Source organism: Janthinobacterium sp. CG_23.3 (genome assembly GCF_046115965.1).
GTDB lineage: Bacteria > Pseudomonadota > Gammaproteobacteria > Burkholderiales > Burkholderiaceae_D > Janthinobacterium.
Map to the genome: position 1 here is coordinate 1 of NZ_JBJXIB010000014.1, position 55,912 is coordinate 55,912.

General features: G+C 64.8%; 51 protein-coding genes, 5 tRNA genes and 2 pseudogenes (1 of these 58 cut by a window edge). 42 read left to right on the forward strand and 16 right to left on the reverse strand.

Annotation, left to right across the window (positions count from 1 at the left end; genetic code table 11):
• Positions 1–189: 189 nt before the first annotated feature.
• Positions 190–951 carry a DeoR/GlpR family DNA-binding transcription regulator gene (locus ACFDR9_RS05875; protein WP_409030375.1) on the reverse strand — a complete coding sequence of 254 codons (762 nt, stop codon included), beginning with the start codon at positions 949–951 and terminating at the stop codon, positions 190–192.
• Positions 952–1,135: 184 nt separating this feature from the next.
• Between ACFDR9_RS05875 and glpD the strand changes: the two genes are divergently transcribed.
• The 8 genes from glpD to glpK all read left to right on the forward strand — a co-directional run bounded on the left by glpD (position 1,136) and on the right by glpK (position 10,311).
• Positions 1,136–2,665, forward strand: coding sequence for a glycerol-3-phosphate dehydrogenase (glpD, locus tag ACFDR9_RS05880; protein ID WP_409030376.1), 1,530 nt, complete (start codon positions 1,136–1,138; stop codon positions 2,663–2,665).
• A gap of 97 nt (positions 2,666–2,762) precedes the next feature.
• Entirely contained in the window at positions 2,763–3,863 is a 1,101-nt protein-coding gene (locus ACFDR9_RS05885; protein WP_026132742.1) for an ABC transporter ATP-binding protein, read from the forward strand.
• Between the two features lie 2 nt (positions 3,864–3,865).
• Positions 3,866–4,951: an ABC transporter ATP-binding protein gene (locus ACFDR9_RS05890; RefSeq protein ID WP_409030377.1), complete on the forward strand. Its 1,086-nt coding sequence runs from the start codon at positions 3,866–3,868 to the stop codon at positions 4,949–4,951.
• Complete coding sequence (locus ACFDR9_RS05895; protein ID WP_017876103.1) at positions 4,951–5,823, forward strand: carbohydrate ABC transporter permease; 873 nt, start codon at positions 4,951–4,953, stop codon at positions 5,821–5,823. Before ACFDR9_RS05890 ends, ACFDR9_RS05895 begins: the two co-directional genes overlap by 1 nt.
• Positions 5,823–6,626 carry a carbohydrate ABC transporter permease gene (locus ACFDR9_RS05900; protein WP_026132741.1) on the forward strand — a complete coding sequence of 268 codons (804 nt, stop codon included), beginning with the start codon at positions 5,823–5,825 and terminating at the stop codon, positions 6,624–6,626. Before ACFDR9_RS05895 ends, ACFDR9_RS05900 begins: the two co-directional genes overlap by 1 nt.
• A gap of 3 nt (positions 6,627–6,629) precedes the next feature.
• Positions 6,630–6,929, forward strand: a complete 300-nt coding sequence (locus tag ACFDR9_RS05905) for a DUF2160 family membrane protein (RefSeq protein ID WP_017876101.1) — start codon at positions 6,630–6,632, stop codon at positions 6,927–6,929.
• 38 nt (positions 6,930–6,967) lie between these two features.
• A complete protein-coding gene (locus ACFDR9_RS05910; RefSeq protein ID WP_409030378.1) occupies positions 6,968–8,695 on the forward strand; it encodes an ABC transporter substrate-binding protein in 1,728 nt (575 codons plus the stop codon).
• A gap of 119 nt (positions 8,696–8,814) precedes the next feature.
• Positions 8,815–10,311: a glycerol kinase GlpK gene (gene glpK, locus ACFDR9_RS05915; protein ID WP_017876099.1), complete on the forward strand. Its 1,497-nt coding sequence runs from the start codon at positions 8,815–8,817 to the stop codon at positions 10,309–10,311.
• A 182-nt stretch (positions 10,312–10,493) separates the two neighbouring features.
• Here the strand turns inward: glpK and ACFDR9_RS05920 are convergent, their stop codons facing one another.
• The gene (locus ACFDR9_RS05920; RefSeq protein WP_409030379.1) at positions 10,494–10,859 is read right to left on the reverse strand and encodes a hypothetical protein; all 366 of its coding nucleotides are present in this window, start codon (positions 10,857–10,859) and stop codon (positions 10,494–10,496) included.
• A 339-nt stretch (positions 10,860–11,198) separates the two neighbouring features.
• On the opposite strand from ACFDR9_RS05920, the gene ACFDR9_RS05925 reads away from it, so the two are divergent.
• A complete protein-coding gene (locus ACFDR9_RS05925; protein ID WP_409030380.1) occupies positions 11,199–13,754 on the forward strand; it encodes an EAL domain-containing protein in 2,556 nt (851 codons plus the stop codon).
• Positions 13,755–13,766: 12 nt separating this feature from the next.
• Here ACFDR9_RS05925 and ACFDR9_RS05930 read toward each other — a convergent pair whose 3' ends face one another.
• Positions 13,767–14,258, reverse strand: coding sequence for an Lrp/AsnC ligand binding domain-containing protein (locus tag ACFDR9_RS05930; RefSeq protein WP_017876096.1), 492 nt, complete (start codon positions 14,256–14,258; stop codon positions 13,767–13,769).
• A 105-nt stretch (positions 14,259–14,363) separates the two neighbouring features.
• On the opposite strand from ACFDR9_RS05930, the gene ACFDR9_RS05935 reads away from it, so the two are divergent.
• From ACFDR9_RS05935 to ACFDR9_RS06005, 15 genes are all read left to right on the forward strand, one after another.
• Positions 14,364–15,653 carry a D-amino acid dehydrogenase gene (locus ACFDR9_RS05935; RefSeq protein WP_409030381.1) on the forward strand — a complete coding sequence of 430 codons (1,290 nt, stop codon included), beginning with the start codon at positions 14,364–14,366 and terminating at the stop codon, positions 15,651–15,653.
• Between the two features lie 2 nt (positions 15,654–15,655).
• Entirely contained in the window at positions 15,656–16,768 is a 1,113-nt protein-coding gene (alr, locus tag ACFDR9_RS05940) for an alanine racemase (RefSeq protein WP_017876094.1), read from the forward strand.
• A gap of 450 nt (positions 16,769–17,218) precedes the next feature.
• On the forward strand, positions 17,219–17,776 hold the full coding sequence (locus tag ACFDR9_RS05945; RefSeq protein ID WP_017876093.1) for an NADPH-dependent FMN reductase: 558 nt from the start codon (positions 17,219–17,221) through the stop codon (positions 17,774–17,776).
• Between the two features lie 181 nt (positions 17,777–17,957).
• Entirely contained in the window at positions 17,958–19,394 is a 1,437-nt protein-coding gene (locus ACFDR9_RS05950; RefSeq protein WP_409030382.1) for a cytochrome ubiquinol oxidase subunit I, read from the forward strand.
• A complete protein-coding gene (gene cydB / locus ACFDR9_RS05955; protein ID WP_409030383.1) occupies positions 19,395–20,402 on the forward strand; it encodes a cytochrome d ubiquinol oxidase subunit II in 1,008 nt (335 codons plus the stop codon).
• A complete protein-coding gene (locus ACFDR9_RS05960; protein ID WP_017876090.1) occupies positions 20,402–20,530 on the forward strand; it encodes a DUF2474 family protein in 129 nt (42 codons plus the stop codon). The genes cydB and ACFDR9_RS05960 overlap by 1 nt, the downstream gene beginning before the upstream one ends.
• A gap of 205 nt (positions 20,531–20,735) precedes the next feature.
• Positions 20,736–22,130 (forward strand): hypothetical protein, encoded by a 1,395-nt coding sequence (locus ACFDR9_RS05965; RefSeq protein ID WP_409030384.1) that lies wholly within the window; start codon positions 20,736–20,738, stop codon positions 22,128–22,130.
• A 110-nt stretch (positions 22,131–22,240) separates the two neighbouring features.
• Entirely contained in the window at positions 22,241–22,636 is a 396-nt protein-coding gene (locus ACFDR9_RS05970; RefSeq protein ID WP_409030385.1) for a hypothetical protein, read from the forward strand.
• 113 nt (positions 22,637–22,749) lie between these two features.
• Positions 22,750–23,055 (forward strand): hypothetical protein, encoded by a 306-nt coding sequence (locus ACFDR9_RS05975; RefSeq protein ID WP_157406533.1) that lies wholly within the window; start codon positions 22,750–22,752, stop codon positions 23,053–23,055.
• Between the two features lie 2 nt (positions 23,056–23,057).
• Entirely contained in the window at positions 23,058–24,416 is a 1,359-nt protein-coding gene (locus tag ACFDR9_RS05980) for a TolC family protein (protein WP_409030407.1), read from the forward strand.
• Positions 24,417–24,418: 2 nt separating this feature from the next.
• Positions 24,419–25,819 carry a multicopper oxidase family protein gene (locus tag ACFDR9_RS05985; protein ID WP_409030386.1) on the forward strand — a complete coding sequence of 467 codons (1,401 nt, stop codon included), beginning with the start codon at positions 24,419–24,421 and terminating at the stop codon, positions 25,817–25,819.
• Between the two features lie 19 nt (positions 25,820–25,838).
• On the forward strand, positions 25,839–26,336 hold the full coding sequence (locus ACFDR9_RS05990) for a plastocyanin/azurin family copper-binding protein (protein ID WP_409030387.1): 498 nt from the start codon (positions 25,839–25,841) through the stop codon (positions 26,334–26,336).
• The gene (locus ACFDR9_RS05995; protein ID WP_409030388.1) at positions 26,333–26,659 is read left to right on the forward strand and encodes a copper-binding protein; all 327 of its coding nucleotides are present in this window, start codon (positions 26,333–26,335) and stop codon (positions 26,657–26,659) included. The genes ACFDR9_RS05990 and ACFDR9_RS05995 overlap by 4 nt, the downstream gene beginning before the upstream one ends.
• 161 nt (positions 26,660–26,820) lie before the next feature.
• Positions 26,821–27,309, forward strand: coding sequence for a hypothetical protein (locus ACFDR9_RS06000; RefSeq protein ID WP_409030389.1), 489 nt, complete (start codon positions 26,821–26,823; stop codon positions 27,307–27,309).
• 52 nt (positions 27,310–27,361) lie between these two features.
• Positions 27,362–28,660 (forward strand): NAD(P)/FAD-dependent oxidoreductase, encoded by a 1,299-nt coding sequence (locus ACFDR9_RS06005; protein WP_026132736.1) that lies wholly within the window; start codon positions 27,362–27,364, stop codon positions 28,658–28,660.
• 105 nt (positions 28,661–28,765) lie between these two features.
• Here the strand turns inward: ACFDR9_RS06005 and ACFDR9_RS06010 are convergent, their stop codons facing one another.
• From ACFDR9_RS06010 to ACFDR9_RS06025, 4 genes are all read right to left on the reverse strand, one after another.
• A complete protein-coding gene (locus ACFDR9_RS06010; RefSeq protein ID WP_017876079.1) occupies positions 28,766–29,434 on the reverse strand; it encodes a sensor histidine kinase in 669 nt (222 codons plus the stop codon).
• Between the two features lie 144 nt (positions 29,435–29,578).
• Positions 29,579–30,943 carry a sensor histidine kinase gene (locus tag ACFDR9_RS06015; RefSeq protein WP_409030390.1) on the reverse strand — a complete coding sequence of 455 codons (1,365 nt, stop codon included), beginning with the start codon at positions 30,941–30,943 and terminating at the stop codon, positions 29,579–29,581.
• Positions 30,933–32,099 (reverse strand): FIST signal transduction protein, encoded by a 1,167-nt coding sequence (locus ACFDR9_RS06020; protein ID WP_409030391.1) that lies wholly within the window; start codon positions 32,097–32,099, stop codon positions 30,933–30,935. The genes ACFDR9_RS06015 and ACFDR9_RS06020 overlap by 11 nt, the downstream gene beginning before the upstream one ends.
• Positions 32,100–32,205: 106 nt before the next feature.
• The gene (locus ACFDR9_RS06025; RefSeq protein WP_409030392.1) at positions 32,206–33,831 is read right to left on the reverse strand and encodes a response regulator; all 1,626 of its coding nucleotides are present in this window, start codon (positions 33,829–33,831) and stop codon (positions 32,206–32,208) included.
• 360 nt (positions 33,832–34,191) lie between these two features.
• On the opposite strand from ACFDR9_RS06025, the gene ACFDR9_RS06030 reads away from it, so the two are divergent.
• Positions 34,192–34,611: a hypothetical protein gene (locus ACFDR9_RS06030; RefSeq protein ID WP_409030393.1), complete on the forward strand. Its 420-nt coding sequence runs from the start codon at positions 34,192–34,194 to the stop codon at positions 34,609–34,611.
• A 91-nt stretch (positions 34,612–34,702) separates the two neighbouring features.
• On the opposite strand, the gene ACFDR9_RS06035 is transcribed toward ACFDR9_RS06030, so the two are convergent.
• The 3 genes from ACFDR9_RS06035 to ACFDR9_RS06045 all read right to left on the reverse strand — a co-directional run bounded on the left by ACFDR9_RS06035 (position 34,703) and on the right by ACFDR9_RS06045 (position 40,088).
• The gene (locus ACFDR9_RS06035) at positions 34,703–35,683 is read right to left on the reverse strand and encodes a diguanylate cyclase domain-containing protein (RefSeq protein WP_409030394.1); all 981 of its coding nucleotides are present in this window, start codon (positions 35,681–35,683) and stop codon (positions 34,703–34,705) included.
• A gap of 348 nt (positions 35,684–36,031) precedes the next feature.
• A complete protein-coding gene (locus ACFDR9_RS06040; RefSeq protein WP_409030395.1) occupies positions 36,032–39,028 on the reverse strand; it encodes an ATP-binding protein in 2,997 nt (998 codons plus the stop codon).
• Between the two features lie 223 nt (positions 39,029–39,251).
• Entirely contained in the window at positions 39,252–40,088 is an 837-nt protein-coding gene (locus ACFDR9_RS06045; protein ID WP_017876072.1) for a response regulator, read from the reverse strand.
• A gap of 385 nt (positions 40,089–40,473) precedes the next feature.
• Here ACFDR9_RS06045 and ACFDR9_RS06050 point away from each other — a divergent pair, with 385 nt between their 5' ends.
• From ACFDR9_RS06050 to ACFDR9_RS06065, 4 genes are all read left to right on the forward strand, one after another.
• On the forward strand, positions 40,474–40,704 hold the full coding sequence (locus ACFDR9_RS06050; RefSeq protein ID WP_017876071.1) for a hypothetical protein: 231 nt from the start codon (positions 40,474–40,476) through the stop codon (positions 40,702–40,704).
• A 261-nt stretch (positions 40,705–40,965) separates the two neighbouring features.
• A tRNA-Arg gene (locus tag ACFDR9_RS06055) sits at positions 40,966–41,042 on the forward strand.
• Between the two features lie 94 nt (positions 41,043–41,136).
• Positions 41,137–41,213, forward strand: a tRNA-Arg gene (locus tag ACFDR9_RS06060).
• Between the two features lie 131 nt (positions 41,214–41,344).
• A tRNA-Arg gene (locus tag ACFDR9_RS06065) sits at positions 41,345–41,421 on the forward strand.
• 153 nt (positions 41,422–41,574) lie between these two features.
• On the opposite strand, the pseudogene ACFDR9_RS06070 reads toward ACFDR9_RS06065, so the two are convergent.
• Positions 41,575–42,009 (reverse strand): annotated as a pseudogene (locus ACFDR9_RS06070) (ATP-binding cassette domain-containing protein); the annotation flags it as partial.
• Between the two features lie 172 nt (positions 42,010–42,181).
• Between ACFDR9_RS06070 and ACFDR9_RS06075 the strand changes: the two are divergent.
• Positions 42,182–43,318 (forward strand): hypothetical protein, encoded by a 1,137-nt coding sequence (locus tag ACFDR9_RS06075; RefSeq protein WP_409030396.1) that lies wholly within the window; start codon positions 42,182–42,184, stop codon positions 43,316–43,318.
• Between the two features lie 46 nt (positions 43,319–43,364).
• On the forward strand, positions 43,365–44,024 hold the full coding sequence (locus ACFDR9_RS06080) for a SulP family inorganic anion transporter (protein ID WP_409030397.1): 660 nt from the start codon (positions 43,365–43,367) through the stop codon (positions 44,022–44,024).
• Here ACFDR9_RS06080 and ACFDR9_RS06085 read toward each other — a convergent pair.
• Positions 44,013–44,471: an Lrp/AsnC family transcriptional regulator gene (locus tag ACFDR9_RS06085; RefSeq protein WP_017876068.1), complete on the reverse strand. Its 459-nt coding sequence runs from the start codon at positions 44,469–44,471 to the stop codon at positions 44,013–44,015. The genes ACFDR9_RS06080 and ACFDR9_RS06085 overlap by 12 nt on opposite strands.
• A gap of 184 nt (positions 44,472–44,655) precedes the next feature.
• On the opposite strand from ACFDR9_RS06085, the gene ACFDR9_RS06090 reads away from it, so the two are divergent.
• Positions 44,656–46,044, forward strand: coding sequence for an amino acid permease (locus ACFDR9_RS06090; protein WP_409030398.1), 1,389 nt, complete (start codon positions 44,656–44,658; stop codon positions 46,042–46,044).
• A 58-nt stretch (positions 46,045–46,102) separates the two neighbouring features.
• Here ACFDR9_RS06090 and cynS read toward each other — a convergent pair whose 3' ends face one another.
• Together cynS and ACFDR9_RS06100 are read right to left on the reverse strand one after the other, a co-directional pair.
• Positions 46,103–46,573, reverse strand: a complete 471-nt coding sequence (gene cynS, locus ACFDR9_RS06095) for a cyanase (RefSeq protein WP_409030399.1) — start codon at positions 46,571–46,573, stop codon at positions 46,103–46,105.
• Between the two features lie 216 nt (positions 46,574–46,789).
• Positions 46,790–46,936, reverse strand: a pseudogene (locus ACFDR9_RS06100) (cyanate hydratase); the annotation flags it as partial.
• On the opposite strand from ACFDR9_RS06100, the gene ACFDR9_RS06105 reads away from it, so the two are divergent.
• From ACFDR9_RS06105 to ACFDR9_RS06135, 7 genes are all read left to right on the forward strand, one after another.
• Positions 46,928–47,131, forward strand: a complete 204-nt coding sequence (locus ACFDR9_RS06105; RefSeq protein WP_409030408.1) for a hypothetical protein — start codon at positions 46,928–46,930, stop codon at positions 47,129–47,131. The pseudogene ACFDR9_RS06100 and the gene ACFDR9_RS06105 sit on opposite strands and share 9 nt — an antisense overlap.
• Before the next feature lie 80 nt (positions 47,132–47,211).
• A tRNA-Arg gene (locus ACFDR9_RS06110) sits at positions 47,212–47,288 on the forward strand.
• A gap of 171 nt (positions 47,289–47,459) precedes the next feature.
• Positions 47,460–47,852 carry a hypothetical protein gene (locus tag ACFDR9_RS06115; protein WP_017876063.1) on the forward strand — a complete coding sequence of 131 codons (393 nt, stop codon included), beginning with the start codon at positions 47,460–47,462 and terminating at the stop codon, positions 47,850–47,852.
• A 17-nt stretch (positions 47,853–47,869) separates the two neighbouring features.
• Positions 47,870–49,060, forward strand: coding sequence for a hypothetical protein (locus ACFDR9_RS06120; RefSeq protein WP_409030400.1), 1,191 nt, complete (start codon positions 47,870–47,872; stop codon positions 49,058–49,060).
• 77 nt (positions 49,061–49,137) lie between these two features.
• On the forward strand, positions 49,138–50,256 hold the full coding sequence (locus tag ACFDR9_RS06125; RefSeq protein ID WP_409030401.1) for a hypothetical protein: 1,119 nt from the start codon (positions 49,138–49,140) through the stop codon (positions 50,254–50,256).
• 175 nt (positions 50,257–50,431) lie between these two features.
• Positions 50,432–50,508: transfer RNA gene (locus tag ACFDR9_RS06130), tRNA-Arg, on the forward strand.
• 83 nt (positions 50,509–50,591) lie between these two features.
• A complete protein-coding gene (locus ACFDR9_RS06135) occupies positions 50,592–51,737 on the forward strand; it encodes an L-lactate dehydrogenase (protein ID WP_409030402.1) in 1,146 nt (381 codons plus the stop codon).
• On the opposite strand, the gene ACFDR9_RS06140 is transcribed toward ACFDR9_RS06135, so the two are convergent.
• Together ACFDR9_RS06140 and ACFDR9_RS06145 are read right to left on the reverse strand one after the other, a co-directional pair.
• Positions 51,734–52,690 (reverse strand): D-2-hydroxyacid dehydrogenase, encoded by a 957-nt coding sequence (locus tag ACFDR9_RS06140; RefSeq protein ID WP_409030403.1) that lies wholly within the window; start codon positions 52,688–52,690, stop codon positions 51,734–51,736. The genes ACFDR9_RS06135 and ACFDR9_RS06140 overlap by 4 nt on opposite strands.
• A 7-nt stretch (positions 52,691–52,697) precedes the next feature.
• Positions 52,698–53,642 carry a LysR family transcriptional regulator gene (locus ACFDR9_RS06145; RefSeq protein WP_409030404.1) on the reverse strand — a complete coding sequence of 315 codons (945 nt, stop codon included), beginning with the start codon at positions 53,640–53,642 and terminating at the stop codon, positions 52,698–52,700.
• Between the two features lie 200 nt (positions 53,643–53,842).
• On the opposite strand from ACFDR9_RS06145, the gene ACFDR9_RS06150 reads away from it, so the two are divergent.
• The 3 genes from ACFDR9_RS06150 to ACFDR9_RS06160 all read left to right on the forward strand — a co-directional run.
• Positions 53,843–54,004, forward strand: a complete 162-nt coding sequence (locus tag ACFDR9_RS06150) for a hypothetical protein (protein WP_232429678.1) — start codon at positions 53,843–53,845, stop codon at positions 54,002–54,004.
• Positions 54,001–54,843, forward strand: coding sequence for an alpha/beta hydrolase (locus ACFDR9_RS06155; RefSeq protein WP_017876056.1), 843 nt, complete (start codon positions 54,001–54,003; stop codon positions 54,841–54,843). Before ACFDR9_RS06150 ends, ACFDR9_RS06155 begins: the two co-directional genes overlap by 4 nt.
• A 190-nt stretch (positions 54,844–55,033) precedes the next feature.
• On the forward strand, positions 55,034–55,912 hold the 5' portion of the coding sequence (locus ACFDR9_RS06160; protein WP_017876055.1) for an efflux RND transporter periplasmic adaptor subunit. 384 nt of this gene lie beyond the right edge of the window; 879 of the gene's 1,263 nt are visible here — the first part of the coding sequence; it begins with the start codon at positions 55,034–55,036; its stop codon lies off the right edge, out of view.

Here is a 55,912-nt window from a genome sequence, read left to right on the forward strand (position 1 = left end):
CCAATTTGCTGGTGGACGTGGCGGCGCTGATGGAGCGCGACCTGGACAGGGTCGCGCGGTAGGTGCGCAGGGCTCCGGCGTTGAAACAATCAAAAACAAGGGCGTAACGCCGGGGTCGGACCCGAAGGTCCGACCCCGGCTCTTTGCTTTGGCTTGCGTTTCAGCGGCGCCGGCGCGCTTCTATCCAACTCAGTGGGCGACGACGACTTTCACTTTGGCGTCGCGCAGCACCTGCACCATGCGCGGCGGCGGTTCGGCGTCGGTAAACAGCACGCCGATCTGCGACAGGTCGGCCATGCGCACCAGCGCCTTACGGCCGAATTTGTCGTGGTCGGCCACCAGCCACACTTCGCGCGACTGTTCGATGATCGCCTGCGCCACCTTCACTTCGCGCGCGTCGAAGTCGCGCAGGCTGCCGTCCTCGTCGATGCTGGAGATGCCGATGATGCCGATGTCGACCTTGAACTGGCGGATGAAGTCGATGGTCGCCTCGCCGACGATGCCGCGGTCGCGCCCGCGCACCACGCCGCCGGCGACGATCACTTCGCAGTCGGCGTTGTCGGCCAGGATCGCCGCCACGTTCAGGTTGTTGGTCACCACGTGCAAGCCCTTGTGGTGGGCCAGCGCGCGCGCCACCTCCTCGGTGGTGGTGCCGATGTTGATCAACAGCGAGCAGCCGTTCGGCACGAACTCGGCGACCGCGCCGGCGATGCGCCGCTTCGCTTCGCTGTTGAGCGTCTGGCGCTGGCTGTAGTCGATGTTCTCGACCGACGAGGGCAGGCCGACGCCGCCGTGGTAGCGCGCCAGCAGCTTCGCCTCTTCCATCTGCTTGACGTCGCGCCGCACCGTTTGCGGCGTCACGTCCAGTTGCTGCGCCAGCTCCTCGACGGACATCGTCACTTTCTGGCGTACCGCTTCGAGTAGTCTCCGTTGGCGGGGATTGAGTGTCATATTTTTATCACTTTTCTTCTGTGGAACCACAAACGAACAAAAACGAACAAGAAATTATAAGAATATGTTGCTACTCTTTCGTATTTTGTCGTATCTTATGCTCTGTATCTTAACCAGAGTAGCGCGCCCTGCATAGTCCCCTTATGCACGCACTGCACAACAAACTCCTTGATTCGGGAATGAGATGGCTTCAGCGCAGCACAATATCGATTGCGACGTCCTGGTGGTGGGCGGCGGCATCAACGGCGCCGGTATCGCGCGCGACGCCGCCGGCCGCGGACTGTCGGTGGTTTTGTGCGAGAAGGACGACCTGGCGTCGCACACCTCGTCCGCCTCCACCAAGCTGATCCACGGTGGCTTGCGCTACCTGGAATACTATGAATTCAATCTGGTGCGCAAGGCGCTGATCGAACGCGAAGTGTTGCTGCGCTCGGCGCCGCACATTATGTGGCCTTTGCGCTTCGTGATGCCGCACGCCAAGGGCCAGCGCCCGGCGCTGCTGATACGCGCCGGCCTGTTCCTGTACGACTTCCTGGCCAAGCGCGAAATTTTGCCCGGCTCGCGCGGCGTCAACCTGAAAACCCACGCGGCCGGCAAGCCGCTCAAGCCCGAGTTCACCCGCGGCTTCGTGTACTCCGACGGCTGGGTCGACGACGCCCGCCTGGTGGTGCTGAACGCGATGGACGCCAAGGAGAAGGGCGCCAGCGTCTTCACGCAGACCAGCTGCGCCAGCGTCGAGCGCCATGCCGACAAGTGGCACGCCAAGCTGGTGCGCAAGGACGGCGGGGAAATCAGCGTCAAGGCGCGTTGCATGGTCAACGCCACCGGCCCCTGGACCGCCGACTTCCTGCAAACGGCCGCGCCTGAGGCGAAGGGCAAGAGCCTGCGCCTGATCAAGGGCAGCCACATCGTCGTCAAGCGCCTGTTCGAGCATGACAACGCGTATATCTTCCAGCATCCGGACGGGCGCATCGTCTTCGCCATTCCGTACGAGCAGGATTTCACGCTGATCGGCACCACCGACCTAGATTACAAGGGCGACACCAACAAGGTCGCCATCGACCAGGACGAAATCAATTACCTGTGCGAGCTGTCGAGCTATTACTTCAGCAAACCGATCAAGCCGGCCGACGTGGTCTGGACCTACTCGGGCGTGCGCCCGCTGGTCGAGGACGAGGCGGCCGACGCCAAAGCGGTGACGCGCGACTACCGCTTCGAGCTGGACCAGAACGGCCCCGCGCTGCTGAGCATTTTCGGCGGTAAGATCACGACCTTCCGCAAGCTCGCCGAAGAAGCCGTCGACCTGATCGCGCCGGTGCTGAAGAACCAGCACGGCAGTTGGACCGAAACGGCTTGCCTGCCCGGCGGCGACGTGTTCGGCCCGACGCCGCAGAACCGCTCGGTGCTGGAATTCAGCCAGTTCGTGCACGGCTTGCAACAACAGTACGCCTGGCTGGCGCCGAAGGTGGTGGCGCGTTACGCGCGCGCCTACGGCACCCGTATCCACGCCATGCTGGCCCGGCGCGCGCGGCTGGCCGACATGGGCGAGGAAATCGCCGCCGGCCTGTACGCGGCCGAGGTCGAGTACTTGCGCACACATGAATGGGCCGGCAGCGCCAAGGATATTCTATGGCGCCGTTCCAAGCTGGGGCTGCATTTGCCCGCGGACACCGCCGTCAAACTCGATGCATGGTTGGCAGCGAATCGCGGATAGGCGATCAGCTGGTTTTGACGTGTTGGGCAGTGCGATCGCGATCCATATCAGAGAGCGCGGCGGAATCAAGAGAGAAACAATCAAGGAGGAGGACCAAGTGCAACTCGTACTGGAAAATATCAGCAGCAAATATGGTGCTGAAGACCATTTGTACCCGATGTCGCTATCGTTGGTGCCCGGCGCGATCAACGTGCTGCTGGGCACCACCAAGGCCGGCAAAACCAGCCTGATGCGCGTCATGGCGGGGCTGGACCGGCCCAGCGCCGGCAAAGTGCTGGTCGACGGGCGCGACGTCACCGGTGTGTCGGTCAGCAAACGCAACCTGGCGATGGTGTACCAACAGTTCATCAACTACCCGGCGTTCAGCGTGTACGACAACATCGCCTCGCCGCTGCGCATCCGCAAGGTGCCGGAGGCGCAGATCCGTCCGCGCGTGCTGGACCTGGCCGAGCGCCTGCACATCACGCCGTACCTGCAACGCACCCCCGGCGAACTGTCCGGCGGCCAGCAGCAGCGCTGCGCGCTGGGGCGCGCGCTGATCAAGGACGCCGACCTGTTGCTGCTCGACGAGCCGCTGGTCAACCTCGACTACAAGCTGCGCGAGGAATTGCGCCGCGAGCTGACCGACCTGTTCTCGGACGGCAAGACCACGGTGGTCTACGCCACCACGGAACCGCTGGAAGCGCTGCAACTTGGCGGTTACGTCTCGGTGCTGCACGAAGGGCGCCTGCTGCAACAAGGCCGCACGCTGGACGTGTTCAACGCGCCCAACTCGGTGCAGGTCGCGCGCACCTTCAGCGATCCACCGATCAACCTGATGCGCTGCAAGATCGACGCCGCCGGCGTCGCCCACCTCGGCTCCGGCCTGTCGATTCCGCTGAGCGCCGAACAGCGCCAGGCGGCCGGCAAGCACGCCGAGGTCACGCTCGGCCTGCGCGCCCACAGCCTGCACCTGGTGCCCCGTTCGCCTTCCGAATTCGCCATCGAGACCCAGGTCGACCTGGCCGAAATCGGCGGCTCGGAAACCTATGTGCACGCGCGCCGCGGCGACATCGCCCTGGTGGCGCAGTTGAACGGCGTGCACAACCTGGAGATCGGCTCGGTCTGCAATATGTACTGCAAGCCGGAAGCCCTGTTTGTTTTCAGTCCCGACGGCGCCTTGTTGTTCGCGCCCTCGCTGCCATTTTCCGGAGCATAAGCATGGCCCGCATTGAATTGATCGATCTGGCGCACGCCTATAAACCGAACCCGACCGAGCCGACCGACTACGCGTTGCGGCCGATGACCAAGACCTGGGACGACGGCGGCGCCTACGCCTTGCTGGGGCCTTCCGGCTGCGGCAAGACGACGCTGCTCAACATCATCTCCGGCCTGGTCAAACCTTCGCACGGCAAGGTGCTGTTCGACGGCAGGGACGTGACGCAGTTGCCGACCGAGGCGCGCAACATCGCCCAGGTGTTCCAGTTCCCGGTGATCTACGACACCATGACCGTCTACGACAACCTGGCCTTCCCGCTGCGCAACCGCGGCTGGAAAGAGCAGGACATCCGCAAGCGCGTCGAGCAGGTTGCGCAGATGCTGGAAATGATGGGCGAACTGAAACACCGCGCCAGCGGCTTGTCGGTCGACGCCAAGCAAAAGATTTCGCTGGGCCGCGGCCTGGTGCGTCCCGACGTCGCCGCCGTGCTGTTCGACGAGCCGCTGACGGTGATCGACCCGCATCTGAAATGGTTGTTGCGCCGCAAGCTCAAGGAAATCCACCACGAGTTGAAGTTGTCGCTGATCTACGTCACCCACGACCAGGTCGAGGCGCTGACCTTCGCCGACCAGGTGGTTGTCATGACCCAGGGCGAAGTGGTGCAGACCGGCAGCGCCCAGGCGCTGTTCGAGGAACCCGAGCACACCTTCGTCGGCTACTTCATCGGCAACCCCGGCATGAATTTGCTGAACTGCTCGGTGCAGGACGGCGCCATCCGCGTCGCCGACCACAGCATGCCGCTGTCGGACAAGGCCAAGGCCGCGCTGGCCGGCGCCACCGGCAAGATCACGCTGGGCGTGCGCCCGGAATTCGTCGAATGCCTGTCGGCGCCGCAAGCGGACGCGGTGCCGGCAACGGTGGTGGCGGTGCGCAATATGGGCACCCACTTCCTGGCCGAGTTCCGCCTGGGCGTGAACACGGTGGCGGCGAAGGTGCGCGTCATCGACGCCGTCGCCGGCGGCCAGGTCTGGTTGCGCTTCCCGCAAGAGCGGACCCTGTACTACGTCAACGATAAACGGGTGGCCTAATGAAAAAAACATATAACAACCGGGCCTGGTTTCTGATTCTGCCCGTCATCATCTGCGTCGCCTTTTCGGCCATCCTGCCGTTGATGACGGTGGTGAACTACTCGGTCCAGGACATCCTGAGCCCGACCCAGAAGGTATTCGTCGGCACCGAATGGTTCCGCATGGTGCTGCTCGACGCCGACCTGCACGGCGCGCTGATCCGCCAACTGGTGTTCTCGCTGTCGGTGCTGGCGATCCAGATTCCGCTGGGCATCCTGATCGCCCTGTGCATGCCGGCGCACGGCTGGAAGGCGTCGATGGCGCTGGTGCTGATCGCGCTGCCGCTGCTGATCCCATGGAACGTGGTCGGCACCATCTGGCAGATTTTCGGCCGCGGCGACATTGGCCTGATGGGTTACAGCCTGAACTCGCTGGGCATCAACTACAACTACAGCGGCAGCGCCACCGACGCCTGGCTCACCGTGATGCTGATGGACATCTGGCATTGGACGCCGCTGGTGGCCCTGCTCGGTTACGCCGGCCTGCGCGCGATTCCCGACGCCTACTACCAGGCGGCGCGTATCGACGGCGCCTCGCGTATCGCGGTGTTCCGCTATATCCAGTTGCCGAAGATGCGCAACGTCTTGATGATCGCGGTGTTGCTGCGCTTCATGGACAGCTTCATGATCTACACCGAGCCGTTCGTGCTGACCGGCGGCGGACCGGGTAACGCGACAACTTTCCTGTCGCAATACCTGACGCAAAAAGCCGTTGGCCAGTTTGACTTGGGACCCGCGTCGGCGTTCTCGCTGATCTACTTCCTGATTATCCTGCTGTTCTGTTTTGTCCTGTACACCTGGATGCAGCGTGTCGGCACCGGAGACGAAAAATGATGAATAAACGTATTGCCGGGCCTTTGCTGGTGGCCTTCCTGCTACTGTCGCTGTTGCCGATTTACTGGATGCTGAACATGTCGCTGAAGACCAACGAGGAAATCGTTGGCACCCTCAGCCTGTGGCCGCGGCACTTGACGTTCGACAACTACAAGACCATCTTCACCGACGCCTCGTGGTACAGCGGCTATATCAACTCGATGATATACGTCGCCATGAACATGCTGTTCTCGGTGGCGGTGGCCTTGCCGGCGGCGTACGCGTTTTCGCGCTACTCCTTCATCGGCGACAAACACCTGTTCTTCTGGTTGCTGACCAACCGCATGACGCCGCCGGCGGTGTTCCTGCTGCCGTTCTTCCAGTTGTACTCGTCGGTGGGCCTGATGGACACCCACCTGGCCGTGGCGCTGGCGCACATGGTCTTCAACGTGCCGCTGGCGGTGTGGATACTGGAGGGCTTCATGTCCGGCATTCCGAAGGAAATCGACGAGACGGCGTATATCGACGGCTACAGCTTCCCGAAATTCTTCGTCAAGATCTTCCTGCCGATGATCAAGTCCGGCGTTGGCGTGACGGCGTTCTTCTGCTTCATGTTCAGCTGGGTTGAACTGCTGCTGGCGCGCACCCTGACCTCGGTCAACGCCAAACCGATCGCCGCGACGATGACGCGGACCGTGTCGGCGGCGGGGATGGACTGGGGCGTGTTGGCCGCGGCCGGCGTGCTGACAATTGTTCCGGGTGCGTTGGTGATCTGGTTTGTTCGGCATCACATTGCCAAAGGTTTCGCGATGGGAAGGGTATAAAAAATGGAAAATACGGAAAGCCTGTTTGCGTGGATGAACTGGACCCCGCCGGTGGCGATTTTCTTCGTCGCGATTGTGACGATGTTGATCGGCATGACGCTGTGGCAGATCAAATCGCCGAGTATCGAGCGCAAGGGGTTTTTGCCTATGCCGACGACGCGCGGCGACCGCTTATTCATTAGCTTGTTGACGGCGGCGTATGTTAATCTCGCTTGGGCCGCTTTCACTACCCCGGAGATTCCGCAAGCGATCGGCGCCGGAGTGAGTTTTGTTGTGTTGTTGGTGGTAATGCGTTGGGGTTAAATCGTTGGGATGTTCGAACTATAAAAAGGAGATTGAAGATGAAATTGAAATTCACGGCCCTCGCGGCTGCCGCGATGCTGGTGTCGGGCGCATCTTTGGCCGACACCAAGTCGGCTGAAACCTGGGTCAACAAAGAGTTTCAACCGTCCAGCCTGAGCAAGGCGCAGCAGATGGAAGAAATGAAGTGGTTTATCGAAGCCGCCGACAAGTTGAAGAAAAAAGGCATCAAGGAAATCAGCGTGGTGTCGGAAACCATCGACACCCACGTCTACGAATCGAAGACCCTGGCCAAGGCGTTTGAAGAAATCACCGGTATCAAGGTCAAGCACGACATTATCCAGGAAGGCGACGTCGTCGAGAAACTGCAGACCTCGATGCAATCGGGTAAAAGCATTTACGACGGCTGGGTTTCGGACTCCGATTTGATCGGTACCCATTATCGCTACGGCGCCATTGAGCCGCTGTCCGATTACATGAAAGCGGCCGGCAAGGATTACACCAATCCGGGCCTGGATTTGAAGGATTTCATCGGCACCAGCTTCACCACGGCGCCGGACGGCAAGCTGTACCAGCTGCCCGACCAGCAATTCGCCAACGTTTACTGGTTCCGCGCCGACTGGTTCGCGCGCAAGGACCTGCAAACCAAGTTCAAGGCCAAATACGGCTACGACCTGGGCGTGCCGCAGAACTGGTCGGCCTATGAGGACATCGCCGCCTTCTTCACCAACGACGTCAAGGAAATCGACGGCAAGAAGGTGTTCGGCCACATGGATTATGGCAAAAAAGACCCGTCGCTGGGCTGGCGCTTCACCGATGCCTGGTTGTCGATGGCCGGTGCCGCCGACAAGGGTATCCCGAACGGCCTGCCGGTCGACGAGTGGGGCATCCGCGTCGCCGCCGACAAGTGCACGCCGGTGGGCGCCTCGGTCTCGCGCGGTGGCGCCACCAATTCGCCGGCCGCCGTCTACGCGCTGACCAAGTACGTCGACTGGATGAAGAAGTTCGCGCCGCCGCAGGCGAACGGCATGAACTTCTCCGAATCCGGCCCGGTGCCGGCGCAGGGCGAAATCGCCCAGCAGATCTTCTGGTACACCGCGTTCACCGCCGGCATGATGAAACCGGGCCTGCCGGTGATGAACAAGGACGGCACGCCGAAATGGCGCATGGCGCCGTCGCCGCACGGTCCCTACTGGAAAGAGGGCATGCAGAACGGGTACCAGGACGTCGGTTCCTGGACCTTCTTCAAGTCCACCCCGGACGACCGCAAGGCGGCGGCCTGGCTGTACGCGCAGTTCGTGACCTCGAAAACGGTGTCGCTGAAGAAATCGATCGTCGGCCTGACGTTTATCCGCGAATCCGATATCAAGCACGACTACTTCACCAAGCACGCCAACGAATACGGCGGCCTGATCGAGTTCTACCGCAGCCCCGCGCGCGTGGCGTGGACGCCGACCGGCACCAACGTGCCGGACTATCCGAAGCTGGCGCAGTTGTGGTGGAAAAACGTGGCCCAGGCCGTGACCGGTGAGAAAACGCCGCAACTGGCGATGGACAACCTGGCCGAGGAAATGGACCAAGTGATGTCGCGCCTGGAGCGCGCCGGCATGAAAGCCTGCGCACCGAAGCTGAACCCGAAAGGCGACCCTAACAAGTACCTGTCGGACACGGCCGCGCCGTGGAAGAAGCTGGCGAACGAAAAACCGAAGGGCGAAACCATCGCCTACGACAAGCTGCTGCAGGCTTGGAAGGAAGGCCGCGTCAAGTAAGAGCTGTGGCAAGCCGCGGCACGCCGCGGGTCCAAACAGCGCATTCCGCTTGCCGGGAAGGTATCATCGGTTCGTCCTGGGCCGACCGATGCCTTCCCGTTTTCATATCGTCTTCAAACATGACCAAATACATTCTCGCCCTGGACCAGGGCACGACCAGTTCGCGCGCCATCCTGTTCGACCACGCGGGCCATCCGCACGCGAGCGCACAGAAGGAATTCCGCCAGATCTTCCCGCAGCCGGGCTGGGTCGAGCACGACGCCAACGAGATCTGGGAATCGCAGATCGGCGTGGTGCACCAGTTGCTGCGCGAGAGCGGCGTCGGCGTCGCCGACATCGCCGCCATCGGCGTGACCAACCAGCGCGAAACCACGGTGCTGTGGGACCGCGCCAGCGGCGAGCCGGTGGCCAACGCCATCGTCTGGCAAGACCGGCGCAACGCCGCCTTCTGCGAACAGTTGCAGGAGCAGGGCAAGGCCGGGCTGTTCCAGGACAAGACCGGGCTGGTGCTGGACGCCTACTTCTCCGGCACCAAGCTGAAATGGCTGCTCGACAACGTGCCGCGGGCGCGCGAACGCGCCGAGCGCGGCGAGCTGGCATTCGGCACCATCGACACCTGGCTGATCTACAAGATGAGCGGTGAACACATCACCGACCCGAGCAACGCGGCGCGCACCATGCTGTTCAACATCCACACGTTGCAATGGGATGAGGAATTGCTGGCGCTGCTGGACATTCCCGCCTCGCTGCTGCCGGCCATCGTGCCCAGCAGCGGCGTGGCGGCGCACACCCGCGCCGAGCTGCTGGGCGCGCCGCTGCCGATCGCCGGCATCGCCGGCGACCAGCAGGCGGCCACCTTCGGCCAGGTCTGCTTGAAGCCGGGCATGGCGAAAAACACCTTCGGCACCGGCTGCTTCATGCTGATGAACGTCGGCAAGCAGCCGATCGCCTCGAAAAACCGCCTGCTGATGACCATCGGCTGGAGCCTGGGGCAGGGCGCCGCCGCGTCCACCGATTATTTGTTGGAGGGCAGCGCCTTCGTCGCCGGCGCCGCCGTGCAGTGGATGCGCGACGGCCTGGGCATCATCCGCGACTCGTCCGAGGTCGAGGCGCTGGCCACCAGCGTGCCCGACACCGGCGGCATGGTCTTCGTGCCGGCCTTCGCCGGCCTGGGCGCGCCGTATTGGGACCCGTACGCCCGCGGCACGCTGGTCGGCATCACGCGCGGCACCACGCGCGCGCACATCGCCCGCGCCGCGCTGGAAGGCGTGGCCTACCAGAACGTCGACGTGCTGAGCGCGATGCAGAAGGACGCCGCCATTCCGCTGACCGAACTGCGGGTTGACGGCGGCGGCGCCCGCAACGACATGATGATGCAGTTCCAGGCAGACATCCTCGACGTGCCGGTGGTGCGTCCGGTGGTGACGGAGACGACGGCGCTGGGCGCGGCCTATCTGGCCGGCCTGGCCGTGGGCTTCTGGGCGTCGCTGGAGGAAATCTCCTCGCAGTGGAAGATGGCGCGCCGCTTCGAGCCGAACATGGCCGCCGACGAGCGCCTGAGCCGCTTGCACAAGTGGCAAAGCGCGGTCGACCGTTCGCGCGACTGGAGCGAGTAAGCTTGTTAGCGCGATTTGCCTAGCGCGGCTTAGCCGCCCGACAACGTTGGCCCGGAGCGGCGCGACCCGCTTCGGCCAACATTGCCCGATTACGCAGCGCTCATCCGACCGACGCCACGTTCAGTGGACGGCATCGTCGCCGGACCCCGGTTCTGCGCCGGTGGTTTTTTTGGCGCGCCCGCTTAACCGCGGTAGCGGTGAACCCGGTATTTCTTGACCACGCCGTCCGGGCGGAACAGCACGATCACTTCGCGTCGATGCGCCGGGCCGAAGAGCGCCGTGCGGCCGATCAGGGGCAGGTAGCGCGCCAGGCCGGCATCCTCCTCCTTGTTCTTGTAGACCCAGACGTCGTAGCCGCTGTCGAGGCTGATCGCGGTGGCCTGGCCTAGCGCGGTGTCCAACTCGGTCTTGGTGGTTTTGCCGACGGTGATGCTGTGCTCCGGCGCCTCGGCCCGGCGCGCCGCGCTGGCATGCTGCCAGGTCGCGGCGCAGCCCGCGATGGCCAGCGCGGCCAGGCAGCCCAGGGCGATTTTTGCGATCATTTTCATCAAGATGTGCTCCGCTTATGCATCGTTCGAGTCTGCGGCCGGGCCCGCCTGGCGCGTCGCAAGCGCGGGGGTATGGTCAGGCCGGGACTGGAATCGGTGCGCGGCCTTGATATCGGGGCCTAGTGTCGCCAATTCCCAGCGAAAGCACGATCTATTTGTCGGAAGGCGCGTTATGCGGACCGCAAGGTATCGGTAAACGGTACTTTTGCCGTTTCGATACGCCCGGGCCCGGCCCGCCGCGGCGAAATCCTTCCGTGCGGTAAATCATGGCTGGATTCTGATACCATGAATAGGAATCCGCCCGGTGAGGGGCGGGCGTTTTCCGATGGGGCTGTTTGGATGGCGACAGGGCGGCACGGCAGGCAACAACGATCGGGCGGGCGCGGGCGCCGGCCGCGCGCGGCGGCGTTCGGCGACGTCGCCTCCTACGACTCGATAGCGCGCTTCAAGCGCCTGTTCGAAGGCCACCCCTATCCGATGTGGGTGTATGACCTGGAAACGCTGCGCTTTCAGGTCGTCAACGCCGCCGCGGTTAGCCACTACGGTTACACCGAGGCGGAGTTCCTGCAAATGACGATCAAGGACATCCGCCCGTCCGAGGAGCTGGAACGGCTGGCCGGCGACCTGGCGGCGTCCTCGCCGACGCGGCCGCACCACTCGAGCCAGTGGACCCATGTCAAGAAGGACGGCAGCCGCATCGCCGTCGACATTTCCTCGCACGCGGTGACGATTGCCGGCAGGGCGTCGCGCTTCGTGTTCGTGCACGACATGACCGAGCGCAACCGCTCCTTGCTGGCGCTGCAGTTGCGGGGGCGGGCGATCGAGGCCAGCGTCAACGCCATCGCCATCACCAGCTACCGCGACGGCGCCGACCTGATCGAGTACGCCAACCCGGCGCTGGCGACGCTGTCCGGCTATGCCGCCGACGAGCTGGTCGGGCGCAACCTGGAATTGCTGCTGGGCCAGGCGCCGGACCCGGACGACCGCGCCGCGCTGCGCGGCGCCCTGCACGCGCAGGGAGAGGTGTCGATGTTGCTGCGCCATTACCACCGGGACGGCACGCTGTTCTGGTGCCAGTTGCACGTGGCGCCGGTGAGCGATGCCGGCGGACGCGTCAGCCACCACGTGTGCGTGTTGAACGACATGACGGCAACCATGCGCTACCAGGCCCAGCTGGAGCACCAGGCCAACCACGACGCCCTGACCGGCATGCCGAACCGCAATTTGCTGGGCGACCGGCTGGCGCAGGCGCTCAGCTACGCGCAACGCTACGGCCACGCGGTGTGGGCGGTGTTCATCGACCTCGACCACTTCAAGCTCATCAACGACAGCCTTGGCCACCAGATGGGCGACCAGTTGCTGCGCGTGGTCGGCGCGCGCCTGCGCGCTTGCCTGCGCGACAGCGACACCGTGGCGCGCCTGGGCGGCGACGAGTTCATGCTGGTCCTGCTCGACACGCCGCAGACGCGCTTGTCGCCGGCCTTGCTGAACAGCGTGCTCGACGCGGTGGCGGCGCCGGTCCGGCTCGGGCAGCACGACGTCACCGTCACCTGCAGCGTCGGCGTCAGCCTGTATCCGCAGGACGGCGCCGACGCCGAATTGCTGCTCAAGCACGCCGACATCGCGATGTACCGCGCCAAGGACGCCGGGCGCAACCAGGTCCAGTTCTACGCGCCGGCGATGCAGGCGCGCATCGCCGAACGCACCTTGATCGAGACGCAGTTGCGCGGCGCGCTGGCGCGCCAGGAATTCAGTCTGCACTACCAGCCGCGGCTGGACTTGCGCAGCGGCCGGGTGGTCGGCATGGAAGCCTTGCTGCGCTGGCAGCATCCGCAACTGGGCATGGTGGCGCCGGCGCGCTTCATCGGCGTGGCCGAGGAAACCGGCCTGATCGTGTCGATCGGCCTATGGGTGCTGCAGAGCGCGTGCGCCCAGAACCGGGCCTGGCAGGACGCCGGCCTGCCGCGCCTGCGGGTGGCGGTGAACCTGTCGGCGCGCCAGTTCCGCGACCCCGGCCTGGCCGACGACGTCGTGCGCGCGCTCGCCGCCAGCGGCCTGGCGGCGCGGTTTCTCGAACTGGAGCTGACCGAAAGCCTGATGATGGACAATATCGACGAGGCGGTGGCGACGCTGGCGCGCCTGAAGGCGCTGGGCGTCGCGCTGTCGATCGACGACTTCGGCACCGGCTACTCCAGCCTGGCCTACCTGAAGCTGTTCCCGCTCGACTACCTGAAAATCGACCAGTCCTTCGTGCGCGACATGCTCGGCGACCCGAGCGGGGCGGCCATCGTGCGCTCGGTGATCGCGCTCGGGCACAGCCTCAATTTCAAGATCATCGCCGAGGGCGTCGAGACGGCGGCGCAACTGGCCTATCTGCGGCGCCACCAGTGCGACGAGATGCAGGGCTACCATTTCAGCCGGCCGCTGCCGGCCGAGCAGCTGGCCGAACTGCTGCGCCGCGAGGGCGCGCCGGCGCCGGATGGGCAGCCGGGCGCGCGCAAGCCGACGTTGCTGCTGCTCGACGACGAGCCGAACGTGCTGTCGGCGCTGGCGCGCCTGTTCCGCGCCGACGGCTACACCATCCTGCGCGCCGACACGCCGCAGCAGGCGTTCGACCTGCTGGCGCTGCACCAGGTCGAGGTGGTGATCAGCGACCAGCGCATGCCGGCGATGAACGGCACCGAATTCTTCAGCCGCGTCAAGAAGATCCACCCGGGCACCATCCGCATCATCCTGTCGGGCTACGCCGACCTCGACTCGGTGCTCAACGCCATCAACCGCGGCGAAATCTACCGTTTCTACACCAAGCCGTGGGACGACGCGGCGCTGCGCGAGAACATCCGCGAGGCGTTCCGCTACCACCAGTTGATCCACGGCGCGCTGCCGGTGGCGTGAACGCGGCGCCGGCTACAGCGCCTCGGTCGACAGCTCCAGCGTTTCCTTGATCTCCTCCATCACCACATAGCTCTTCGACTGCGCCGCGCCGGGCAGTTGCAGCAGCATGTCGCCGAGCAGCTTGCGGTATTCGGCCATCTCGTGGATGCGCGCCTTGATCAGGTAGTCGAAGTCGCCCGACACCAGGTGGCATTCCTGCACCTCGGGAATGCGCAGCACTTCGCGGCGGAACTGTTCGAAGGCCATCGCCGACTTCTGGTTCAGCGTGATCTCGACAAACACCAGCAGCCGCGCCCCCAGTGCGGCGGGCTCGACCTTGGCGTAATATCCGGTAATGACGCCGTCGCGCTCCATGCGCTTGACGCGCTCGATGCAGGGCGTGATCGACAAGCCGACGCGCTCGCCGAGGTCCTTCATCGAAATGCGGCCCTCGCGTTGCAAGATGCGCAGGATGTGGCGGTCGAGCTTGTCGAGGCCGCGCGACGACTCTTTAAGAATTCGCATGATTAATTACTGAATATTCCATTTTATACGTGAACAAATGCTGTTCAATTCCCAATATGATAGCGGTTAATCTGGCAATCTGGTCGAAATTCAAGCGAGGAAATTATGCGTATCGTGATTCTTGGTAGCGGCGTCATCGGTGTTACCACCGCCTATTATCTGGCCAAGCAGGGACACGACGTTACCGTCCTCGACCGCCAACCGGGTCCGGCGCTGGAAACCAGCTTCGCCAACGCCGGGCAAATCTCGCCGGGCTACGCCTCGCCGTGGGCGGCGCCGGGGATTCCGCTGAAAGCCATGAAATGGATGCTGCAGCGCCACTCGCCGTTGGCCGTCGCGCCGGACGGCACGATGTTCCAGTTGCAATGGATGTGGCAGATGTTGCGTAACTGCACACACGAGCGCTACGCGGTCAACAAGGAGCGCATGGTGCGCCTGGCCGAGTACAGCCGCGACTGCTTCAAGACCTTGCGCGCCGAGGCCGGCATCAACTACGAAGGCCGGCAGCAGGGCACGATGCAATTGTTCCGCACTGAAAAACAATTCGCCGACGCCGCCAAGGACATCCAGGTGCTGAAGGACTCCGGCGTGCCGTACGAACTGCTGACGCGCGACGAACTGGCGCGCGCCGAGCCGGCGCTGGGCGCCATCAAACACAAACTGGTGGGCAGCCTGCGCCTGCCGAACGACGAAACCGGCGACTGCCAGCTGTTTACCACCCGCCTGGCGGCGATGGCGGCGGCGCTGGGCGTGAAGTTCCGCTACAACGTCGCCATCGACGGCCTCGACGTGGCCGGCGGCGCCATCGCCGGCGTGCGCTGCGGCGCCGAGGTGGTCAAGGCGGACGCCTACGTCGTCGCCCTGGGCGCCTACTCGACCACCTTGCTCAAGTCGCTGGTGAACATTCCGGTGTATCCGATGAAGGGCTACTCGATCACCGTGCCGATCGTCGACGCCGCGCGCGCGCCGGTGTCGACCATCCTCGACGAGAGCTACAAAATCGCCGTGACGCGCTTCGACGACCGCATCCGCGTCGGCGGCATGGCCGAAATCGCCGGCTTCGACACGCGCCTGAACCCGCGCCGCCGCGCCACGCTGGAAATGGTCGTCAACGACCTGTTCCCCGGCGCCGGCGACACCGCCAAGGCCGAATTCTGGACCGGGCTGCGGCCGATGACGCCGGACGGCACGCCCATCGTCGGGCGCACGCCGCTGCGCAACCTGTACCTGAACACCGGCCACGGCACGCTCGGCTGGACCATGTCGTGCGGTTCGGCGCAAATGCTGGCCGACCTGATCTCGTTGAAACAGCCGGCCATTCGCGCCGACGACCTGTCGGTATCGCGCTACAGCGGCGCGCCGCGGCGGAGCGGCCTGAACCTGGCCGGGGCGTAAACATGGCGCCGAACCCGCACAAGAACCGCAGCGGCGCCATCCTCACCATCGACCTCGACGCGGTGCGCGCCAACTACCGGCTGCTGCGCGCGCGCGCCGCGCCGGCGGCCTGCTCGGCGGTGCTGAAATCGGACGCCTACGGCCTGGGCGCGATTGCCGTCGCCGCCGCGCTGTACGACGAAGGCTGCCGGCACTTTTTCGTCGCCCACCTCGACGAAGGCATCGCGCTGCGCCGCCACGTCGCGGCGGACGCCGCCGTCATCGTGCTGCACGGCCCGCCGGTGGGCACCGACGCCGACTTCACCGCCAACGGCCTGACCCCGGTGCTCAACAGCGTGCAGCAAGTGGCCGGCTGGCGCGCCCACGCCGCGGCGCTGGGGCGCACGCTGGGCGCCCTGATCCAGGTCGACAGCGGCATGTCGCGGATGGGCATGGCGCCGGCCGAAGTGGACGAATGGCTGGCCGACCCGCACTTCCTCGACGGCATCGCACTGGAATACCTGATGAGCCACCTGGCGTGCGCCGACCAGCCGGACAACCCGATGAACGCGCTGCAACTGGCGCGCTTCAACGCGATCCGCGCGCGGGCGCCGGCCTGCCCGGCCAGCTTCGCCAACTCCTCCGGCGTCTTCCTGCCGAAGGCCTACCACTTCGAGCTGGTGCGCCCGGGCGCGGCGCTGTACGGCATCGCCCCGGTGGCCGGCGCGGCCAACCCGATGCGCCCGGTGGTGCGGCTGCAGGGAAAAATCCTGCAAACGCGTACCATCGAACCGGGCGACCACGTCGGCTATAGCCGCCGCTACACCGCCAGCGAAACGCGGCAGGTGGCGACCGTCTCGGTGGGCTACGCCGACGGCTGGATGCGCAGCATGAGCAACAACGGCGTGGCCGTCGTCGACGGCGTGCGCGTGCCGCAGATCGGCGCCATTTCGATGGACAGCATCACCCTCGACGTCAGCGCCATCGCGCGCGAACGCGTCGCCGCGGGCAGCCTGGTCGACCTGATCTGCGCCGAACACCCGGTCGACGCCGTGGCCAGCCTGGCCAACACCATCGGCTACGAAGTGCTGACCAACCTCGGCCGGCGCTACTACCGCGAATACACCGGCGCCTGACGCAACAAGCTTGGGGTCTTGAAATGGCAGGTTTCAGTAAGGAAACCGCCATGCCGAGACCCCGTTGTTGTCATTCTCGATCACCCCTTCTTGAGCCGGCATCCGCACCCCGCTTTAAGCCGGAGTATGGTTTGATCGCACCAATTCCCGGCTTGCCGGCGGCAATGTGGGCGCCCCCGGCCGGGTTGCGCCCGCCGAGCATCCGGCACGGCGTCGATCACTTCGCGCGGCAAGCTCCACATCGACGCCTTGCCCACCATGGATACGCTTGTTGCATCGACACGCGAAAGCCGCCATGTCGAGATCCGCCCCCGGGAGTGTCGCATCGCCATGCTTGCACGGCGGCGCGGCTGCGCCTTGTTTGGCGCCGGTAAGGTGCGGCAGAGGTGATGATTTTGTGCCAATATAGGCGGCACGCCTTGTTTTTCTATACTCATTTTCGGGGATTTCATGAGCCAATTTAATATTGCCGTCGTCGTCGGCAGCCTTCGCCAGGATTCGTTCAACCGCAAGATGGCGGGCGCCATCGCCAAGCTGGCGCCGGCGCATTTTTCGTTCACGCAGGTCGAGATCGGCGATTTGCCCTTGTACAACCAAGACCACGACGGCGCGCCGTCCGAGCAGGTCAAGCGGCTGAAGTCGCAGATCGCCGGCGCCCAGGGCTTGCTGTTCGTCACGCCCGAATATAACCGCTCGATTCCCGGCGTGCTGAAAAACGCCATCGACCACGCGTCGCGTCCGTACGGGCAGAGCGTCTGGGCCGGCAAACCGGCCGGCGTGCTGGGCGTGTCGGTCGGCGCCGCCGGCACCGCGCTGGCGCAGCAGCACTTGCGCAACATCCTCGGCTACCTGGACGTGCCGACGCTGGGCCAGCCGGAAGCCTTTATCCAAGCCAAGGAAGGCTTGTTCGACGAGGCCGGCAACATCGGCCCGGCCAGCCTGGCGTTTCTGCAGGGCTGGATGACGCTGTATGTCGGCTGGGTCGAGAAGCACGCCGTGCCGGCCTGATCGGCATCGGTCCATCCCGGGGAAGCCGCTGAAAAGCGGCTTCTTGCATTGGCGCCCGCACGTCGGTCGAGTTCGCCGCGCAAACTGATCCGGTTTTTTCTCCCGTTTCTGAGTCTGGTATGTCTTTCCGCCTAGCTCTACAGTGGGGGCCTTCAAGTACACGCTTCGCCGGGAAGGTATTATGTTTGGTCTCACAGCGCTCGAACTGGCCCGTATCCAATTCGGCTTCACGATTTCGTTCCACATCGTTTTCCCCGCCATCACCATCGGGCTGGCCAGTTACCTGGCGGTGCTGGAGGCAAGCTGGCTGCGCACGCGCCAGCAGGTCTACCGCGACCTGTACCATTTCTGGTCGAAAATCTTCGCCGTCAACTTCGGCATGGGCGTCGTCTCCGGCCTGGTGATGGCCTACCAGTTCGGCACCAACTGGAGCCAATTTTCACAGTTCGCCGGCAGCATCACCGGCCCCTTGCTGACCTACGAAGTGCTGACCGCCTTCTTTCTCGAAGCCGGCTTCCTGGGCGTGATGCTGTTCGGCTGGAACAAGGTCGGCCCGGCGCTGCACATGATGTCGACGGCGATGGTGGCGCTGGGCACGCTGATTTCGGCCACCTGGATCATCGCCTCGAACAGCTGGATGCACACGCCGCAGGGCCACGCGGTGGTGGACGGTCGCGTCATTCCGGTCGATTGGCTGGCGGTGATCTTCAACCCGTCCTTCCCCTACCGCCTGCTGCACATGAGCGTGGCCGCCTTCCTGGCGACGGCGCTGCTGGTGGTGGCCTCGGCCGCCTGGCATTTGCTGCGCGGCACCGACAACCCGGCCATCCGCAAGATGATGGCGATGGGCCTGTGGCTGGTGCTGATCGTCGCGCCGATCCAGGCCGTCATCGGCGACTTCCACGGCCTGAACACCTTGCAATACCAGCCGGCCAAGATCGCCGCGATGGAAGGGCACTGGCACAACGAGGCCGAGGGCGGCACGCCGCTGATCCTGTTCGGCTGGCCCGACATGGAGCGCGAGGAAACCCGCTTCAAGATCGAGGTGCCGCGCCTGGGCGGCCTGATCCTGGCGCACGACTGGGACGGCAAAGTGCCGGCGCTGAAGGACTTCGCGCCGCGCGACCGCCCCAACGCCACCGTCGTGTTCTGGACCTTCCGCGTGATGGTCGGCCTGGGCGTGCTGATGATCGCGCTCGGCGCCTGGGGCGCGTGGCTGTGGCGCAGCGGCAAGCTGTGGCGCGCGCGCCTGTTCCTGCGCTGCGCCTTGCTGATGGGGCCGGCGGGCGTCGTCGCCATGCTGGCCGGCTGGTTCACCACCGAGATCGGGCGCCAGCCGTGGACCATTTACGGCCTGCTGCGCACGGAAGACGCGGTGTCGGCGCACGGCCCCACCGAGCTGGGCGTGACGCTGGTGCTGTTCGTGCTGATCTACTGCGCGGTGTTCGGCACCGGCATCGGCTACCTGTTCCGTCTGATCCGGGTGGGGCCGAAGCCCAACGAGGGCGGGCGCGTGGACGAGGGCGGCCCCGGCCACGAGCGCACGCCGGCGCGGCCGCTGTCGGCGTCGAGCGACAGCAACACCGGCGACCCCAGCCAACAAGAAGGAGTGAGCTAAATGGGTATCGATCTGGCATTAATCTGGGCGCTCATCATCCTGTTCAGCATCATGATGTACGTGGTGATGGACGGCTTCGACCTGGGTATCGGCATCCTGTACCCGTTTTTCGCCGACAAGGACGAGCGCGACGTGATGATGAACACCGTCGCCCCCGTGTGGGACGGCAACGAAACCTGGCTGGTGCTGGGCGGCGCCGGCCTGATGGCGGCCTTCCCGCAAGCCTACGCGGTGGTGCTGAGCGCCTTCTACCTGCCCCTGATCTTCATGCTGATGGGCCTGATCTTCCGCGGCGTGGCGTTTGAATTCCGCTTCAAGGCACGCGAGCACGAGCGCCACTTCTGGGACAAGGCGTTCATTGGCGGCTCGGTCGCGGCGACGTTTTTCCAGGGCGTCACGCTGGGCGCCTACATCCAGGGCGTGCCGGTGGCCGGGCGGGTGTATGCGGGCGGACCGCTGGACTGGATTTCGCCGTTCTCGATCTTCACCGGCGCCGGGCTGCTGGTCGCCTACGCCTTGCTCGGCAGCACCTGGCTGATTATGAAGACCGACGGCGACTTGCAGCGGCGCGCCTACGCCATCACGCGCAAACTGGTGTGGCTATTGCTGGCGGTGATCGCGGCGATCAGCTTGTGGACGCCGCTGCAGGACGCCGCCATCGCCCGCCGCTGGTTCAGTCTGCCCAATCTGTACTGGTTCGCGCCGGTGCCGCTGCTGGTGCTGGCCAGCGCCTGGCTGCTGCACCGCTCGCTGCGGCTGCGGCAACAGGCGCTGCCGTTCATCTACACGCTGGCGCTGGTGTTTCTAGGCTACAGCGGGCTGGGCATCAGCCTGTGGCCGCACATCATCCCGCCGTCGGTGACGATCTGGCAGGCCGCGTCGCCGCCGCAAAGCCTCGGCTTCACGCTGGTCGGCGCGCTGCTGATCATCCCGATGATCCTGGTCTACACTGGCTGGGCGTACTATGTCTTCCGCGGCAAGGTCAGCCACGGCGAGGGCTACCACTGATGCGGCGCAGCCCGTGGTGGAAACGGCTGGGCTGGCTGATCGTCATCTGGTCGGCCAGCGTGGCGGCGCTGGCGCTGGCCGCGTGGCTGATGCGCCTGCTCATGCGCGGGGCGGGGCTGAGCAATTAGACGAATAGGGTGTGTCCAATACGGGTGGTTCCGAGCGCTTGTTCGGCCTTGCTGGTATCGTCCTTCCTTGCGCCAGTTCCGCACTTGCCTTGAGTCTGGGTTCAGTATCGGTGATCGCAAACGCTTTGCGACTACGCAACGCCAAGTAAGGAATGGATGCGGCACCTGGCCGCGAACAAGACGACAGCATGGAAAGGTAAAAACATTGGATACGCCACATTCTCAACTCAACGGCGGGGCGCCTGTCAACGCGCGGGCTTTGCAGCCCGCGGAGACGCTCAACAGCAGCTGTTTTTGCAGCAGCCTGGATAAGGACGCGCTTCGGCTGGCGCTGTCGGATGACCTCGACTCCCCGGAGCTGTACGAGTTGGTCGAATCTCGATGCCCGTTTTTGTTTTCGTCACGCCCGATATTCGTGTCGGATAGTCAGAGCGCGCGCATCGCCGGGGTCGTTGAAGCGATTGAGTCCGTCATTGCCATGCCGGCCTATCGCGCAAAGGTGCTGGCAGGTGCGCCTGCAATCGCCCGGCACGACCCCGGCGGCGCCAAGGGTGTGTTCTACGGATACGACTTCCATTTGCGCGGCGACGTGTTGGCACTCATCGAGATCAACACCAACGCCGGCGGGGCGATGTTGAACGCCATGATGGCAAAGGCACATCTGTCTTGCTGCCTTAGCGCCCCGGCGCTTGCGGCGGCAATCGCCACAGGCGCCACGCTTGAGGAAAGCATATTCACGATGTTTGAGGCGGAGTGGGGCGCCTCCGCGCGCCAGCGTCCGCTTCGCAGCATCGCCATCGTAGACGAGGCTCCGGAGCAACAGTATCTCTATCCCGAATTCATTCTGTTTCAGCGCCTGTTCGAGCGCCACGGTGTGCGTGCCGTCATCGCAGCGCCCTCGGAGCTGAGCTTCCACGGCGGCGTGCTGCGCCACGGAGAGCTGGAAATTGACTTGCTCTACAACCGGCTCACCGACTTCATGTTGGAATCGTCCGCTTGTGCGTCGCTTCGCGCCGCTTACCTCGACCGCGCGGTCGTGCTGACACCTCATCCGCAGGCGCATGCGCTATGCGCCAACAAGCGAAATTTGGTGTTGCTTTCCGATGAGCTTCAACTAGCGGAGCTGGGCGTGCCCGGCGGCGTGCGAAAAATTTTGCTGGAGAACATCCCGCACACGGAACTGGTCGATGCCGCGAATGCGCAGCGTCTATGGGCGAATCGCCGGCGGCTCTTCTTTAAGCCGCTGGCCGGCTATGGCGGCAAGGCCGCGTACAGGGGCGAGAAGTTGACGAAGCGTGTGTGGGAGGACATTCTTGCCGGCGATTATATTGCGCAACTGCTCGTCCCGCCAGGCGAGCGTGTCAATGGCACCCAAGCCAATCCCGAGCCACTCAAGTTCGACTTGCGCAGCTATGTTTATGACGGCCGGGTGCAATGGACGGCCGCCCGGGTATATCAGGGCCAGACCACGAATTTCCGAACGCCGGGCGGTGGATTCGCGCCGGTCTATAGTTTGGACGACGGGAGCGCGGCCGCTGAAATTGCGTCCATGTCGCTGGATGCGAGCTGCCTGGCTGCCTGCGGCGGCGCTTGTTCGTGATAGCGTAGGCCGATACCCTTGCGCCTGCTTCTTGTTCAGCGCAAGTAGCCCTTGACCTTACCCCGGTGGTAAGGTTTACAGTGTGCTTGTTTACTTCATACTCCATTTCGATGAACCGCATCCTGGTCAGATTAATGCTCTGGTGTTTGCTCGCCGCGCTGCCCTTGCAAGGGTTTGCCGCCGCGCTCAGGATCTGTGGCGACCATGCGGCACCGAAAACGGTGCAGACGCACGAAGCCGGGCACGACCATCACAACGCCGGGTACGACCATCACGAAGCGACCGCGCAACACGCGCACGCCGACACGCCGGTCCAGGGTTGCCTCGACGATTCCAGTTGTAGCGCCTGCGCGGCCTGCTGCGTTGGCGCCTGCGCGCCGCCATCCTGGCCGAGCCTGCCAACAATTCCCCACGGTTCCGCAGCGGTCGCACTGACGCCCGCGCCGCTGGTCTCGGGCTACATCCCCGGCGGCCTGGAACGCCCCCCTCGGCACAGCCACGCCTGAACGCCTGTAGCGCTGCCGCGATAATCTGCCATCGCGCCGGACGCATCGTCTCAATCGCATTCGAGGATTTACCAATGAAATCAATACACTGTCTCGCGCTGTTGGCGTGGGCCTTGCTGCCGCTCGCCGTTTTTGCCGAGCCGGCCAGCGAGCCCGCCGACGCGCTCGCTCCGGTGCCCGCCACGCGCTACGATTCGGTATTTGCGCAGTATCGGCCCGCTACCGAACAGAAAGACTCGCCGGACAAGGTTTGGCGCGCCGTCAACAAGGAAGTCGAGGGCGGCGGCATGGCGCATATGGACCACGCCGCGGCTCCGGCCGCCACACCCGGCAAGGCCGAGTCGAAGCCGGCACCGGCAGCCGCCGACCCGCACGCGGGCCACGACATGCATATGCAACACCAGCAGAAGGGGAAATGAGCATGCCGACTATCCACACAAGACGCCTGACGCCGATGGCGCTGGCTCTGGCGGCGTTGCTACTGAGCGGATGCGCCAGCTTTTCCAAGGACGGCGGGCTCGACTCGATCTCGGCCATGACGCGGGAGCGCACCGGCCAGGCGCTGCCGCGAGCCGGCGCCGACAACGCGCCCGAACTGGCGGCGCTGTTGGCCCAGCCTCTCGACGCCGAGGCCGCCGTGCGCGTGGCGCTGATGAACAACCGCGGCCTGAAAGTGGCGTTGGCCGAGCTGGGCGCGTCCGAGGCCGACTTGGTGCAGGCCGGGCGCATGCGCAATCCCGGCTTGTCGTTCGGCCGCATGCACGGCGGCGGCGAGAGCGAAATCGAGCGCGGCATAATGTTCGACCTGGTCGGCTTGCTGACCTTGCCGGTGCGCAGCGGCATCGAGCGCGGCCGTTTCGAGCAGGCCAAGTTGCAGGCGGCGTCGCAGGCGGTGAAACTGGCCGCCGATACCCGCCGCGCCTGGTTCAACGCGGTCGCCGCGCAGCAGACGGCCAGTTATATGGAGCAGGCCGCCGGCGCGGCCGAGGCCGGTGCCGAGCTGGCCGCGCGGATGCGGCGGGCCGGCAATTGGAGCAAGCTCGACCAGGCGCGCGAGCAAGTGTTCTACGCCGACGCGATGGCCCAGTTCGCGCGCGCCAGGCATGCCGCCACGGCCGCGCGCGAGCAACTGACGCGCCTGCTCGGCCTGTGGGGCGGCCAGACCGCGTTCACGTTGCCCGAGCGCTTGCCGGACTTGCCCCAGGCGCCCGACGACATGGCCGACATCGAGTCGCTGGCGATGCAGCGCCGCCTCGATATTCAAATGAGCAAGCACGACGCGGCGGCCAGCGCCCGCGCGCTGGGGCTGACCCGGGCCACCGGCTTTGTCAATGTGCTCGACGCCGGCTACATCAACAAGAGCGCCAGCGGCAAGCCGCGCGAAAACGGCTATGAAATCGCGCTGGAGCTGCCGCTGTTCGACTGGGGCGGGGCGCGCACGGCGAAGGCCGAGGCGCTCTACATGCAGGCCGTGCACCGCAGCGCCGACAGCGCCGTGCGGGCGCGCTCGGAGGTGCGCGAGGCGTATTCGGCCTACCGCGTCGCCTACGACCTGGCGCGCCACCAGCGCGACGAGGTGGTGCCGCTGCGCAAGAAGATCTCGGACGAGGTGCTGTTGCGCTACAACGGCATGCTGGCCAGCGTGTTCGAGCTACTGTCCGACGCGCGCGAGCAAATCGGCAGCGTCAACACGGCGATTGAAACCCAGCGCGACTTTTGGATCGCGCAAACCGAGTTGCAGTCGGCCATCAACGGCGCCGGCGCGGCCGCAAAGGAATAAGCATGAGCACACGTAGAGACTTCTTTAAAAACGCCGGCGTGCTGGCGATGGGCGCGGCCGCCGTCAGCCGCGTCGGCGCGGCGTCGTTGCCGGAAGCCGCCAGCATGGCCGACGCCGCCACCCAGGCGCCGCCGCTGCCGCCGAGCGGCCGGCCCTTTCACCCGGTCGTCACGCTGAACGGTTGGTCGCTGCCCTGGCGCATGAACAACAACGTCAAGGAGTTCCACCTCGTCGCCGAGCCGGTGGTGCGCGAGCTGGCGCCCGGCATGAAGGCCAATCTGTGGGGCTACAACGGCCAATCGCCCGGTCCGACCATCGAAGTGGTGGAGGGCGACCGCGTGCGCATTTTCGTCACCAACCGCTTGCCCGAGCACACCAGCGTGCATTGGCACGGCCAGCGCTTGCCCAACGGTATGGACGGCGTCACCGGCCTGACCCAGCCGGGCATTGCGCCGGGCAAGACCTTCGTCTACGAATTCGTCGCGCGCCGCCCCGGTACCTTCATGTACCATCCGCACGCCGACGAAATGACGCAGATGGCGATGGGGATGATGGGTTTTTGGGTGACCCATCCGAAGGACCCGAATTTCATGAAGGTGGACCGCGATTACGTGTTCCTGCTGAGCAACTACGATATCGATCCCGGCAGCTACACGCCGAAAATCAACACGATGACGGACTTCAACCTGTTCACCTTCAACAGCCGGGTTTTCCCGGGCATCGACCCGATGGTCGCGCGCCTGGGCGACAAGGTGCGCATCCGTTTCGGCAACCTGACGATGACCAACCATCCGATCCACCTGCACGGCCACGAATTCATGGTCACCGGTACCGATGGCGGCTGGACCCGGCCGGAGTCGCGCTGGCCGGAGGTGACCACCGACGTCGCCGTCGGCCAGATGCGGGCGATCGAATTCGAGGCCACCGAGCCGGGCGACTGGGCTTTCCATTGCCACAAGTCGCACCACACGATGAACGCGATGGGCCACGACGTGCCGACGATGATTGGGGTAGACCATCGCGGCATGGCCGAGAAGATCAACAAGCTGGTGCCCGATTACATGGTCATGGGCGAGCGCGGCATGGCCGATATGGGCGAGATGGAGATGCCGCTGCCGGACAATACGCTGCCTATGATGGGCGGCAAGGGGCCGTTCGGCGGCGTCGGCATGGGTGGCATGTTCACCGTTGTCAAGGTGCGCAGGGAGCAAAAGCCGGGCGACTACCGCGACCCCGGCTGGTACCGGCACCCGGCCGGCACGCTCGCCTATGAATGGACCGGTGCCTTGCCCGCGCCTGTGCGCAGTGGCAAGGCCGGCGGCAAGTTGATGGCGCCGGCGGCCACGTCGCCGGACGTGGAAATGACGGTACGCAAGCCTTCCGGCCATGCCGGACACAATTGAACAAGACGAGGAATATTCCATGAAACAGCTTAATCTGATCAGCATCGTTCTCGCGGCGGTTTGCGCCGCCGCCGCGCCGGCCGTGCTGGCCCACGAGGGCGCCGCGCACAAGGAGGCGGCGACGATTTCGCCCGACGAGCACGATTTCGGCAGGCAGGGCGACCCCGCCAAGGTGACGCGCGAGATCAAGATCGACATGAGCGACGCGATGCGCTTCACGCCGTCGAACTTGACGGTACGCCAGGGTGAAACAATACGCTTTGTCGTCAGCAACAAGGGCGGGGCGCTGCATGAAATGGTGCTCGGCTCGATGGCGCAGCTCAAGGCGCACGGCGCGATGATGCGCGAGCATCCGGGCATGGAACATGACGATCCCTATATGGCCCACGTCAAACCGGGCGGGCAGCAGCAGATGGTCTGGCAATTTACCAAGGCGGGCGAGTTCAACTTCGCTTGCCTGGCGCCCGGGCATTTTGAGGCCGGCATGATTGGCAAGATCAGGGTGAGCGCAAAATGATGAAAACCATGATGCGGCAATTGGTATTGGGCGCCGCGCTGGCGTTCGGCGTCGCGGCCGCGGCCGGTGCCGCTAACACGCCCGCGGCCGAAGCGGCAACGCCGCGCAGCGAAGGCGAAGTGCGCAAGGTCGACAAGGAGGCCGGCAAGATGACGATACGACACGGCGAGCTGAAGAATCTGGGCATGCCGCCGATGACGATGGTGTTCCGGGCCGCCGACCCGGGCATGCTGGAGCGCGTCAAGCCCGGCGACAAGGTCAGCTTCGTTGCCCAGAAAGTCGATGGCGCCATCACCGTCACCGACATTGAGGTCGCGCGCTAGCTTTGCGGCGCGGCGGCCAATTGCTTATGTGCTTTACCGAACAGAGGGGTTGCGCATGGGATAGTAGAATTGCGGTTAGGCAGTCAAGGGCAACCGCCCCAGCCACCCAGTCTTGCCGCGACGTTTGGCGCAGGACGTTTTTACTAGATGAAAGAGCCATCATGAAAACCCTTCTTTTTGCCGCGAGCCTGCTGGTGATGTCGTCCGCCGCCATGGCGACCGACGTTGGTGTATCGATCAATATCGGTCAGCCGAATTTCTATGGCCGCATCGACATTGGCCAGATTGCGCCGCCGCCGGTGATCTACGCCCAGCCGCTGATCATCGAGCGCCCGGTGCGGTACGTCGAGCGCGCGCCGATTTATCTGCGCGTGCCGCCGGGCCATGCCAAGAAGTGGTCGAAGCACTGCCGCGCGTATAATGCTTGCGGCCAGCAAGTGTATTTCGTGCAGGATGGCTGGTATAACAATGAGTACGCGCCACGCTATCGCCAAGAGCACGGCGATAACGGCGGACGCGGCGGGCGTGACCACAACGATCGTGACGATCGCGACGATCGTCGTGACAAGCACGACAAGCACGATAAGCACGACAAGGGTCATGGCAACGGCAACGGTCATGGCAACGGCCATGGCAGGGGCCACGACTAAGCGAGACCGGGTGCCAACCACGCCGGTCTGAACACACCATAGCGGAGGTTGTTTGCATAGCAAAATCGTAATCGTAGGTGGCGGGGCGGGCGGTCTGGAGCTGGCTTGCAAGTTGGGGCGCAAGCTCGGTCCCAGCCAGGTGATGCTGGTCGACAGCCGCCTGTACCATATTTGGAAGCCTTCCCTGCACGAGGTTGCCGCCGGCACCCTCGACATTCATCAAGAGGGGCTGTCATACCAGATGCTGGCCCACGATAACGGCTTTACCTACGTCTACGGCGCCTTGACGGCGCTGGACGCCGGCGCGAGCACGCTGGCCGTCGGCGCCATCGCCACCGAGGCGAACGAAGAGGTCATGCCGGCGCGCAGCATTGGCTATGAATCGCTGGTGCTGGCCGTCGGCAGTACGTCGAATTACTTCGGCGTGCCGGGCGCCCAAGAACACACCATTTCGCTCAACGCGACCGAAGACGCCGAACGCTTCCGCTTGAAATTGCTGAAACTGCTGGCTATGGCCGAGTTGCGCAAGGAAACCGAGGCCGACGCCAGCGTCGATATCGTCATCATCGGCGGCGGCGCCACCGGCGTCGAGCTGGCCGCCGAATTGCGCGAGGCCAGCAGTGTCTACGCCAGCTACGGTTTCCGCCGCCTGCATGCAGTCAAGGATGTCCGCATTACACTGTTGGAAGGGGCGCCGCGCATCTTGGCGCCGCTGCCGGAGCGCGTCTCGGCGGCGGCCGTGAAACTGCTCAACGAGCGCGGCATCACCGTCGCGACCGACACGCGCGTGACGGCCATCGACGCCGGCAAGGTCAGCGTCGCAGGTGGCACCGAATACCGCGCCAACATTTGCGTGTGGGCGGCCGGTATCAAGGCGCCGGATTTTTTAAGCGGCCTCGGCCTGCCGACCAACCGCGCCGGCCAGATCGAAGTCAATGGCATGCTCAGCGTCAATGGATTCCCGAATATTTACGCGCTGGGCGATTGCGCCGCCTGCGTCGGCGCCGAGGGCAAGCTGGTGCCGCCGCGCGCCCAGGCCGCCCACCAGCAGGCCGATTATCTGCTCGAAACGTTCTTGCGCCAGAAGGCCGGCAAGCCGGCTCAGGCAAAGCCGTATGTTTACCACGATTACGGTTCGCTGGTGTCGTTTGGACACAGCACCTCGGTTGGTACGTTGATGGGTTCCTTGAAGGGCCTGAGCTGGTTCGTCGAGGGTTTTTTCGCCCGCATGATGTACGTCAGCCTGCACCTGCTGCACCACCAGGCGGTGCTGGGTACGGTGCGCACCGGCGTGCTGGCGGTGGCGCGCTTTTTAATCAAGCGCACCACGCCGCTGGTCAAGCTGCATTAGCGCGATTTTCGTGGGTCGGGTTAGCCCATCGGGCGTAACCCGACGATATTAGCCTGGAGCGGCGCGTTCCGCTCATCCGACCTACGACACGCCAACCCAGCGCAATTACTGCGCCAATTTCGGCAGCGTGACCGTCAGGACGGTGCCGCTGCCCTGGCTGGCGGCCAGCACCAGCGAGCCGCCCAGGTATTGCACGCGCTCGCGCACCGCGCGCAGGCCGTGTTTGCTCAGTTGCGTCGCCGGGCCGTCCTGCAGGCCGATGCCATTGTCCTTTACCGTCAGCATCAAGGCTTCGTCGTTGTCGTCGACGATGATGTCGACTTCGCTGGCCCGGGCGTGCGCGACGATGTTGCTCAGCGCTTCTTCGAGCGTGCGTAGCATGGCAACGCCGTGGCCGCGCGGACAGGACAATTCCTCTTCCGGCAGGCTGCAGCGCACGGCGATCTGGTGCTGTTCGCCAAACTGCGCCGCCAGTTCGCTCAACGCCACGTTGACGCCCAGGAACTCCAGTTTGTCGTTCCACAACTTCATCTGCATCTGGCGGTTGGTTTCGATGATGTTCAGCAGCAGTTGTTTCATCTGCGCGGCGCGGTCGAGCAGCGGGCGCTCCTGCGGCATTTGTTGCGTCAGCAGCGACAGGTGCATGGTCAGCGCCGTCAGCGACGATCCCAGGCTGTCGTGCAACTGGCGCGACAGGTTGCGCCGTTCGTTGTCCCAACTGGTGTTGACGTGGCCGAGCAATTCGCTCAGGTCGGCCGCACGCAGCGCGTCCACCTGTGACGATTCGGCAAATGCTTGTTGTTTGGGCTGTGCGGACATAGGTGGCCGTGAAAGTGGAAGTGTATTTACCTCCGGATAATACATGAGGTGGGAAAAGTTTGGCGCACCGCGGGCGTGCGCCGCGTCGTGGCGCTCGGCCTAGTCCGGGTCCGCTTCGCGGTCGCCGCCCGGCGCCGGGCCGTTGCGCGCCGGCGCCACGCGCGGCAGCGTCAGCGTAAAACAGGTGCCGCGGCCGGGCGCCGTGCTGACGTCGACCTTTCCGCCGAGTAATTGGTGCACCTGGTTGTAGCTGATGTACAGCCCGAGGCCGGAGCCGCCCCGGCCGAATTTGGTGGTGAAGAAGGGTTCGAAGATATGGCCGACCTTGTCCGGGTCGATGCCGTTGCCGTCGTCGCTGAACGACAACGTGACGCCGTCGACGTCGTCGCCGGCGGCGCGCAGCGTCATGAGCCCCTCGGCGCGCCCTTCGAAGCCGTGCATCAGCGCGTTGTTGATGAAGTTGGTCAACACCTGGCTGATGGCGCGCGGATAGCTTTCCATGTCAATCGACGGCGCTACCTCCAGCGCCAGGCGATAGGGCGAATTGCGCAGCTGCGGCGCCAGCACCGACATGGTGTCCGCCACCAGTTCGCTCAGGTTGAAGCGGCGCCGCTGCTCGCTGACGCCGTCGATGGCGATCTGCTTGAAGTGGCCGATGATGTCGGCGGCGCGCAACAGGTTGCGCTCCAAAATTTCGCCGATATGTTCGGCGTCCAGCAAATACTGGTCCAGCATGCTGCGTCTGAGCTGGCCCCCGGCGTGCCGAGTCTTCAACTGGCGCGCCTCGTGCGCCAGTGAGGTGGCGACCGTCAGGGCGTTGCCGATTGGCGTGTTGAGCTCGTGGGCGATGCCGGCCACCAGCGAGCCCAGCCCGGCCAACTGGGCGGTGCGCACCAGCTCCTTCTGGGTCACTTTCAAGTCGTCGAGCGCGCGCGACAGGTTGCTGTTGGCCTGCGCCAAATCGGTGGTGCGCTCCAGCACGCGCGACTCCAGGTATTGGTTCAGCTTGCTCAACTCGTTTTCGGTGGCGGTCAGGTCGCGCACCTGGGCCAGCAGTCGGGTGGTCAGGTCGTTGTAGTCGCGCCGGGTCACCTGCAATTGCCGCGCCGTGCGCTCGCTTCTGGACTCGGCGGCGAACAGCTTTTGTCTGGCGTCGTCGGCGCCGGCGATGGCGGCCAGCCAGCCGGGCGCCAGCACGCCGACGAAATCCACGCTGGCCGGTTCGACCGTTATGTGCCACAGGCTGGCCGACAGTTGTTCCAGCTGCGCCGGCGCGCCAACGGTCATGACGACGCCCTGCAAACGCTGGGCGTAATCGGGCAGCAGGGCGCGCACGGCCGCGAGGTCGTCGACCAGTAGCACGACCGGCCTGGACAGCAGGTCGCGCTTGCTCGGCGCCAGGCGCGTGAAGCCGGCCGGCACCAGTTCCAGCGTCGTCAGCAAAGCGACCGTGCTAAGGGCCATCGGCGTTGCCTAGCAAGAGGAGGACATACGTCATATTGTGGAGCAGGTTGCGGGTATATTTTCCTTCGTGAAACAGCGGGCCGATTTCGCCGAACGAGGGGAAGCCGGCGATGGGCAGGCCGGGGAAGCGTTCGGCGACGGCCTGGACCTCGAAAGCGGTGTCGCCGCCGAGCAGCAGTTTGCGCCCGGCGCAGCTGACCACGAGCGCGGCCGACGGCGCGAAGCCGGTGGCGGCCGCGGCGGTGGCGATGGCGTGCACCTCGGCCACCAGTTGCGCCGGGTTGGCCAGGCAAACCTGCACCGTCTCGCCGGGTTCTATGCCGCCGTGCAAGGTGAGGGCGCCGTTTTCGGCGCGCGAGTTTTGGGCGATGCTGCGCAGCTTGCGTTCTCCGCCGCGGCCGCCGTCCAGGATCGTCAGCGTGATGGCGCCCTGGTCCGAGCGCAGGAAGGGCTTGCCGGTTTCGCGTTCGACGAAGCGGGCCGCGTCGACCCCGGCTATGCGGCTGAGCAATTTGCCGGCCGCCTCGTCGATCCTGCCGGGGGCGCCGACCGCCGCGATGGTGTTGCCCACATGGATTTGAAACGCCAGCGGGCCGTCAACGGCCAGCATGACCACCGAGTCCGGCGCCAGGGCGCCGTCGGCAAACAGGCAGCAGTACTCCATCTTGTCGTTGTCGTCGGCGGCCATGCCGCCCACCACCGGCACGGCGACCTCGTCGCGGATCACGGTTTCAATGCGGCTGGCGTCGGTGTTGAAGTCGGACAACAGGAAATAAAAGGCCGGCGCGCGCCCCTCCAGGCGCGCCGCCAGCTTGGCCAGCGCGCGCCGCACCGCACCCTCGGGGTCGGCGCCGACGCGCTCGCCCGTTTCGACGTGCCAGCGCACCTTGCCGCCTGAGTTCAGGGCGACGGCGGCGGCGCCGATGTCGCCGCTGTGGCCCAGTTCGTGGACGCCGTCGCCGCTGGCGCCGATGACGCGCACCGCCGGGTTGTCCAGGCCGTCGCGCAGCCCGTCCATGAATTCGTCCCAGTTGTGGTAGTGGACGGTGACAAACAGGAAGACGATTTCGGGATCGACTTCGGCCAGCGTTTGCCCGAGGAACAAGGCGGCGCGGTAGGCGTCGACGATGGTGGTGCTGGCCGATTTCGCACGCATACTGCTTTCCCCTGGTGAGTGGAAGAATGGTCGTGCTTTGTGGTAATGATTATCGCAGATTAGCGGCGCTGGATCAGAAAAATCGCCGGGCGCGACGGCCGGCGCGCTATGGCGTGGCGCCGGCGTGGACGCAACCCTGTATGGCGCTGAGCAAGTGGTCGATGTCGACCGGTTTCACCAGATGCAGGTCGAAGCCGGCCTCGAGCACGCGGCGCTTGTCCTCGGCCAGGCCGTAGCCGGTCAGCGCGATTAGTTTCATGTCGCGCGTGCGCGGGTCGGCGCGCAGGCGCCGCGCCACTTCGTAGCCGTCGATGCCGGGCAGGCCGATGTCGACCAGCGCCAGCTCGGGCAGGAATTCGGCCGCCGCCTGCAGGCCGAGCAGGCCGTCGGCGGCGTGGCGCACCGGGTAACCGTGGCAGGATAGCATCATCGCCATGACCTCCCGGCCGTCCTCGTTGTCCTCGATGAGCAAAATGCTCGGCAGGTCGAGCGCGTCGTCGCCGGCGACGGCGGCCGCCGCGGTTTGCGCCTGCGGCCGCGCCACGGCCGGCAGGCGGATCGTGAAGGTACTGCCGCGGCCCGGGCCGTCGCTGCGGGCGCCGACGCTGCCGCCGTGCAGTTCGGTCAGGCGGCGCACCAGCGCCAGGCCGATGCCCAGCCCGCCCTGGGCGCGGTCGATGGTACTGGTGCCTTGGACGAAGACGTCGAACACGTGCGGCAGCAGTTCGGCCGGTATGCCGACGCCGGAATCGCGTACCGTCAGCACCAGTTCGCGGCCCTCTGCGCCCAGCGTCACGGCGACGTTGCCGCCGGGCGCGGTGTATTTCAACGCGTTGTCGACCAGGTTGCTGACGATTTGTTCGATGCGGGTGGCGTCGCCGTCAATCCAGCCCGGCGCCGCCTCCAGCGCCAGCGTGTACTGGGCCAGGCGGCCGGTGGCGCGGAAGGTGTCGACGCAGCTCGCCACCAGCGCCGCCAGGTCGAGCGCCTGCCGGCTCAGCAGGATCTTGCCCGACATGGCCCGGCTCAGGTCGAGCAGGTCGTCGACGATGCGACCCAGGTGACGGCTCTGGCGCATGATGATGGTGCGGGCGCGGGCCACGCCGTCAACCGAGACGCCGGGCAGGCCGATGAGGGCGGCGGCGCTGCTGATGGCGCTGAGCGGATTGCGCAGCTCGTGTCCCAGCATGGCGAGGAATTCGTCCTTGGCGTGGTTTTGCTGCTCGGCCGCCTGGCGTTCCTCGATTTCGCGGGTCAGGCGCTTGTTGGTGGCGATCAGCTCGGTGCTGCGCTGGCTCAGTTTTTGGGCCTGCTGGCGCAGTTGTTCGTTCTTGCTGGCCAGCGCGACGAACACCGAGACCTTGGCGTACAGGATCTGCGGAATCACCGGCGTAAACAGGAAGTCGACGGCGCCTTTCTGGTAGGCTTTTAAACGGTCGATTTCATCGGCCAGGAAGGCCGTCACGAAAATAATCGGGATGTTCGCCGAGCGCGCCCGCTGGTGGATCGCCTCGGCCGTTTCAAAACCGTCCATGCCGGGCATGTTGACGTCGAGCAGGATCACCGCGAAGTCGTGCAGCAGCACCTGGCGCAGGCCTTCCTCGCCCGAACGCGCCGCCATGACTTCGTAATGTTCCTGCTCGGCCCACTGCGCCAGCAAGCTGGTGAGGGCGAACAGGCTGTTGGCGTCGTCGTTGACCACCAGAATTTTGGGCTTGTCGATTTTAAGCACGTGGTCTCTGTACTGCGAATGTGCGGAACGCATCCCGGATTTGTTGCTGGAAGCGGGGCGGCGCGTAAGCCGCCGGCACCCCGACAATTCGCCTGCCTATGCATCCCCGCTTGCGCAAGGAAAATTGCTTTAAAGAAGCCGGCCCATCATATCAATAGCGTTTGCCAATGTCAAAAGCGCTGATGCGTTGGCGTGCGTCTATATCAATTTCCGGACGCGGGACGGCGCACAAGGGGCAGCGGCGGTGGCGCCATTGTGTTCGATTGCGCACATACGCGCCGCGGCGCGCGTGCCATATTGTGTGTGCGGGCTGCGCGGTGCGGCAGCCGCCCCCATTGGATTGAAGTGAAAGGACGCATTATGAATATCGCCACCATCGTCGACCACCAGTACATCGGTAAGAGTTTCCGCGACATCGCCGGCGCGCCCGTCAGCGCGATCAAAGGCGTCAGCGCCGCCGACGCCAAGATGCTGCACCACGCGTTTGGCATCAACACCGTGCGCGACCTGGCCAATTTGAACTTCGTGAAGTGGGCCGCCGCGCTGGTGACGCTGGCCGACGAGGAAACCTTGACGGCGGAGGAGAAGGCCAAGGAGGAATTGCTCGACGAGGCCGTTGAAATGACCTTCCCGGCCAGCGACCCGATTTCCGTCGACGCCGGCATCACCCGCATTGAAGTGGCGCCGGACAAGGTGGACGCGCATACCGACCACCAGCGCGCCGGCCAGCAAGAGACGCCGGAAGAGGCGGCGGCGCGCGAGGCCGGCGCCAAGGCCTGACAGGGAGGTATGGGCGGGCCGGGTTAGCGCGCAGCGCGCGCGTAACCCGACAATGTTGGCGCAAAGCCAGCACGTCGCGCTTGGGCCATCCTCAGGCGACCGACGGCACCGCGCTCGGCACGTTCTTCGGGCCCGCTCCGGCGCCCGGCGGGGTGCAGCAAAAGCGGTTCTTGCCGGCCCGTTTGGCTTCGTACAGCGCACTGTCGGCCATGTTGATCAGCGCCTCGACGTTGTCGGCGTCGTCTGGGTAGACGCTGATGCCTATGCTGGTCGACAATTTCAGCGTCAAGTCGTTGATGAAGTAAGGTTCGGAGACGATTTCGACGAGCTTAGAGGCCGGTTCGCTGGCGTCGCCCAGGCCCGACAGCGAACCGAGCACGATAACGAACTCGTCGCCGCCGATGCGCGCCACCGTGTCTTCCTTGCGCGACGAACCAACCAGGCGCTTGGCCACCATTTTCAGGATCTCGTCGCCGTAGGCGTGGCCGTAGGTGTCGTTGATGGCCTTGAAGCCGTCCAGGTCGAGGTACATGACGGCGGCGCGGCCCTGGTTGCGCTCGGCGTGTTGCAGCGAGGTGGAGATGCGGTCTTCCAGCAGGCGCCGGTTCGGCAACCCCGTCAGCGGGTCGTGCAGCGCCAGTTCCTGCTGCTGTTTGCTGTATTGCGCCAGTTCCTTGTAGAGCAGGCGCACCTCGAGCATGTTGTGGATGCGCTTGTGCACTTCCAGCAGGTCGAAGGGTTTGCTGATGAAGTCCCGGGCGCCGGCTTCCAGCGCGGCGATCTTGAAACTGGGCTGCGCCGTCAGGGCCAGCACCGGCAGGTATCCGCCTTGTTCGATTTCCTTCAAGCCCTTCATTACCTGGAAGCCGTTCAGCTCCGGCATTTGCAGGTCGAGCAGGATCAGGTCGTAGCAATGCTCGCGGTGCAACGGGCACACCTGGCCCGGCTTCATGGTGGCGGTGACGTTGGTGTAGCCGGCGTCGCGCAGGATTTCCAGCATCAGGTCGATGTTGTCGGGCGAGTCGTCGACCACCAGAATCTTGGCTTTCAAAATTTCTTCTTGGCTGGGCATAGTGGTCTCGTCAGTGCTGGGAAAACGACGCTGGCTGATAGCGTTTGAAACAATGGTAGCCCCTCGCTGTCATGCAAGGGACACGTCTTGCAGGCCGGATCTCTGCCATTGTCTTGATTGCTCCGGTAATAGTTGGCACACTGTGCCGCCTGCATATAGTGTAACAAAGATCAGCTAAGTTGCTTGTAGGACAGTGCCGCGTCTTCAAGTAGGAAGGTCAAGCTGCCATTTTTGCAATCTTAACCTCGATCGCGGCCGGCCACGATGGCGCTTATCAATATTACTTTTCATTATAGGTCGAGTCCGCCGGACCCGTCGCTCAATACGTACACCATTCGTCCGCTGCGTTCAGCGCAGGCCGCGTCCGCACAGTCCGGCCACGGTGTCGAGCAGTTGCGACGGCTCGACCGGCTTGGCCACATGCGCCTGGAAACCGGCGTCGATGGCGCGCTGGCGGTCTTCCGGCCTGGCGAAGGCCGTCAGCGCCACCGCCGGCAGCGCGCCGCCACGTTCCTGGCCGAGCGCGCGCACCAGGCCGAGCAGGTCGAAACCGTCGACGTCGGGCATGCCGATGTCGCTCACCAGCACGTCCGGGCGCTCGTTGAGCAGCAATTGCAGCGCCTGGGCCGCGTCGGCGGCCTTGAATACCATGGCGTTGCAGTCGCTCAGGATGCGCTCTATCAGCTCGCGCGCGTCGGCTTCGTCGTCGACCACCAGCACCTTCAGGCGCGACAGGTCGGGCAGGGGTAGGTCGCGCGGCTCCGGCTCCGGCGCCGGCGCCGCCGCCATGTAGCTGCGCGCGGCGGGGCGCGCCGGCGCCGACGTCGTGGCCAGCGGCAGTTGCACGCTGAAGCTGGCGCCCAGGCCCTCGCCGGGACTGGCGGCGCTGACGCTGCCGCCGTGTTGCTCGACCAGATGCTTGACGATGGCTAGGCCCAGCCCCAGGCCGCCGTGCTTGCGCGTGGTCGAGGCGTCGCCCTGGCGGAAGCGCTCGAACACGTGCGGCAGGAACTCGGGGCGGATGCCGATGCCGCTGTCGCGTATGGTGATGTCGGCGTAGGAATCGCTTTGCCGCACCCGGATGTCCACTTCGCCGTCCTTCGGCGTGAACTTCAGCGCGTTCGACAGCAGGTTCCAGATTACCTGTTGCAGCCGGCTCGGGTCGCCGGCGATGGCGCCGACGCCGGCCCCGACGTGGCTCAGCAGGCGGATGTTCTTGGCCTCGGCGGCCGGGCGCAGCGCCTCGATGGCGGCGTCGATGATGGTCGCCGGCAAGATCGTCTGCATCTCCAGTAGCACCTTGCCGGAGGTGATGCGGCTCATGTCGAGCAAGTCCTCGATCAACTGGGCCTGGGCGCGGGCGTTGCGCTCGATGCTTTGCAGGCCGCGGTGCAGGTCGGCCTGGTCGCGCGTGCCGCGCCGCAACACCTGCGCCCAACCGAGGATCGCCGACAGCGGCGTGCGCAGCTCGTGCGACAGCGTGGCCAGGAATTCGTCCTTCATCTGGTTGCTGCGCTCGGCCTCGGTACGGGCGTAGCGCTCGCTGTCGAGCAGCACCTTGCGCTCCTCGGCGGCGCGCTGGGCCGCCTCGTACAGGCGGGTGTTGTCGATGGCCACCGCGGCCTGGGCGGCGATGCCGCCGACGATGCGCTCGGTGCGGGCGGTGAAGACGGCCGCTTCGGGGTGGCCGAAGAACAGGCCGCCGAGCACCTGGCCGGAGCGCGACACCACCGGCACCGCCAGGTAGCTGCGCACGGCCGGGTGGCCGTCCGGCACCGCCCAGTGCAATTCGTCTTGGCCGTAGCGCGCGTCGCCTTGCAGGTCGTCGGCGCGGATCGCGCCCTCGCCGCGCAGGGTCGGGTCGAACAGCGCGGCGGCGCGCGACGGCGGGAAGCGGCGCAGCGCCTCGGCGCCGGCGCCCGACAGCGTGTACTGCGTCAGCGCGGCGCCGTTGGCGTCGGTGCCGTTGTAAAAGAAGGCGCCGAAGCGCGCGCCGCTGATGCGGGTGGCGGCGTCGGTGACCTGTTGCAGCAGCGTCTTCAGGTCGAGCGTGCTGGCCAGCGCGCTGCCGGTGCTGTTGAGCAGTTCGAGGATGTTGCTTTCGTCGCGCAGCGCCTCCTGCACCCGCTTCACCTGGTCGACGTCGGTGCTGGTGCCGAACCAGCGCAGCAGTCGCCCGGCGCTGTCGCGGATCGGGTTGGCGCGCGTCAGGAACCAGCGGAACTGGCCGTCCGCGCCGCGGATCGGGAACTCCATCTCGAACGGCGTGCCGCTGCGCAGCGACTGCTCCCAGAGATTGAGCATTGGCGGCAGGCTGGCCGGATCGCAGGCCGCCTGCCAGCCGTCGCCGGCGGTCTGCCCGGGGCTGCTGCCGGTGTACTCGTACCAGCGCTCGTTGAACCAGGTGACGGCGCCGTCGAAATGGGCGATCCAGGCCAGTTGCGGGATCGAGTTGGCCAGCGCGCGCAATTGCTCCTCGCTCTGGCGCAGGGCGTCGTCGGCCTGCTTGCTCAGTGTAACGTCGCGCACCATGCCGGTCATGCCGAGCAGGGCGTCGTCGTCGCCGAAATTGCCCTGGCCGACAATCGAAATCCAGCGCTGGGCGCCACTGCCGCTCAGGACGCGGCATTCGATGGCGTAGGCGCCGCAGCTGGCCGCCGCGTCCGTGAAGGCGCTCGCGACCGCCTTGCGGTCGGCCCCGGCAATGCGTTCGCGCAGCACCGGCCAGGTCACCGGCGTGTTGGCCGGCAGGTCGAACATCTCGGCGGCGCGCCGGCCCAGCGTGATCAGGTCGCTGGCGGCGTCCCAGCTCCAGTCGCCCAGCTTGCCCGCCGCCAACGCCACCTGCAGTCGGACGGCGCCCTCGCGCAGCGCCAGTTCGTCGGCCTTGCGCTGGGTGATGTCTTGCAGGTAGCTGGTCAGGCCGTCACTGGACGGGTAGGCGCGCACGTCGAGCCAGCGCTTGAGCGGCAGGTAATACAGTTCGAAGCCGACGCTTTCCTGGCATTCCAGGGCGCGCCGGTATTGCGCCTCCACCACCGTGCCGCGCAATTCGGGCAGGGCCTGCCACAGCGTGTTGCCGGTCAGGTGGTCGCGGCCGTTGCCGGACGGGCGCAGCATGTCCTCGGCGCGGGCGTTGATGTACGTGATGCGCCAGCCGCGGTCGAGTACCAGCAAACCGTCGGTGATGCTCTCGAGCAGGTTGCTCATGCGCTCGTTGGCCAGGCGCAGCTCTTCCCGGAGTCCGGCCGCCTCGCCGTCGGGCTGGGGCGCCAGCCGCATGTTGGCGCGCGGCGCCGCGGCCGCGCGCAAACGCAGGTCCTCGTCGTGGTCGTGTTTTGCCATCAGCCGCCCCGCGAAAGGTTGCCGGCCGCGGCGGGCGCGGCGCGGGTCGCCGTCGGCTGGCGCCGGCGGGGGCTGGTGGGCTTTGTGGGAGGGATCATGATTGTCAATCAAAGCCGTCTTTGTTCGTCGCGGCGGCCGCGCAAGGTGCGGAGTCCGCCTACCGGTTCATTGTAGCGCTTTACGGCAAAATTGATTCACACCATTGGCCGCGCCGTGTGCGACCTTAATGGCGGCCGGCCAACTGCTGGCCGATGCGTTCCAGCGCCGTCTTCAGGTGCTCCATGTCATACGGTTTTTGCAGCGCGGTGGCGGCGAACTCGACATGTTTGGTCAGCGTGTCGCCGAAGCCGGAGGCGAAAATGATCTGCAGGCCGGGCCGCTCGCGCAGCGCCTGGCGGGCCAGGTCGACGCCGGAGATGCCGGGCAGGCTGACGTCGGTAAACAAGACGTCGAAGACGTCGGCGGCGAGCAGCCCGGCGGCTTCCTCGCCGGTGCCGACGGCCTGAACCTGGTGGCCGAAGGCCATCAGCATTTCGCACACCAGGAATTGGGCGTCCAGGTTGTCTTCCACCACCAGCACGCGCAGCGGCCGCGCCTGCGCCGCCGCGGCCCGGGCGGGCGCGGTGCCGGGCGCGATCGCGCACAACACGCCGCGCACTTGGCCCAGCTCGTCGCGGATGGGCGTGTAGTACAGGTCCAACAACTGCGCGCTGGCGTTGCCGTCGCGCCACACCTGCAGCGTTTCGCCGCGGTAGCATCCGGCCTTGCCGGCCCAGGCCGACTCCAGCGCGGCGCCGTTCCAGCTCCACTCGACCGGCAGCATGGCCGGCACCTTGCCGCCGGGCGCCGCCATGTGCTTCGAGCCGAGCAGGGCGACGTAGGCGTCGTTATACACCATCACCTGTTCCGGCCCCCACATCAGCACCGACGCCAGCGGCGAGTTCAGTAAAATGTCCACGCACAGGCGCAGGCTGTGCGGCCACTGCGCCGGCTCGCCCAGGACGGTTTTGGACCACGCGAACGAGGCCGGGGCCGCAGCGTCAATACTGTCGAATTGCATACCGTGTCGTTTCGTTCAAGGAAATAATGGTGAATCGTACACTAAACAGTTCTCAGCCGGCCGGCAATGCCGCACAAACAATAAAGGTGACGAAAACCAACACTTTTCGCGCCGGCGGCGGCGCAACAGGCGCGGGCGGTGGCGCAGAGGGCGGGGCGGGCCCAGCGCGCGGGCAAAAAAAAGCCCGCTGATGAGAGCGGGCTAAATTTATTTTCTTGGGGGAGAATAGAGGAGACAAGTGCATGATGCGGCATTGCAGCATGAAAATCCAATTCAACTTGATGATGAGGGTAATCAATGGCGTGAATGACGGTCAGCGCGGTTGCCTTCGGGGGGCGAGTTTGGCATCATGCAGCACCGACTCACCTTGCCGCACGGGGAATAGATGGCCACCATTATCAAACACAGGAAAGTGCGCATCGTTATGCTGGACGAGGGCGAGGCGATTGCCGGGCAGTGCGGCGCCGGCGACATCGCCATCGTTGCCGACGCCGGCGGCTGGTGGACCCACTTCGTTGGCGCCGACGGTGCGCTCGACAGTTACGACGAGCCGTTCCCGTCGCGCGACGCGGCGGTGTGGGCGGCCAAGGCGGCCGCCGAATACGGTCTGGAATGAGGCCGGCGATGTCGGGGGGAATGTTTTCCATTGGCACTAGACAGGGCGCGGGCTAGTCCCTATAATCCTGCTTCTTTCGGGGGCAAGCTCTCCGGTTTCAAGTGGGGACGCCGTCAAAAGCGTGTTGACGAGGAACGAAAAGCGCGGGCTTTTCGGATTGGAAAGGATGTGGTTTCGCAGGCTGTTTTGGCGAAACCAGGTCGACGGTTTGAAAAAATCGAACTTTTCAGAACGCGCTGCATACGCTATAATCTTGCTTTCGCGGCTGTAGCTCAGTTGGATAGAGTACTTGGCTACGAACCAAGGGGTCGTGGGTTCAATTCCTGCCAGCCGCACCAGAATGTCAGGGTTCAGATCTTCAGATCTTCAGATCTGGTTCCGCTGTTCAAAGCAGTAACAGTAGTGAGATGGGTTTGTTGTAATGTGGTTTTTGCGGCTGTAGCTCAGTTGGATAGAGTACTTGGCTACGAACCAAGGGGTCGTGGGTTCAATTCCTGCCAGCCGCACCAGAATTCGTAAGAAAAAGATCCAGAGAGCGATCTCTGGTCTTTTTTTTTGCCGGTCAGAGTAGTAAGTCTCGGTTGCCAAGCCCGCTGTCAAAGGGGAGTGAGCGGGATGAGTATGTTATAGTGCTGTTTTTGCGGCTGTAGCTCAGTTGGATAGAGTACTTGGCTACGAACCAAGGGGTCGTGGGTTCAATTCCTGCCAGCCGCACCAAAATTCGTCGGGAAAAAGGTTCAGAGAGCGATCTCCGGGCCTTTTTTTTCGTCTGTATCTGCAGTGCCGTGCGCTTAGCTTTTGAGGCGGTACCCGGTGTTGAAGATCCACGCGACGACGCCCAGGCAGAGGAAGAAAAAGCCGAGCGTGATTTAGCACGGCCTTTTCCTCGACGAGCGCCAGCTCGCCCTTGCTGATGACGCCGATGCGGTCGGCCATCTCCTCGGCCTCGTCGATATAGTGGGTGGTCAAGATGAGGGTGACGCCACTGTCGCGCAGGCCGCGCACCAGCGCCCACATGTCGCGCCGCAGCGCCACGTCGACGCCGGCGGTGGCTTCGTCGAGGAACAGGATCGCGGGTGGGTGCGACAGGGCCTTGGCGATCATGACGCGGCGCTTCATGCCGCCCGACAATTCCATGATCTTCGCTGCGCGCTTGTCCCACAGCGACAAGTCGCGCAGCAGCTTCTCGATAAAGGCCGGGTCGGGCGCCAGGCCGAACAGGCCGCGGCTGAACGATACCGTGGCCCAGACCGTCTCGAACGCGTCGGTGGTCAGCGCCTGCGGCACCGGCCCGATCTTCGAGCGGGTGATATCTCATCATCGCATATGCGTGCGAGAGTCCAAAAAGAAAGGGGCGGGGGCGTGTTTCGGCGGACGGACCTGAGCGGTGTTGCTTTGCGTCCAAGATGGGCGCGCAAGGGGCGCGTATCCCCTTATAATCAGCACGGTCGAAGTGGAGCGGCGGAAACAGGAAAGCATGATGCTCAAATATTTGCTAATGGTGCCTCTGCTGTTTTCCGCGCAATGTTTCGCAGCCGAAAAAGTGCTGCTTGCGACCTACTATCCGGAAGGCCCGTGGTACTACCCCGGCGACCGTGGCAAGGGGATCAACGCGGTGCTCGCCAATAAGCTCACCGGGATGTCACACGGCCGCTACCAGTTCGAGTCGCTTCTGGTGCCGCGCAAGCGCCTGGAACTGCTGTTGGAAACAGATCAGTTGCTGATCGCGGTGCCTTGGGTACACCCGCGTTTTTTCAACGATCTCGAGCGCACGCGCTATTTGTGGACCGGGCCGCTGATGGAGGACACCTCGTTGATCGTCTCGCCGATGTCCGCGCCGCTTGAGTATAACGGCCCGGAATCGCTGCGGGGCAAGCGCTTCGCCGCGCCGGCCGGTCATCAATTTCCCGATTTGCAAAGTCTCATTGCCAGCAAAGACATCGTTCGGGTGGAAGTCCCCCATGTCGGCAACGCCCTGCGCATGATGCTGGCGGAGCGGCAACTCGATTTTGCGGTGGTCGACAAGTCGACGCTGACGGCGCTCAAGTCCGACCCGCTGATCGACCAGAGTCGATTGCATTTGGCCAAACGGCCCCGCACCGCCACCTACGAGCGCAGCGTTCTGGTGCCGGCGCGCTCGCCGGCCCTGCATGCGTTCTTGAAACAGGCGGTGGCGGAACTGAGGGTCGACGACGGCTGGATCGACCTGGCCATGCTCTCGCCGGTGATCAAGCTGTGCTATGCCGCGCAAGCCGCCCGCGACGCGCCAGCGCCGGCGGACGTGCGGCGCTGGCTTGCGACGCTTGCCGAGATGGGCGCGCAAACCGGCGCCGGGTTCGACGCGGTGGCGCTGCCGTGGCCGAGCTGCCTGGCGGCACTACAGTCGGGCAAGATGGCCGGCGCCATTGGCGTGGCCTATAGCAAGGAGCTGGCGCCATATCTGGTGTATCCGGAAGTCGACGGGGCGGCCGATGTCGAGCGGCGCCTGGATAGCCCGGTCAAGCCGCCTTTTCTCGTCTTCGGGAAAAGGTTTTACGCTCAGAATGGCAAAGAGGTGAGGGCGATCTGGCATGCCATACCCAAGGTAAATCGTTCGCGTGTGCCCAACCGATAAAGTTACCATCGGCGTCGATGCTGTAAAAGAGCGGCCCCTTCCGGCCTTGCGCCATCCAACTGCGATCATCATCCATGAATTTGAATTTCCGGAACAGTGGTTCTCGAACGCCCGACAAAACTTTCTGGCCGGCCTGACCGCGTCCTTCGCCCTGGTGCCCGAATGCATCGCCTTTGCCCTGGTCGCGCAGGTGAATCCGTTGATGGGCCTGTACGGCGCCGTCTTCATTTGCACCATCACCGCGCTGTTCGGCGGCCGTCCCGCGATGATCTCCGGCGCGGCCGGCTCGATGGCGCTGGTCATCGTCGCCGTCACCGTGACTACCGTGTTGACCGACCTGGCCACGGCGGTGTTGTGCGGCATCGTCATCGCCGCCCTCAATTTCGCCTGGCAGCACGCGCGCGAGATCCGCGCCGACATCGCCGAGAACCAGGCCGGCGAAAAAATCTACACGCCGCACGGCACCCTGTTTTTCGCGTCGACCACGCACTTCCAGGAGCTGTTCCGGCCGCAGACCGATCCGGTTTGCGTGGTGCTCGATTGCCGCTACCTGCACCTGGCCGACCACTCCGCCATCGCGGCGCTGGAAAGCCTATGCGAGCGCTACGGCAAGGCGGGCAAGCGGGTGCGCGTGACGCACCTGTCGCAGCGCAACCAGTCCCTGCTGGAGCGCGCCGGCGTCGGCGCCGCCTTGTTACAGGGGTAGGTTGGTCGAGCGCTTGATTTCCTTGAGCGAAAAGCCGGTGTACATCTCTTTGACGTTGGCGAGGTTGCGGATGCGTTGCATCGACAACTCGTGGAACGCTTCCATGTCCTTGACGACCACCTGCAACAGATAGTCGTATTTGCCCGAAACGTTGTGGCAGGCGACGACGCTGGGCAGCGCCAGCACGCCCGCCTCGAAGCCGCGCATGGCCTTCTCCGAATGGTCGTCGAGCGTGATGTTGATGAAGGCGAACAAGCCCAGTCCCAGCGCGCGCTGGTCCAGCGCCGCGTGGTAGCCGAGGATGACGTGCTCCTCCAGGCGCTTCAGGCGCTTCCAGCAGGCCGGCGGCGACAAGGCGACGCGGGCGGCGATCTCGGCGTTGGAGAGGCGGCCATCCTTTTGCAGGATTTGCAGGATGGCGCGGTCGACGGCGTCCAGGTCGGTCATGCGTAAACTCCAGTTGGTATCATTTATTCAATTTAAGTTAATTATATTCGAAGGTATCGGTGAAACAGCGTAATAAAGTGAATCATATTTCCCGCGGAAAGAACGAAAATTGCAGTCAGTTGGCGCGGCGGCGACACTGCCTGGTGCAGGTGTCCCCTCAAGCCAACAATGATAGGAGACAGAAGTGAGTATTTTTAGAACCAAAGACCTCGATGCGATGGTGGCGGCCAGCCGCCGGCCGGGCGGTTTGCAGCGCGTGCTGGGGCCGTTCGACCTGATTTTGATGGGCATCGGCGCCATCGTCGGCACCGGCATTTTCGTGCTGACCGGCACCGGCGCGCTGACGGCCGGGCCGGCGCTGCCGCTCTCGTTCGTCATCGCGGCGATGGCTTGCGGTTTCGCCGCGCTGTGCTACGCCGAGTTCGCCTCGTCGGTGCCGGTGGCCGGTTCCATCTACACCTATTGCTACGCCACGCTGGGCGAGCTGGTCGCCTGGATGATAGGCTGGGACCTGATGCTTGAGTACGGCCTGGCCTCGTCCGCCGTCGCGGTGGGCTGGTCGGGTTACTTCCAGTCGCTCATTTCCGGCTTCGGCCTGGGCCTGCCGACGGTGCTGACGGCCGCGCCGGGCGCCTTGCCCGGGGTCGCCACCTGGTTCAACCTGCCGGCGCTGCTGATCATGCTGGGGCTCACCGGCATGCTATCGCTGGGCATGCGCGAGTCGGCCCGCCTCAACAACATCATGGTGGTGATCAAGGTCGCCGTGGTGCTGCTGTTCATCGCCGTCGGCGCGCGCCATGTGCAGCCGGCCAACTGGCAACCCTTCATGCCCTACGGCCACGACGGCGTGTTCGGCGCGGCGGCGTTGGTGTTCTTCGCCTTCATCGGCTTCGACGCCGTCACGTCGGCGGCGGAGGAGGTCAAGCGGCCGGAGCGCAACCTGCCCATCGGCATCCTCGGTTCGCTGGCGGTGTGCACCGTGCTATATGTGGTGGTGTCGGCGATCATGACCGGCATCGTGCCGTACCAGAAGTTTCTCGGCGTCGACCATCCGGTCTCGCTGGCGCTGCAATACGCCGGCGAGAACTGGGTGGCCGGCTTTGTCGACCTGGGCGCGATCCTCGGCATGACCACCGTGATCCTGGTGATGCTGTACGGCCAGACGCGCATCATCTTCGCCATGTCGCGCGACGGCTTGCTGCCGCAGCGGCTGTCGACGCTGCATCCGAAGCACGGCACGCCGTATTTCGCCACCTGGGTGGTCGGCATCCTGTTCGGCCTGGTGGCGGCGGTGGTGCCGCTGAACGTGCTCACCGAGTTGATCAACATCGGCACGCTGGCGGCCTTCACCCTGGTGTCGATTGCCGTGCTGATCCTGCGCCGCACCCGTCCCGACCTGCCGCGGGCGTTCCGTTGCCCGGGCGTGCCGGCGGTGCCGCTGCTGGCGGTGGGTTTCTGCGTCACACTGATGAGCTACCTGCAGGCCACCACCTGGCTGGCGTTCGGCGTCTGGCTGGCCATCGGCCTGGTGCTGTACTTCGGCTACGCGCGCTCGCGTTCAAAGCTGAACTAAGCGCGTCCCGGCGCCGGGCCTTCACGGCGCCGGCGCCCCCGCCATCCCGCTTGCCGTTTTAAAACGGTTTGTACGGCAGGAATTTACCGTCAAGCACGATGACCGCGCGGTAACTGCCGTCCGCGTCCTGGACTTTCTTCAGCTCTATCTTGAAGTCGATGGCGCTGATGATGCCGTCGCCGAATTGCTCGTGCACCAGCGCCTTCAGCGTGCTGCCGTAGACCTGCATCATTTCATGGAAACGATAAATAGTGGGGTCGCTCGGCACGCCGCCGGGGATGCTGCCGCGCATCGGCACCGCCTGCAACAGCGCCGCCGCCTCCGGCGCCAGTCCCAGCCGCTCGGCGACGCTGCGCGCGGCAACGGCCGGCAAGGGGTGCTGGCCGAGCAGGGCGGCCGTCACGAACACGGTGCTCAGCCCGGTGTCGCGGGCCAGTTCGTCCCACGACAAATTCCTTTGCGCCTTCGCGTCGACGATCGCCGCGCTCAGGGCCTGGCGCGGCAGTGGGGAGAACTGTGATTGCAGCATGGTGTGCCTTTCGATGGGTGGGATGGCGGCCGGACGGCGCGGTTTTTACATGACGATTAAACAATGGCAAGTGTGGCTGAGGACGCCGGTGCGGCGCCGACTATCCACCGTCGGCCTGAGATAAATCAACTGTGGTCGAAATAAATGCCTGGACGACGGGGAAAAAGGGCTGCGCCGCAACAATGCGGTGCGGCCCCGGCGCGTATTGCGCGCGCCTTACATCGAGAAGGGTTGGGCCGGCAGGTACTTGCCGTCGAAGGTGGCGGCGGCGCGCAGGCCGCCGTCCGGGTCCACGACCTTCCGCATGTCGAGCTTGAAGTTGATGGCGCTGATGATGCCATCGCCGAACCGCTCGTGCACCAAGGTGACGACGGCTCAGGCGTACGCCGCCTCGGGTTTCGACTGGTGCCACTGGAGCCGGCGCCGGCGCCGCGCGTGGTGGCGCTGCTCACGCGCAAGGGCGCCTACCAGGGCGCGGCCGCGCAAGCCTTCGCCGCGCTGGCCGCCAGCTTGGCCGAGGAAGGCGCCCGCGCGGCGCTGCTGGCGCACCCGACCTGAGCCAAGGAACGCGGGCCGGGCGGGAAATGCGCCCGGCGCCCTTGGCCATTCGCCGATCCCCTGCTATAATCCGGCCTTTCGCGGCTGTAGCTCAGTTGGATAGAGTACTTGGCTACGAACCAAGGGGTCGTGGGTTCAATTCCTGCCAGCCGCACCAGAATATCGGGGACTAGATTGCAAAATCTAGTCCCTTTTTCTATTTCCCCGCCGGCGTAGGCGCCATCCTCACATTTTCCACCCCGGCAGCATGGCGCGGTGCAAACAGAAATTGAATATTGCTGTGATTTGTGCAAACATGAATAATTAACCATTCACGTGAGGGCGCGGCATGTCGAGCGAACAATTGACGTATGAATTAACAAACGCGCAAGTTCCTTTCAGCGCCATTCAGCTGGAGCTGGAGCAAGCCTATTCGAGCTTGAAGGAGCCTGCCAGCGATGCGGCGCAACGGGCCGTCGAAGCGGGTATCGATACGGCCGCGCTGCCCGGAACCTTTGGCCAAGTTCTTAGTGTCAAGAAATCCGCCGCGGGGGTCGACAGCTCCCTGGTCGAACTCATTATTGCCGTGAGCGGCTCGGGCCTGGCGGCGACGGTGGCGACCGATCTGTGGAAGAAAGTGTTGCTGCCGATCTTGGTCGCCAAGTTTGGCGTTGACGCGATTGTTGCCAAGGCCAAGCCGAAAAAAGAGTCGCCTGAACAGGCCGACGGCGATTCCGACTGAGCGGGAGGGCGACGGTCGTGAGCTCGCACCTTGCCTGGCCTCATTTTGCCGCGCTGATGGCGCGGTTCAAATGGATAGAGACGGAACTTGCCCAGGGAAACGCGCTTGCCTCGCTGTATCTTGATCCAACGGCGCGCGCTATTCTGAAAGGCGTGGAGCGCAGCATTGACGCCTCCACGGTCGCCTCCTGCGTTGGCGTGCCGGCGTTGGATGAGTTCCTGGCGAAAATCCATACCGTTTTCAGCGCCAATCACGCCATTGCCGGCCTTTCCGCGACGAATCAAGGTCTTGTGCAGTCTGTTGGGAAAAATTTTCTGTCGCAACCATGCGCGCATTGCCACGCCTCCATAAAATGCAGCGCCGCGGACGCCGCGCGCATGGCCAATTCGCGCAATATTGAACACGCCGGCACCTGCTTCGTCTTGCTGAGGGAGTTGTTCGACTTTGTCGTTGGCTTTTGCAGGCAACTTTGTGCGCGCTACGCGAGCAATAATTGCACTTGGCTGCTGGAGCTGAACACCGCCCACCTGAACGTGCGCAACAGCGCGCTCGATCTGGCGGTCACGGGCAGGACCCGGGAAACGCCCGGGCGCACGGTGCGCGCTATCGAGCTCCACTTCTACGTGCCGGACGTGGTGCTGGCGGACTATTACGCCTGCTTGTATATCCTGTTTCACGAGTGTTTCGTGCATGGCTGCTGCGGGCTCAGTCTCGATTCGAGCGAAGCCGGTTATTCGGATATGTTCCATGAGGGCTGGATGGACTGGGTGGGCTTGCAATTGCTTGAGCAACAACTTGGCGAAGCGCTCCAGCGGCACGGTGGCCGTCTGCGGGGCTTGGCAAAGGAGTTTGTCAACGCGGGACGCCGTGCGCAATGGCGGCGCAACGACTTCGCCAGGCCCAGCCACAATGCCGCCGCGGAATATGCCAGCGGCGCGGCGGCGGCCTTGGACTTTTGGCATTTCTGTGGCGTCACGCTTGAGGACGCCGCCAGCGCGTGGGACGTTCTGTTCCGTTTTTCCGTAGGACTGAACTTGTCGCAGAGGTCCGACGAGGATCGCGCCTTGATGGTCGATAAAGTGCGGGAACACTTGAGCGGCTCGGCGGCTGCATCGACCTTCATCGAGGGTAAGCTTAGCCAAGGCATCCAGCAGTTCGCCTTGGACGGCCAGGTCGGAACCTTGTTGAGCGTGATACACTCGCTTTAATTATTCACTTGAATAATGAATGCGGACTCCTATACTGATCGCAGGGCGTTCGCTCCAGTGCTTGATGAGGCAGAAAAATGTTGAAAACGAACACGATTCTCGCGGCAATGGTCAGGCTGGAGCACTTTACTGTCGCCAGCCTGGCCGCCGCCGCCGATGAAAAACCTGCAACGGTACGCACGGTGTTGAATCGAAACATCGATTGTGTCGTTAAGAAAAAGTTGCTTTCCGAGCCGCGACGGCGCGGCGGCCAGGTGGATACCTATACGCTGTCGGATGCGGGCAGAAGCAAGATTAAGGCCGGGCTTCAGCAAATTTTTGCTTCGCTGACGGACGATTGGCGGGAAACCACGCGGCAACAGGGCTGGGTGTCGCCCTTGAGCGCGGTGCCGCTTCCCCTGTCCACGGCTGAAGAGGCGCTTAATGCCGTGGAACAAAACCGTGATCAGGATCAGAAAGTCCGGTTTTTCCTCAAACGGGTAAGCAGCAATCTCGGCTTGCTACAGCGGGACTTGAGCGATGGCTCGCTGCGGATGAATGAGGATGTCGCGCGCCGCGTCCAGCACGTTGAAGAACGATATCAACGCTGGTGCACGGACTTGGACATGCGGGCGGACAAGGTGACGGTGGCCGATTTTCCCGTGGCGCACGGCCGTGCGGCGCGTTCGTCCACGCCGGTGGCGGATCAGCCGACCGTCGCTTCCTCCGTGGTCAAGCGCGTCGCGGGGCTACGCCATGTGTTCGAGGAAGTATCCAAATCGCTGCGCCAGCTGCGCCTGAATGTCAACCGCGAACCCGGTGAAGTGTGCCTGTTGATCGGCCCGGCGATGGACGATGAAAACTCGAAGTCCTTGGCCGCCTTCATTCATGGCGGCTTCAATATTCTGCTGAGCCAAAAGGGCAGCGTCAAACGGATCGACACGGCCTGGTTTGGCGAGGCCGGGTACGACGTTGCGGACGCCGCCGACTATCTTTTGGTGACGGTCGATTCGGGTGGGCAGAAGAAGGCGCTGGACGAGGCGATTGCGCGCATTCACAGCGTTGCGGAAGCGGGGATGCGGGTGATTGTGCTCGACGAGTCGTCGCAGGCCAGCCGGCGCTTCGAGCGCGCCGGAATCGGCTCCTGGCAATACCTTCCCGAGGCTGGAAGCGCCGATATGGGCGGCCTGCTCAAACTATTGGCGCGCTCCGCTTAAGCGTTTGCCGCAGCGCCGCCCGGTCGACGGCGACAGGCGTTAGCGCGTTGCGACGGTCGCGCCGTGAAATTATCCGATTTACCCGTCGATTCCATCGGCCGGTCTGGAACCGGGGCTGACGCGCGACCGTCCGCCCTTGGCCGTTCGCCAAACCCCTGCTATAATCTTGCCTTTCGCGGCTGTAGCTCAGTTGGATAGAGTACTTGGCTACGAACCAAGGGGTCGTGGGTTCAATTCCTGCCAGCCGCACCAGAATATCGGGGACTAGATTGCAAAATCTAGTCCCCTTTTTCTAGTGGGCCCTGCGTGGGGCAGTAGCGAACCCGGGAGCGTGCATGACGATTATTACCTGCATTGAAGACTTGCGCGTGTTGGCGCAGAAGCGCGTGCCGCGCATGTTTTACGATTACGCCGACGCCGGTTCGTGGACGGAGTCGACCTACCGCGCCAATAGCGGCGACTTCGCGCAGATCAAATTCCGCCAGCGGGTCGCCGTCAACCTGGAAAATCGCAGCCTGGCATCGACGATGGTGGGGCAGCCGGTGGCGATGCCGGTGGCGCTGGCGCCGACCGGCCTGACCGGCATGCAGCACGCCGACGGCGAAATACTGGCGGCGCGCGCGGCCGAGCGCTTCGGCGTGCCGTTCACGCTGTCGACGATGAGTATCTGCTCGATCGAAGACGTGGCCGCGCACACCAGCAAGCCGTTCTGGTTCCAGTTATACGTGATGAAGGACCGCGCGTACATCAACCGCCTGATCGACCGCGCCAAGGCGGCCGGCTGCTCGGCGCTGGTGCTGACGCTCGACTTGCAGGTGCTGGGACAGCGCCACAAGGATTTGCGCAACGGCCTGTCGGCGCCGCCCAAGCTAACCCTCGCCAACCTGCTCAACATGGCCAGCAAGCCGCGCTGGTGCAAGGGCATGCTGGGCACCAAGCGCCGCGGCTTCGGCAACATCGTCGGCCACGCGACGTCGGTAACGGACATGTCGTCGTTGTCGGCCTGGACCCAGCAGCAGTTCGACCTGAGCCTGTCGTGGCGCGACGTCGAGTGGATCAAGCAGCGCTGGGGCGGCAAGTTGATCATCAAAGGCATCATGGACGCCGAGGACGCGCGCCTGGCCGCCGCCAGCGGCGCCGACGCGCTGATCGTCTCGAACCACGGCGGCCGCCAGCTCGACGGCGCGCAATCGTCGATCGGCGCGCTGCCGGCCATCGTCGACGCCGTCGGCGCACAGATCGAGGTGCACATGGACGGCGGCATCCGCTCCGGCCAGGACGTCATCAAGGCGCTGGCGCTGGGCGCCAAGGGCGTCTACATCGGCCGGCCCTTCCTGTACGGGCTGGGCGCGCTGGGCGAGGCGGGCGTCGACAAATGCCTAGCCATCATCCGCAACGAACTCGATTTGACGATGGCCTTCTGCGGCCTGCGCGACGTGCGCGACGTCGACCGGCGCATCCTGCTGCCGGGGACCTTTTAGGCCACCACGTTGCGCGGGCGGCCGGCGGCGAACGCCTCGACGTTGTCGATCAACTGGTCGGCCAGCGCCTGCATCGCCTGGCCGCTGGCCCAGGCGGTGTGCGGCGTCAGGATGAAGTTCGGCAGGCGCAGCTTGAGCAGCACGTTGTCGGGCGGCGGCGGCTCCTGCGCCAGCACGTCGAAGCCGGCGCCGCCGATAACGCCGTCGCTCAGCGCGGCCGCCAGCGCGGCCTCGTCGACCAGGCCGCCGCGCGCGGTGTTGATCAGCAGCGCCGTCGGCTTCATGCGCGCCAGCTCGGCCGCGCCGATGATGTGGCGGGTCTGCTCGCTCAGCGGCAGGTGCAGGCTGAGCACGTCCGACGTCGCCAGCAGCTCGTCCCAGGACAGCGCCGTCACGTCCGGGTCCGTCACCGGCGAGCGGGTGTGCACGCACACTTCCATGCCGAAGGCGCGCCCCAGTGCCGCCACCGACTTGCCGAGCGCGCCGTAGCCGAGCAGGCCGAGGCGGCTGCCGTGCAGGTCGCGGATCGGATGGCCGAGCAGGCAAAAGCGCGCCGAGCGCTGCCACATGCCGGCTTCGACGTCGGCGCGGTAGTCGAGCAGCTTGCGCCGCAGCGCCAGCATCAGCGCCATGCAGTGCTCCGGCACCGAGGCCACCGCGTAGTCGCGGATGTTGCACACGACGATGCCGCGCGCGCGGCACGCCGCCAGGTCGATGATATCGGTGCCGGTGGCGGCCACGGCGATCATTTTCAGTTGCGGCAGTTGCGCCAGGTCGGCCGCGCGCAGCGGCACCTTGTTGCTGATGGCGATGCTGGCCTCGGCCAGGCGCCCGGCGGCCGCGGCGGCGCTCGTCGACGGGTACTCGCGCCATTCGTGGGCGAAGGCGGGCGGGCGCAGCGTGGCGATCAGGCTGTCGCGGTCGAGGAAGACGATGTTGTGCGGTGTGGTCATCAGATGGCTACCTGTAGAGGGGTGGAGGCTGCCGCGGCGCGCTCTTGAGCTGCATGCCGGGGTGGTTGGAAAACAGTTCGGCGACCCATTCGACGAACACCCGCACCTTGGCCGACAGGTGGCGGTTTTGCGGGTACACCACGTGCACCGGCAGCGGGTCCGAACTCCAGTCGGGCAGCAGCAGTTCCAGGCGGCCGTCGTCGAGGTAGGGCTGGGCGGTGAAGTTGAGCATCTGCATTACGCCCAGGCCGGCCAGGCCGGCGCTGATGTAGGCGTTCGAGTCGTTCAGCGCGATATGGCCCGCCAGCGGCTGCTGGATGCGCTCGTCGCCGCGGCTGAAGTCCCAGTCGTAGGTCTTGCCGGTCTTGGACGAGAAATAGTTCACGCAGCGGTGCCGTAGCAGGTCGCCGGGGTGCCGCGGCCGGCCGAATTTGTCCAGGTAGGCCGGCGCCGCGCAGGTGGTGAACTGGACGATGCCGACGCGCCGCGCGATCAGCGTCGAGTCGCCCAGCTGGCCGCCGCGCACCGCGCAGTCGACCCCTTCCTCGATCAGGTCGACCGGGCGGTCGCTGCAGCCGAGGTCCAGCGTAATGTCGGGGTAGCGCTCGAAGAAGGCCGGCAGGGCGGGGATGATGATCTCGCCGGCGACGCCGGTGGGCGCCTCCACCCGCAGCCGCCCGCTCGGGCTCAGGCGGGTGCGCGACAGCGACTCCTCGGCTTCGCGCACGTCGGCCAGGATGCGCAGGCAGCGCTCGTAGTAGGCGGCGCCGTCGGCGGTGATGCTGACTTGGCGCGTGGTCCGGTGCAGCAGCTTGACCGCCAGCGCCGTCTCCAGCGACTGGATCAGCGTCGACACGCTGGCCTTGGGCAGTTGCATGTTCTCGGCCGCGCGCGTAAAACCGCCGGCGTCGACCACTTGCACGAACACTTCCATCGCTTGCAGTTTATTCATTGGTTTTCCCTATTGTTCGGATTCCTGAACAATCAATTCGACATTGCAGTATTTATCATATTGTAGAACAAGTTTATAGTTGTTGTACTGCAGCATAAATGCAGGGGTCGTCGGAAGTTATCGGGAGAAATGTCATGGGTCATCGGGATGGAATCTTTGCAGTCGTCGCTCTTGCGTTGAGCTCACTTGCTTTGGCCGGAATGGTGAATACCGACGTTTATTCGCAGGCGGCGCAGGCCGAGGCCAGCGGTTACGACGCGCTGGTGTCGCAGGTGTCGCACGGTTCCGCGCTGCTGTGCGCCAACGAGTTGGCGCTGCCTGCCGAACTGAGCGCGGCCTCCGGCAAGGCGCTCGCGCAATGACGGCGGTGCCGTCCGACGCGCAGCTGACGATACGCGACATGGAAGTGCGCGGCGCGCAGGACGCGTTGGCGGCGCGGATCTACACGGCCGGCGCGCCCGGCGCCAAGCTCGACAGCCTGATCGTGTTTTTCCACGGCGGCGGCTTCGTCGGCGGCGACCTGGAGGACGGCGACGACTTCCTGCGCTGCCTGGTGCTGGGCAGCCCGAAGCAGATCGTGCTGGCGACCAATTACACCCTGGCCACGGTGCGCCCGTTTCCCGCCGCCGTGGAAGACGCCCACGCCGTGCTGGTGTGGGCCAAGAAGAACAAGACCAAGCTGGGCTGGACCGGCAAGCAATTGATCGTTTCCGGCATCGAGGCCGGCGCCAACCTGGCGGCCGTGTGTACGCTGATGTCGCGCGACCGCGGCGGCCCGGCGCTGGCGGGCCAAATCCTGATCATGCCGATGCTCGATCCCGGCCTGAGCAGCTGTTCGATGCGGGCCATGCCGTCCTGCCCGGACATGATCGAGGTGGCCGACGTGTGCGCCGCCGGCTACCGCGGCTACCTGCCGAACGCCGCCGACCGCACCCACCCGTACGCCTCGCCGTTGCAGTCGAGCCGTTTGAAGAACCTGCCGCCGGCACTGATCATGTCGGCCGAGGACGACCCGCTGCGCGACGAGGCGGAACAATACGGCGCCAAGCTGATTGCCTGTGGCATCAAGACCACCGTCAGCCGCATGCCGCCGGCGCCGCTGCAAGAACCGGGCGCCCGCAACGAATGCGCCTGCAAGGCGCGCGCGTTGAGCGAGATGGCCGACTTCATCGCCACCCTGGAGCCGGCCCCGGCAAGCTGAACGGGAAGACCAGCATGAGTATTTACACCAACAAGTTTACTTTCTAAGATGTAAGCACTACACTGTGTAGTGTATATTTTCGCCGCCATAGACAGCACGCGGGTCTGCGCCCGCCCCGAATCACCTGTATCAAGCCAGAAGGCATTGTTCCGCCTAAATCATTATAAATTTCATAACAAAAGGGAAAAATATGAAAAACGTTCAACAATTGACGACGCTGGCACGGCCGCTCGCCGCCGCGCTGGCACTGGCGGGGCTGGCAGCCCTGGGCTTGAGCGCGTGCGATTCGGCCAATAGCAAGGCGCAGGAAGCGCCGGCGCAGGCTGGTCCGCCGATTTCGGCCGCCGCCGTGGTGGAAAAACAAATCGTCGAAACCCAGGAATTCTCGGGCCGCCTGGAAGCGGTCGAGCGCGTCGAAATCCGTTCGCGCGTCGGCGGCTTCATCACCTCCGTCAACTTCAAGCCGGGCAGCGAAGTGAAAAAGGGCGACGTCTTGTTCGTCATCGACCCGCGGCCGTTCCAGGCCGAGATGAGCCGCGCCGAAGCGGCCGCCTTGTCGGCCCGCGCCAAGGCCGACCTGGCCAAGCTGGAGCTGGTGCGCGCCGAAAAGCTGTTGGCCGAAAAAGCCATCCCGCAGCGCGAACTCGACGAGAAGGCTTCCGGCCTGAAGGAACTCGACGCCAACGCCCGCGCCGCCCAGGCCTCGTTTGAAGCGGCCAAGCTGAACCTGAGCTTCACCCAGGTGCACGCGCCGATCAACGGCCGCGTCAGCAAGGCCGAAATCACCGTCGGCAACCTGATCGACGGCTCCGCCGTGCTGACCTCGGTGGTGTCGACCGACCGCATCTACGCCAGCTTCGACGGCGACGAAGACACCTACCTGCGCGTCGGCGCCCAGTCGCACAAGGGCGCGCCGGTCACGGTGCGGGTCGGCCTGGCCAACGAAGCGGGCTTTCCGCACGAGGGCAAGCTGGAATTCGTCGACAACCAGCTCGATCCGAAAACCGGCAGCGTGCGCATGCGCGCCACCTTCGCCAACGCCGACAACGTGCTGGTTCCCGGCCTGTTC

Excerpts from the sequence above, each read along its gene's own strand:
- ACFDR9_RS06125 (WP_409030401.1), top strand. The coding sequence starts at position 49,138 with ATGTTGAAAACGAACACGATTCTCGCGGCAATGGTCAGGCTGGAGCAC.
- ACFDR9_RS06050 (WP_017876071.1), top strand. The coding sequence starts at position 40,474 with ATGGCCACCATTATCAAACACAGGAAAGTGCGCATCGTTATGCTGGAC.
- ACFDR9_RS05980 (WP_409030407.1), top strand. The coding sequence starts at position 23,058 with ATGCCGACTATCCACACAAGACGCCTGACGCCGATGGCGCTGGCTCTG.
- ACFDR9_RS05895 (WP_017876103.1), top strand. The coding sequence starts at position 4,951 with ATGAAAAAAACATATAACAACCGGGCCTGGTTTCTGATTCTGCCCGTC.
- glpD (WP_409030376.1), top strand. The coding sequence starts at position 1,136 with ATGGCTTCAGCGCAGCACAATATCGATTGCGACGTCCTGGTGGTGGGC.
- ACFDR9_RS05935 (WP_409030381.1), top strand. The coding sequence starts at position 14,364 with ATGCGTATCGTGATTCTTGGTAGCGGCGTCATCGGTGTTACCACCGCC.
- ACFDR9_RS06155 (WP_017876056.1), top strand. The coding sequence starts at position 54,001 with ATGACGGCGGTGCCGTCCGACGCGCAGCTGACGATACGCGACATGGAA.
- ACFDR9_RS05945 (WP_017876093.1), top strand. The coding sequence starts at position 17,219 with ATGAGCCAATTTAATATTGCCGTCGTCGTCGGCAGCCTTCGCCAGGAT.
- ACFDR9_RS06040 (WP_409030395.1), bottom strand. The coding sequence starts at position 39,028 with ATGGCAAAACACGACCACGACGAGGACCTGCGTTTGCGCGCGGCCGCG.
- ACFDR9_RS06085 (WP_017876068.1), bottom strand. The coding sequence starts at position 44,471 with ATGACCGACCTGGACGCCGTCGACCGCGCCATCCTGCAAATCCTGCAA.
- ACFDR9_RS05875 (WP_409030375.1), bottom strand. The coding sequence starts at position 951 with ATGACACTCAATCCCCGCCAACGGAGACTACTCGAAGCGGTACGCCAG.
- ACFDR9_RS05910 (WP_409030378.1), top strand. The coding sequence starts at position 6,968 with ATGAAATTGAAATTCACGGCCCTCGCGGCTGCCGCGATGCTGGTGTCG.
- ACFDR9_RS06135 (WP_409030402.1), top strand. The coding sequence starts at position 50,592 with ATGACGATTATTACCTGCATTGAAGACTTGCGCGTGTTGGCGCAGAAG.
- ACFDR9_RS05995 (WP_409030388.1), top strand. The coding sequence starts at position 26,333 with ATGATGAAAACCATGATGCGGCAATTGGTATTGGGCGCCGCGCTGGCG.
- ACFDR9_RS05930 (WP_017876096.1), bottom strand. The coding sequence starts at position 14,258 with ATGCGAATTCTTAAAGAGTCGTCGCGCGGCCTCGACAAGCTCGACCGC.
- cynS (WP_409030399.1), bottom strand. The coding sequence starts at position 46,573 with ATGCTGCAATCACAGTTCTCCCCACTGCCGCGCCAGGCCCTGAGCGCG.
- ACFDR9_RS06035 (WP_409030394.1), bottom strand. The coding sequence starts at position 35,683 with ATGCCCAGCCAAGAAGAAATTTTGAAAGCCAAGATTCTGGTGGTCGAC.
- ACFDR9_RS05970 (WP_409030385.1), top strand. The coding sequence starts at position 22,241 with ATGAACCGCATCCTGGTCAGATTAATGCTCTGGTGTTTGCTCGCCGCG.
- ACFDR9_RS05985 (WP_409030386.1), top strand. The coding sequence starts at position 24,419 with ATGAGCACACGTAGAGACTTCTTTAAAAACGCCGGCGTGCTGGCGATG.
- ACFDR9_RS05990 (WP_409030387.1), top strand. The coding sequence starts at position 25,839 with ATGAAACAGCTTAATCTGATCAGCATCGTTCTCGCGGCGGTTTGCGCC.
- ACFDR9_RS06000 (WP_409030389.1), top strand. The coding sequence starts at position 26,821 with ATGAAAACCCTTCTTTTTGCCGCGAGCCTGCTGGTGATGTCGTCCGCC.
- ACFDR9_RS05890 (WP_409030377.1), top strand. The coding sequence starts at position 3,866 with ATGGCCCGCATTGAATTGATCGATCTGGCGCACGCCTATAAACCGAAC.
- ACFDR9_RS05950 (WP_409030382.1), top strand. The coding sequence starts at position 17,958 with ATGTTTGGTCTCACAGCGCTCGAACTGGCCCGTATCCAATTCGGCTTC.
- ACFDR9_RS06115 (WP_017876063.1), top strand. The coding sequence starts at position 47,460 with ATGTCGAGCGAACAATTGACGTATGAATTAACAAACGCGCAAGTTCCT.
- ACFDR9_RS05920 (WP_409030379.1), bottom strand. The coding sequence starts at position 10,859 with ATGAAAATGATCGCAAAAATCGCCCTGGGCTGCCTGGCCGCGCTGGCC.
- ACFDR9_RS05900 (WP_026132741.1), top strand. The coding sequence starts at position 5,823 with ATGAATAAACGTATTGCCGGGCCTTTGCTGGTGGCCTTCCTGCTACTG.
- ACFDR9_RS05905 (WP_017876101.1), top strand. The coding sequence starts at position 6,630 with ATGGAAAATACGGAAAGCCTGTTTGCGTGGATGAACTGGACCCCGCCG.
- ACFDR9_RS05925 (WP_409030380.1), top strand. The coding sequence starts at position 11,199 with ATGGCGACAGGGCGGCACGGCAGGCAACAACGATCGGGCGGGCGCGGG.
- cydB (WP_409030383.1), top strand. The coding sequence starts at position 19,395 with ATGGGTATCGATCTGGCATTAATCTGGGCGCTCATCATCCTGTTCAGC.
- ACFDR9_RS06140 (WP_409030403.1), bottom strand. The coding sequence starts at position 52,690 with ATGACCACACCGCACAACATCGTCTTCCTCGACCGCGACAGCCTGATC.
- ACFDR9_RS06150 (WP_232429678.1), top strand. The coding sequence starts at position 53,843 with ATGGTGAATACCGACGTTTATTCGCAGGCGGCGCAGGCCGAGGCCAGC.
- ACFDR9_RS05960 (WP_017876090.1), top strand. The coding sequence starts at position 20,402 with ATGCGGCGCAGCCCGTGGTGGAAACGGCTGGGCTGGCTGATCGTCATC.
- ACFDR9_RS06075 (WP_409030396.1), top strand. The coding sequence starts at position 42,182 with ATGATGCTCAAATATTTGCTAATGGTGCCTCTGCTGTTTTCCGCGCAA.
- glpK (WP_017876099.1), top strand. The coding sequence starts at position 8,815 with ATGACCAAATACATTCTCGCCCTGGACCAGGGCACGACCAGTTCGCGC.
- ACFDR9_RS06145 (WP_409030404.1), bottom strand. The coding sequence starts at position 53,642 with ATGAATAAACTGCAAGCGATGGAAGTGTTCGTGCAAGTGGTCGACGCC.
- ACFDR9_RS06020 (WP_409030391.1), bottom strand. The coding sequence starts at position 32,099 with ATGCGTGCGAAATCGGCCAGCACCACCATCGTCGACGCCTACCGCGCC.
- alr (WP_017876094.1), top strand. The coding sequence starts at position 15,656 with ATGGCGCCGAACCCGCACAAGAACCGCAGCGGCGCCATCCTCACCATC.
- ACFDR9_RS06030 (WP_409030393.1), top strand. The coding sequence starts at position 34,192 with ATGAATATCGCCACCATCGTCGACCACCAGTACATCGGTAAGAGTTTC.
- ACFDR9_RS06015 (WP_409030390.1), bottom strand. The coding sequence starts at position 30,943 with ATGGCCCTTAGCACGGTCGCTTTGCTGACGACGCTGGAACTGGTGCCG.
- ACFDR9_RS06045 (WP_017876072.1), bottom strand. The coding sequence starts at position 40,088 with ATGCAATTCGACAGTATTGACGCTGCGGCCCCGGCCTCGTTCGCGTGG.